This is a genomic window from Carnobacterium sp. GW821-FHT04C06, assembly GCF_059420345.1.
In genome coordinates this window covers 1-57,671 of sequence record NZ_JBWKTN010000007.1, presented here as the reverse complement: position 1 = coordinate 57,671, position 57,671 = coordinate 1, and the positions used below count along the sequence as shown (strand labels likewise).

At 36.1% G+C, this 57,671-nt stretch carries 53 protein-coding genes and 1 other annotated feature (1 of these 54 running past the window's edge); of the genes, 31 read left to right on the top strand and 22 right to left on the bottom strand.

What is annotated here, in order from left to right; translation table 11 throughout:
• From AC07SW_RS12485 to rpsF, 8 genes are all read right to left on the bottom strand, one after another.
• Positions 1–1,496, bottom strand: partial view of a sigma-54-dependent transcriptional regulator gene (locus tag AC07SW_RS12485; RefSeq protein WP_494633008.1) — the 5' portion only. It extends 1,168 nt beyond the left edge of the window; 1,496 of the gene's 2,664 nt are visible here — the first part of the coding sequence; it begins with the start codon at positions 1,494–1,496; the stop codon falls past the left edge of the window.
• Positions 1,497–1,639: 143 nt separating this feature from the next.
• Complete coding sequence (locus AC07SW_RS12480) at positions 1,640–2,932, bottom strand: adenylosuccinate synthase (protein WP_034572681.1); 1,293 nt, start codon at positions 2,930–2,932, stop codon at positions 1,640–1,642.
• Between the two features lie 213 nt (positions 2,933–3,145).
• Positions 3,146–4,528: a replicative DNA helicase gene (dnaB, locus tag AC07SW_RS12475; RefSeq protein WP_034573890.1), complete on the bottom strand. Its 1,383-nt coding sequence runs from the start codon at positions 4,526–4,528 to the stop codon at positions 3,146–3,148.
• Positions 4,529–4,689: 161 nt separating this feature from the next.
• Complete coding sequence (gene rplI, locus AC07SW_RS12470) at positions 4,690–5,145, bottom strand: 50S ribosomal protein L9 (RefSeq protein WP_034572684.1); 456 nt, start codon at positions 5,143–5,145, stop codon at positions 4,690–4,692.
• Between the two features lie 3 nt (positions 5,146–5,148).
• Positions 5,149–7,149 carry a DHH family phosphoesterase gene (locus AC07SW_RS12465; protein WP_034572687.1) on the bottom strand — a complete coding sequence of 667 codons (2,001 nt, stop codon included), beginning with the start codon at positions 7,147–7,149 and terminating at the stop codon, positions 5,149–5,151.
• 165 nt (positions 7,150–7,314) lie between these two features.
• Positions 7,315–7,551, bottom strand: coding sequence for a 30S ribosomal protein S18 (gene rpsR, locus AC07SW_RS12460; RefSeq protein WP_034572690.1), 237 nt, complete (start codon positions 7,549–7,551; stop codon positions 7,315–7,317).
• A gap of 40 nt (positions 7,552–7,591) precedes the next feature.
• On the bottom strand, positions 7,592–8,167 hold the full coding sequence (gene ssb, locus AC07SW_RS12455) for a single-stranded DNA-binding protein (protein ID WP_034572693.1): 576 nt from the start codon (positions 8,165–8,167) through the stop codon (positions 7,592–7,594).
• 52 nt (positions 8,168–8,219) lie between these two features.
• Entirely contained in the window at positions 8,220–8,519 is a 300-nt protein-coding gene (gene rpsF / locus AC07SW_RS12450; protein ID WP_034572696.1) for a 30S ribosomal protein S6, read from the bottom strand.
• A 371-nt stretch (positions 8,520–8,890) separates the two neighbouring features.
• Between rpsF and AC07SW_RS12445 the strand changes: the two genes are divergently transcribed.
• On the top strand, positions 8,891–9,343 hold the full coding sequence (locus AC07SW_RS12445; RefSeq protein WP_202871399.1) for a GNAT family N-acetyltransferase: 453 nt from the start codon (positions 8,891–8,893) through the stop codon (positions 9,341–9,343).
• A 174-nt stretch (positions 9,344–9,517) separates the two neighbouring features.
• Here AC07SW_RS12445 and gyrA read toward each other — a convergent pair whose 3' ends face one another.
• From gyrA to dnaA, 6 genes are all read right to left on the bottom strand, one after another.
• Positions 9,518–12,004: a DNA gyrase subunit A gene (gene gyrA / locus AC07SW_RS12440; RefSeq protein WP_034572702.1), complete on the bottom strand. Its 2,487-nt coding sequence runs from the start codon at positions 12,002–12,004 to the stop codon at positions 9,518–9,520.
• A gap of 64 nt (positions 12,005–12,068) precedes the next feature.
• Positions 12,069–13,985, bottom strand: a complete 1,917-nt coding sequence (gyrB, locus tag AC07SW_RS12435; RefSeq protein WP_115588690.1) for a DNA topoisomerase (ATP-hydrolyzing) subunit B — start codon at positions 13,983–13,985, stop codon at positions 12,069–12,071.
• A gap of 23 nt (positions 13,986–14,008) precedes the next feature.
• Positions 14,009–15,130: a DNA replication/repair protein RecF gene (recF, locus tag AC07SW_RS12430; RefSeq protein ID WP_034572707.1), complete on the bottom strand. Its 1,122-nt coding sequence runs from the start codon at positions 15,128–15,130 to the stop codon at positions 14,009–14,011.
• Positions 15,130–15,372, bottom strand: a complete 243-nt coding sequence (gene yaaA, locus AC07SW_RS12425; protein WP_034573893.1) for a S4 domain-containing protein YaaA — start codon at positions 15,370–15,372, stop codon at positions 15,130–15,132. Before yaaA ends, recF begins: the two co-directional genes overlap by 1 nt.
• Before the next feature lie 277 nt (positions 15,373–15,649).
• The gene (dnaN, locus tag AC07SW_RS12420) at positions 15,650–16,792 is read right to left on the bottom strand and encodes a DNA polymerase III subunit beta (protein ID WP_034572710.1); all 1,143 of its coding nucleotides are present in this window, start codon (positions 16,790–16,792) and stop codon (positions 15,650–15,652) included.
• 265 nt (positions 16,793–17,057) lie between these two features.
• The gene (dnaA, locus tag AC07SW_RS12415; protein ID WP_034572712.1) at positions 17,058–18,398 is read right to left on the bottom strand and encodes a chromosomal replication initiator protein DnaA; all 1,341 of its coding nucleotides are present in this window, start codon (positions 18,396–18,398) and stop codon (positions 17,058–17,060) included.
• 657 nt (positions 18,399–19,055) lie between these two features.
• Between dnaA and rpmH the strand changes: the two genes are divergently transcribed.
• From rpmH to jag, 4 genes are all read left to right on the top strand, one after another.
• Positions 19,056–19,190 carry a 50S ribosomal protein L34 gene (gene rpmH, locus AC07SW_RS12410; protein ID WP_034572715.1) on the top strand — a complete coding sequence of 45 codons (135 nt, stop codon included), beginning with the start codon at positions 19,056–19,058 and terminating at the stop codon, positions 19,188–19,190.
• Positions 19,191–19,303: 113 nt separating this feature from the next.
• Positions 19,304–19,642, top strand: a complete 339-nt coding sequence (rnpA, locus tag AC07SW_RS12405; RefSeq protein ID WP_034572718.1) for a ribonuclease P protein component — start codon at positions 19,304–19,306, stop codon at positions 19,640–19,642.
• 37 nt (positions 19,643–19,679) lie between these two features.
• Positions 19,680–20,519 (top strand): membrane protein insertase YidC, encoded by an 840-nt coding sequence (gene yidC / locus AC07SW_RS12400; RefSeq protein WP_485401286.1) that lies wholly within the window; start codon positions 19,680–19,682, stop codon positions 20,517–20,519.
• Between the two features lie 47 nt (positions 20,520–20,566).
• Positions 20,567–21,295, top strand: coding sequence for an RNA-binding cell elongation regulator Jag/EloR (gene jag, locus AC07SW_RS12395; RefSeq protein WP_485402612.1), 729 nt, complete (start codon positions 20,567–20,569; stop codon positions 21,293–21,295).
• 51 nt (positions 21,296–21,346) lie between these two features.
• On the opposite strand, the gene AC07SW_RS12390 is transcribed toward jag, so the two are convergent.
• The 4 genes from AC07SW_RS12390 to AC07SW_RS12375 are packed head-to-tail and all read right to left on the bottom strand — an operon-like array spanning position 21,347 to position 24,812.
• On the bottom strand, positions 21,347–22,360 hold the full coding sequence (locus AC07SW_RS12390) for an ABC transporter substrate-binding protein (protein WP_135022393.1): 1,014 nt from the start codon (positions 22,358–22,360) through the stop codon (positions 21,347–21,349).
• Between the two features lie 16 nt (positions 22,361–22,376).
• The gene (locus AC07SW_RS12385) at positions 22,377–23,144 is read right to left on the bottom strand and encodes an ABC transporter ATP-binding protein (protein ID WP_494633005.1); all 768 of its coding nucleotides are present in this window, start codon (positions 23,142–23,144) and stop codon (positions 22,377–22,379) included.
• Between the two features lie 5 nt (positions 23,145–23,149).
• Positions 23,150–24,202 carry a FecCD family ABC transporter permease gene (locus AC07SW_RS12380; protein WP_485401288.1) on the bottom strand — a complete coding sequence of 351 codons (1,053 nt, stop codon included), beginning with the start codon at positions 24,200–24,202 and terminating at the stop codon, positions 23,150–23,152.
• Complete coding sequence (locus AC07SW_RS12375) at positions 24,192–24,812, bottom strand: nitroreductase family protein (RefSeq protein ID WP_311908815.1); 621 nt, start codon at positions 24,810–24,812, stop codon at positions 24,192–24,194. Before AC07SW_RS12375 ends, AC07SW_RS12380 begins: the two co-directional genes overlap by 11 nt.
• A 242-nt stretch (positions 24,813–25,054) precedes the next feature.
• Between AC07SW_RS12375 and dhaK the strand changes: the two genes are divergently transcribed.
• The 5 genes from dhaK to dhaQ all read left to right on the top strand — a co-directional run bounded on the left by dhaK (position 25,055) and on the right by dhaQ (position 29,400).
• Positions 25,055–26,044 (top strand): dihydroxyacetone kinase subunit DhaK, encoded by a 990-nt coding sequence (gene dhaK / locus AC07SW_RS12370; RefSeq protein WP_034572743.1) that lies wholly within the window; start codon positions 25,055–25,057, stop codon positions 26,042–26,044.
• A 12-nt stretch (positions 26,045–26,056) separates the two neighbouring features.
• Positions 26,057–26,638 (top strand): dihydroxyacetone kinase subunit DhaL, encoded by a 582-nt coding sequence (gene dhaL, locus AC07SW_RS12365; protein WP_119907352.1) that lies wholly within the window; start codon positions 26,057–26,059, stop codon positions 26,636–26,638.
• Entirely contained in the window at positions 26,635–27,006 is a 372-nt protein-coding gene (gene dhaM / locus AC07SW_RS12360) for a dihydroxyacetone kinase phosphoryl donor subunit DhaM (RefSeq protein ID WP_034572751.1), read from the top strand. Before dhaL ends, dhaM begins: the two co-directional genes overlap by 4 nt.
• Positions 27,007–27,073: 67 nt before the next feature.
• On the top strand, positions 27,074–28,204 hold the full coding sequence (locus AC07SW_RS12355; RefSeq protein WP_034572754.1) for a glycerol dehydrogenase: 1,131 nt from the start codon (positions 27,074–27,076) through the stop codon (positions 28,202–28,204).
• Between the two features lie 206 nt (positions 28,205–28,410).
• Entirely contained in the window at positions 28,411–29,400 is a 990-nt protein-coding gene (gene dhaQ / locus AC07SW_RS12350; RefSeq protein ID WP_494633003.1) for a DhaKLM operon coactivator DhaQ, read from the top strand.
• Positions 29,401–29,449: 49 nt separating this feature from the next.
• On the opposite strand, the gene AC07SW_RS12345 is transcribed toward dhaQ, so the two are convergent.
• Positions 29,450–30,436, bottom strand: coding sequence for a choloylglycine hydrolase family protein (locus tag AC07SW_RS12345; RefSeq protein ID WP_034572760.1), 987 nt, complete (start codon positions 30,434–30,436; stop codon positions 29,450–29,452).
• 26 nt (positions 30,437–30,462) lie between these two features.
• Positions 30,463–31,041 carry a dihydroxyacetone kinase transcriptional activator DhaS gene (gene dhaS, locus AC07SW_RS12340; protein ID WP_494633002.1) on the bottom strand — a complete coding sequence of 193 codons (579 nt, stop codon included), beginning with the start codon at positions 31,039–31,041 and terminating at the stop codon, positions 30,463–30,465.
• A 206-nt stretch (positions 31,042–31,247) separates the two neighbouring features.
• Here dhaS and treP point away from each other — a divergent pair, with 206 nt between their 5' ends.
• Complete coding sequence (gene treP, locus AC07SW_RS12335) at positions 31,248–32,705, top strand: PTS system trehalose-specific EIIBC component (RefSeq protein WP_034572766.1); 1,458 nt, start codon at positions 31,248–31,250, stop codon at positions 32,703–32,705.
• Between the two features lie 30 nt (positions 32,706–32,735).
• Positions 32,736–34,391 carry an alpha,alpha-phosphotrehalase gene (gene treC / locus AC07SW_RS12330; protein ID WP_494633000.1) on the top strand — a complete coding sequence of 552 codons (1,656 nt, stop codon included), beginning with the start codon at positions 32,736–32,738 and terminating at the stop codon, positions 34,389–34,391.
• Positions 34,392–34,448: 57 nt separating this feature from the next.
• Here the strand turns inward: treC and treR are convergent, their stop codons facing one another.
• Positions 34,449–35,165 (bottom strand): trehalose operon repressor, encoded by a 717-nt coding sequence (gene treR, locus AC07SW_RS12325; protein WP_494632998.1) that lies wholly within the window; start codon positions 35,163–35,165, stop codon positions 34,449–34,451.
• Between the two features lie 224 nt (positions 35,166–35,389).
• On the opposite strand from treR, the gene AC07SW_RS12320 reads away from it, so the two are divergent.
• From AC07SW_RS12320 to mnmG, 3 genes are all read left to right on the top strand, one after another.
• Positions 35,390–35,863 carry an FUSC family protein gene (locus tag AC07SW_RS12320; protein ID WP_135022387.1) on the top strand — a complete coding sequence of 158 codons (474 nt, stop codon included), beginning with the start codon at positions 35,390–35,392 and terminating at the stop codon, positions 35,861–35,863.
• Positions 35,864–36,083: 220 nt separating this feature from the next.
• A complete protein-coding gene (gene mnmE / locus AC07SW_RS12315) occupies positions 36,084–37,472 on the top strand; it encodes a tRNA uridine-5-carboxymethylaminomethyl(34) synthesis GTPase MnmE (protein WP_421732190.1) in 1,389 nt (462 codons plus the stop codon).
• 15 nt (positions 37,473–37,487) lie between these two features.
• Positions 37,488–39,383: a tRNA uridine-5-carboxymethylaminomethyl(34) synthesis enzyme MnmG gene (gene mnmG, locus AC07SW_RS12310; RefSeq protein ID WP_034572784.1), complete on the top strand. Its 1,896-nt coding sequence runs from the start codon at positions 37,488–37,490 to the stop codon at positions 39,381–39,383.
• 50 nt (positions 39,384–39,433) lie between these two features.
• Here mnmG and AC07SW_RS12305 read toward each other — a convergent pair whose 3' ends face one another.
• Complete coding sequence (locus AC07SW_RS12305; RefSeq protein ID WP_463685266.1) at positions 39,434–41,755, bottom strand: 5'-nucleotidase C-terminal domain-containing protein; 2,322 nt, start codon at positions 41,753–41,755, stop codon at positions 39,434–39,436.
• 346 nt (positions 41,756–42,101) lie between these two features.
• Here AC07SW_RS12305 and rsmG point away from each other — a divergent pair, with 346 nt between their 5' ends.
• The 16 genes from rsmG to AC07SW_RS12225 all read left to right on the top strand — a co-directional run bounded on the left by rsmG (position 42,102) and on the right by AC07SW_RS12225 (position 57,356).
• Positions 42,102–42,818, top strand: coding sequence for a 16S rRNA (guanine(527)-N(7))-methyltransferase RsmG (rsmG, locus tag AC07SW_RS12300; protein WP_034572789.1), 717 nt, complete (start codon positions 42,102–42,104; stop codon positions 42,816–42,818).
• Between the two features lie 95 nt (positions 42,819–42,913).
• The gene (noc, locus tag AC07SW_RS12295) at positions 42,914–43,816 is read left to right on the top strand and encodes a nucleoid occlusion protein (RefSeq protein ID WP_074401248.1); all 903 of its coding nucleotides are present in this window, start codon (positions 42,914–42,916) and stop codon (positions 43,814–43,816) included.
• Between the two features lie 135 nt (positions 43,817–43,951).
• Entirely contained in the window at positions 43,952–44,716 is a 765-nt protein-coding gene (locus tag AC07SW_RS12290; RefSeq protein ID WP_034572797.1) for a ParA family protein, read from the top strand.
• Complete coding sequence (locus AC07SW_RS12285; protein WP_135022383.1) at positions 44,706–45,596, top strand: ParB/RepB/Spo0J family partition protein; 891 nt, start codon at positions 44,706–44,708, stop codon at positions 45,594–45,596. The genes AC07SW_RS12290 and AC07SW_RS12285 overlap by 11 nt, the downstream gene beginning before the upstream one ends.
• Positions 45,597–45,626: 30 nt before the next feature.
• Positions 45,627–45,818: a DUF951 domain-containing protein gene (locus AC07SW_RS12280; protein WP_034572803.1), complete on the top strand. Its 192-nt coding sequence runs from the start codon at positions 45,627–45,629 to the stop codon at positions 45,816–45,818.
• A gap of 23 nt (positions 45,819–45,841) precedes the next feature.
• Positions 45,842–46,942 (top strand): redox-regulated ATPase YchF, encoded by a 1,101-nt coding sequence (ychF, locus tag AC07SW_RS12275; RefSeq protein ID WP_034572806.1) that lies wholly within the window; start codon positions 45,842–45,844, stop codon positions 46,940–46,942.
• 15 nt (positions 46,943–46,957) lie between these two features.
• Positions 46,958–47,668 carry a DUF1129 domain-containing protein gene (locus AC07SW_RS12270; RefSeq protein WP_236707158.1) on the top strand — a complete coding sequence of 237 codons (711 nt, stop codon included), beginning with the start codon at positions 46,958–46,960 and terminating at the stop codon, positions 47,666–47,668.
• Between the two features lie 166 nt (positions 47,669–47,834).
• Entirely contained in the window at positions 47,835–48,284 is a 450-nt protein-coding gene (locus AC07SW_RS12265) for a DUF2798 domain-containing protein (protein ID WP_494632996.1), read from the top strand.
• A gap of 222 nt (positions 48,285–48,506) precedes the next feature.
• Positions 48,507–49,988 carry an IMP dehydrogenase gene (gene guaB / locus AC07SW_RS12260; protein ID WP_034572812.1) on the top strand — a complete coding sequence of 494 codons (1,482 nt, stop codon included), beginning with the start codon at positions 48,507–48,509 and terminating at the stop codon, positions 49,986–49,988.
• Positions 49,989–50,097: 109 nt separating this feature from the next.
• Positions 50,098–50,733, top strand: coding sequence for a TIM44-like domain-containing protein (locus AC07SW_RS12255; protein ID WP_135017553.1), 636 nt, complete (start codon positions 50,098–50,100; stop codon positions 50,731–50,733).
• A gap of 114 nt (positions 50,734–50,847) precedes the next feature.
• Complete coding sequence (croR, locus tag AC07SW_RS12250; RefSeq protein WP_034572819.1) at positions 50,848–51,537, top strand: response regulator transcription factor CroR; 690 nt, start codon at positions 50,848–50,850, stop codon at positions 51,535–51,537.
• A 49-nt stretch (positions 51,538–51,586) separates the two neighbouring features.
• Positions 51,587–52,723, top strand: coding sequence for a sensor histidine kinase (locus AC07SW_RS12245; RefSeq protein ID WP_074401244.1), 1,137 nt, complete (start codon positions 51,587–51,589; stop codon positions 52,721–52,723).
• Positions 52,724–52,902: 179 nt separating this feature from the next.
• Positions 52,903–54,228 (top strand): serine hydrolase, encoded by a 1,326-nt coding sequence (locus AC07SW_RS12240; protein ID WP_494632994.1) that lies wholly within the window; start codon positions 52,903–52,905, stop codon positions 54,226–54,228.
• Between the two features lie 140 nt (positions 54,229–54,368).
• Positions 54,369–54,604, top strand: a binding site (T-box leader).
• Positions 54,605–54,663: 59 nt separating this feature from the next.
• Positions 54,664–55,944, top strand: coding sequence for a serine--tRNA ligase (serS, locus tag AC07SW_RS12235; protein WP_034572827.1), 1,281 nt, complete (start codon positions 54,664–54,666; stop codon positions 55,942–55,944).
• Positions 55,945–56,084: 140 nt separating this feature from the next.
• Positions 56,085–56,615: a peptide-methionine (S)-S-oxide reductase MsrA gene (msrA, locus tag AC07SW_RS12230; RefSeq protein ID WP_119907335.1), complete on the top strand. Its 531-nt coding sequence runs from the start codon at positions 56,085–56,087 to the stop codon at positions 56,613–56,615.
• Positions 56,616–56,732: 117 nt separating this feature from the next.
• Positions 56,733–57,356 (top strand): histidine phosphatase family protein, encoded by a 624-nt coding sequence (locus tag AC07SW_RS12225; protein WP_494632992.1) that lies wholly within the window; start codon positions 56,733–56,735, stop codon positions 57,354–57,356.
• The last annotated feature ends 315 nt before the right edge of the window (positions 57,357–57,671 follow it).

Sequence of the window (57,671 nt, the reverse complement as noted above, 5' to 3'; positions counted from 1 at the left end):
GAAACTTGGTATTCTCGCGGATGACTTTCTTCTGTATTTTCAAACAACTGATTTTCATAATAATGATTCTTTTTAACACGCGACACTGCCTTTTCAAGATGTAGTGCCAATCCATAAAAAACGCGATTGCCAAATACCGTCTCCAACTGACTTTCCGCATATTGAATCATTCGTTCTACACTCGAAATAATACGTTGATCTACTAAATTTTCAATATAGCGTTGATTCGAATCCTTCTTTACTTGATTCATATACTCTTCAAAATGCAAATGAATCTCCTTATTTAAATTCTCTTCTAATTCTTTTCCGCTAATCCCTAAGTGAGTTAATTCAACTTTTTTATGATCAATCAATTCATAAATATCTTGTTGATCAATCGGTTCTTCTAAATAGTGTGTTGCCTCTCCTGAAAATTCAAAATATCGCTGATTAATGCCAATAATTTTATTCCAAAGTTTACGATGTTGAACTTCCAACAATAATCCTGCATTTACTTTTTCAGATAAATCCAATGCTGAAATTTGAATCTTTTCTGCATGATTGGATAAGTATTCCGCATACGCTTTAGCACAGGCTAATTGAACATCTGATTTTAACTCTCCGATATTATGTCTGCATTCATAACTTAAAAAAGCTCTTAATGAATTTATAGAAACGGTAATTGGCTCTTTTAATTTTGCTGATTCTTGATTGATAAAATACTTAATGAGTGCAAATCGTTCTTCTAACTGTCGACTTTTAAGATTTGGCAATTTAATTACCATGGGCATTCTTCTAACGAAGGTTTCTAATAATGTAGTTGCTGGATTTTCAGTTGTCGCTGCTATAATCATCACCTGTGAGCTACGTTCATTTTCTGTTTCTCCTAGCCTTCTAAATGTCCCTTTGTCCATAAAAGTAAACAACATCTCTTGACCTTCTGGTGGCAATCGATGAACTTCATCTAAAAATAGCACTCCCTGATTTGCCAATTCAATCAAGCCTTTGCGATCATCATTGGCCCCAGTAAAGGCATTTTTTTTCACACCAAATAATTGCGCTAAAAGCATCTGTGGGTTGTGGCTATAGTCAGCACAATTAAAACTAATTAGCTGCTCATTTTTAGTAAAGCGCTTCATTTCTTTTCCAAATGAAAATAACATTTCAGCAAACATTGACTTCCCTGTTCCAGTTTCGCCTAATAGTAAGGTATTCATGCCATTGGGGGGATATAAGACAGCTGCTTTAGCTTGCTCAATTGCTTTGGACAATGAGGGATTTTCAATTAAAAATAAGTCGAATCCTCTCTCTTTAGATAGCGTTTTCTTTTCTTCCTTTGGAAAATAATATACTGGTTTTCCCGACTCTTTACGTGCTTTGCCCATTCTCACGAGTTCATTTAAATCAGAACTTACGTTATTACGACTAAATGACGTTAAACTAGAGACTTCTTTTGTTGTTAAGCCCTTATTTCCTTGTTTTTTTAGCACCTCATAAATTGTTTGAATTCTTTTCATTATACTACTCCTTTACTGGGTGGCAGACTGGACAATTAAAGTATAACTTTTAAATCCAATTTCTACAACAACCTCTCTCTAGTCAAAAAAGACTAGTATCTCCATATTGGAAATACTAGCCTTTTCTTTTAAAGTTAAGTGACCTAAATTTGTGCCCAAACACTTTCTAAGACATTCGTTTGGTTACGATCTGGGCCTACTGAGAATGTTGAAATGCGAACGCCTACTAATTCAGAAACACGGTGCACATAGTTACGTGCATTAGCCGGTAATTCTTCAAGAGTACGACAGCCCGTAATATCTTCACTCCAACCTGGCAACTCTTCATAAATCGGTGTACATTCAGCTAATTCTTTTAAGCTAGCTGGATAATGGAAAATTGTTTCACCGTTACGTTCGTAAGAGGTACAAATTTTAACTGTTTCTAACCCACTTAAAACATCAATTGAATTAAGAGATAAGTTTGTAATTCCAGAAACACGTTTTGCATGACGCATTACAACCGTATCAAACCAACCCACACGACGAGGGCGTCCTGTTGTAGTACCGTATTCTTTCCCTACTTCACGAATTTGTTGACCCACTTCATCGAATAATTCAGTTGGGAAAGGACCATCACCAACGCGACTTGTATAAGCTTTACATACCCCTACAACTTTATCAATTTTAGATGGACCAACGCCACTCCCGATTGTCACACCACCGGCAACAGGGTTTGAAGACGTAACAAATGGATACGTTCCTTGATCGATATCTAGCATTACGCCTTGTGCGCCTTCAAAAAGAACACGTTTGCCAGCATCTAATGCATCATTTAAAATAACGGATGTATCACATACATATTTTTTTATTTGTTGACCATATTCATAATACTCTTCAAAAACATCATCAAATTCAATAGGTGTTGACTCAAACATTTTAACGAATTGACGATTTTTTTCTTCTAAGTTAATACGTAGGCGTTCAGCAAAAATTTCTTTGTCTAATAAATCAGCAACTCGAATCCCAACACGTGCTGCTTTATCCATATACGCTGGACCAATCCCTTTAATGGTTGTTCCAATTTTTTGATCTCCTTTTGAATCTTCTTGCAATTGATCCAAGTGGATATGATAAGGTAAAATAACATGTGCGCGATCTGAGATACGTAAATTATCCGTATCAATATTTTTATCTTTTAGGTAAGCCAATTCAGTTACAAGTGATTTTGGGTTTACCACAACGCCATTTCCTATAACGCTAATTTTCTCCTTATAGAAAATACCTGAAGGAATTAAGTGTAATTTGTACGTCACACCGTCAAATTTGATTGTGTGTCCTGCATTATCGCCACCTTGGTAACGTGCAATCACTTCCGCATTTTCACTTAAAAAATCTGTAATCTTACCTTTTCCTTCATCGCCCCATTGTGTTCCCACAACTACTACTGAAGACATATGAACACCTCATTAATTTTATTTATAAAAACCAAATACATCTAATTCTATCAGTTTTGCATAAAGGATTCAAGGTAAAAACGAATATTTGATTTAAATAATAAAATAAAAAGGCATAAAAACGAACGATTTATTAATTTAAACTAAAATATCAGCAAAAATACGAACGAATTTAAAAAATAAAAAAATGATCCGTTAAGATCACTCTTCATGTTACATAGGCGGTTCTGGCATATAGGATAAGGAGGAAAATTTATTGTATTCCTTAACAAATAATAGTTTCACCGTACCACGAGCGCCACTCCGGTTTTTTTCAATAATGACTTCAATAATATTATCTTCTCCAGCTGCATCGCGATCGCCATCATCGTCGTCATCTCCACCTTCACGATCATAATAATCATCACGGTATAAAAAGGCAACAATATCTGCATCTTGCTCGATAGATCCCGATTCACGAATATCACTTAAAACAGGCCGCTTGTCTTGTCTTTGCTCAACGCCACGAGACAGTTGCGACAATGCAATAACTGGTACTTTTAATTCTTTCGCTAATTTTTTTAACTGACGTGAAATTTCAGAAACCTCTTGTTGGCGGCTTTCTTTCCCACTACCTTCAATCAATTGCAAGTAATCGATTAAAATCAATCCTAGTCCGCCTTTTTCTTGAGCTAAACGACGGCATTTCGCTCTAATTTCAGCAATTCGAATTCCTGGTGTATCATCAATATAAATACTCGCCTTCGATAGGCTCCCCATCGCTACAATTAGACTTTGCCATTCCTCTTCTGAAAGATTCCCTGTTCGTAAATGACTGGCATCAATACTGCCCTCGGCGCATAGCATCCGATTGACTAAAGATTCCGCTCCCATTTCTAGACTAAAAATGGCAACCGTCTCATCTGTCTTTGTTCCAATGTTTTGTGCGATATTTAACGCAAAGGCTGTTTTCCCTACAGCGGGACGTGCTGCCAAAATAATTAATTCTTCTGATTGCAGGCCGGCAGTCATCTGATCCAAAGCTTGATAACCTGTTGGAAGACCTGTAATTTCTTCATCATTTTGATACAACCGATCAATTTCTGCGATTGAACTATTTAACACGTCTGAAATCGCTAAAAAACCGTTGCTATTTCGTCTTTCAGATACTTCGAGAATACTACGTTCAGCCTGATCTAAAATGGCTCCTAGCTCTTCTCCTTCTTCATATCCTTGAGTTACAATATCTGTTGCTGTATGAATTAGTTTTCTTAAAATTGACTTTTGCTCAATAATTTTTGCATAATGTTCCATATTCGCAGCTGTTGGCACAGCAATCGCAAGTTCAGCTAGATAAGGCATTCCACCAACATCTTCCAGCTGATTTTTTGATTCTAAACTATTCATAACCGTAACAACATCAATAGCCTCATTGCGGTCATTTAATTCTAACATTGTTTGAAAAATAATTTGATGGCCACGACGATAAAAATCTTGTGCCTCTAAAAATTCCAATGCGCCTACGACTGTTTCGGGGTCAAGAAAAATAGCACCTAAAACGGCTTGCTCTGCCTCAATACTTTGTGGCGGCAATCGGTCTTGAAAAGCTTCATTCACCAATTTTTATCTTCCTTTCATAAGTAAATTTCTTCTACTTGGAGCGGCTTCTTAATTTGTTTCAGTCTTATTATTTTACCGCAAAAATCAACTTAATACAATGAATAGAAAAAAGGCCAAAACAGTCTTGTAAAACTGCTTTGGCCTTTAAATTATTTAGTCTACGCTTCTTGTGAAACATTCACTGTCAGTGTTGCCACAACTTCTGGATGTATTTTAACATCTATTTTTGTTACGCCTAGATTGCGAATAGGAGTTGTTAAATCAATTTTACGTTTGTCTAATTTAATATCATATTGTTTTTTTACTGCATCTGCAATTTGTTTTGAGGTAATTGAACCAAATAAACGACTATCTTCTCCAGCTTTTGCTTTCATCTCAATTACATGTTTATCATCTTCTAATAAACCTTTTAATTGGTTCGCTTCTGCTAAAATTTCTGCGTTGTGTTTGTCTTCAGCTTTCTTTTGTCCTGCTAGTTCACTTAATGTTGATGAATTGGCTTCTTTTGCTAATCCATTTTTGATTAGGTAGTTTTGTGCATACCCATCTGCTACGTTTTTTGTTTCGCCTTTTTTGCCTTTACCTTTAACATCTTCTAAAAAAATGACTTTCATTTATTATTCCTCCTTATTTTGTCCATTAATAACTTGTTCTAATTGTTCTTTAGCTTCAGCTATCGTAACATCGCTAAGTTGCGTGGCAGCATTTGATAAGTGCCCGCCTCCACCAAGTGCTTCCATAATAATTTGAACGTTGATTTCCCCAAGACTTCTCGCACTGATTCCAACACGTCCATCTGCTCGCTTCGTAATCACAAAGGATGCATCTACATCTGCCATCGAAAGCATGGTATCTGCAGCTTGAGCAGCGACTACAGTGTCGTAGGTTTCATCCTCTTCACCAGTTGCAATTGCCAAATTGGATTTCACAAATTCAATTGATTGAATCAAATGACTTCTCAATAAATAGGTATCTACGTTTTCTTTCAGTAATCGTTGAATCATAACCGAATCTGCTCCACAAGAACGTAAATAACTCGCAGCGTCAAAGGTTCTTGAACCTGTTCGAAGAGAAAAACTTCTCGTGTCTACAATAATTCCAGCGAGCATAGCAGTTGCTTCAATTTTATTGATTGGATCTGATTCGTTTGATTGATATTCAAACAATTCAGTAATCAATTCAGCAGCTGACGATGCATATGGTTCAATATAAACCAATACTGGATTTTCTGGAAATTCTTCGCCACGACGATGGTGATCAATTACAACAATTTGGTTTGTTAGGGTTAACAATTCAGGTGCAATTGAAATAGATGGACGATGCATATCAACCATCACCAATAAACTTGTTGCTGTCATTTTTTCAGCAGCTTCTTTTGGAGTAATGATGTACTTACTAATATTTGCATCTTTTTTTACCTCATCCATTAATCTTGAGATATCGTTACTAAATTCATCTGGGTTTACAACAATCCACGCTTCTTTATGGTTCATTTCTGCAATACGGCGAATGCCTAAACAAGAACCGATTGCATCCATATCTGGATATTTATGCCCCATTACAAAAATTTGATCTGACTGTTTCATTAATTCTTGTAATGCTTGGCTAATCATCCGAGAACGAACACGTGTTCGTTTTTCCATTGGGTTCGTTTTTCCACCATAAAAGCGAGCATCTTCCTCACTTGATTTTACAACAACTTGATCTCCACCACGACCCAATGCCAAATCTAAATTGCTTTGAGCTAGATTTGCTAAATTGCTTAAATCTTTATCTCCATATGCAAGACCTATGCTGAGGGTTAGTGGGAAGTTTTGTTTAGATGTACGTTCACGAACACGATCGATGATACTAAATTTTTCTTCTTCAATTTTTTGCAAGGACTTCAAATACATCAACACAATAAATCGATCTTCAGAAACTCGTTTTAAATAAATGTGATGCTCTTTTGCCCAATTAGATAATTGTGTTGTTACAAAGTTATTTAAATTGGAAGTACTACGATCATTCATTGATTGAACAATTTCATCGTAGTTATCGATAAAGATATTTCCAATAACCAATTGTTCTTCTTCATACTGTTCTTTTATCTTATAATATTGCGTAATATCCATTAAATAAATAACTTTAATATCATCCTGAACAATAATTTGAAATTCTTTATCTCCCCATTTTACATTGCTTAAACCTTTTGTTTTATTATTTTTAATAACGTTGGCCAATTCCAAATCGATCTCATCAATTTTCTTGCCTAATACTTCTTTTTTTCCAAGATAAAGCTGTAAATAAGGATTTGTCCATTGAACTTCATACTTTTCATTATACAGCAAAATACCGATAGGCATTTTAATTAAAGCCTCTTGTTCTCCTCTTTTTATTCGATAAGATAAATCAGCAATATATTTATTTGTTTCTACTGTGATTTTTTTCATTGAATAATAAAGCAATAAAAGAACAATAATAAATAAAACAGATAATGCTAAACCAATATAAAACTTAGCAAAAAATGCTAAAATAACAATTAAAACCAATAATCCACTTAGAACAAATGTTGCAATTCTCAGCTTTTCATCTTTTAAAAAACTCGGGAGTTTTTCATGAGGCAACTTTTTTTCCATATCATACTCCTTCTTTTAGCAAGTGTATTCAATAGGGGATACTCTCTTATTTTACCATAATCTAGGGATTTATTCTAGCTAACCTCTTATTATGTTTCACGTGAAACATAATAATTTTATAAAAAAAAAGCCGTGATCGAAATCACGGCTTTTTTTATTTATATACTATTCAGCTGTTACGAATGGTAATAATCCCATAATACGAGAACGTTTGATAGCAATTGTTAATTTACGTTGGTGTTTAGCACAAGTACCAGTAACACGACGAGGTAAAATTTTTCCTCTTTCAGAGATAAAACGTTTTAATAGTTCAGTATCTTTGTAATCGATATGGTCAATGTGGTTTGCTGTAAAATAACAAACTTTACGGCGCTTACGTCCGCCTCTGCGTTGTTGAGCCATTATTTAAATCCTCCTTTTCATTTTCCAAACTAATTTTATATTAGAATGGTAAATCATCATCTGAGATATCAATTTGTTGTCCACTTGTTGCAAATGGATCATCATTTCTCTCGAAATTTTGATATTGTTGTTTAGGAGCTGTTGATTGATTATTCGTGCTATTATTAGCTGAATTTTGTTGATAACCACCACTTTGGTATTGGTTGTTGCTACTACTTCCACCAGAATAACTAGTATTTTGATTAGTTGTAGGAGCGCTACTATTTCCATCATGACTTTGACGTTGTTCACTAACAGATTTTGACTCTAATAATGAAAACGTATCAACAACAACTTCAGTAACGTATACACGTTGCCCTTGTTGATTATCATAAGAACGCGTTTGAATACGGCCTTCCACACCAACTAAAGAACCTTTTCGGGTAAAATTAGCTAGAGTTTCAGCAGTTTTTCTCCAAGCAACACAGTTGATAAAATCAGCTTCTCTTTCACCGCTTTGGTTCGTAAATTGTCTATTCACCGCAACTGTAAATGAGGCAACCGCTGCGCCATTTGAAGTATATCGCAAATCAGCATCTTTAGTTAATCTTCCAACTAAAACAACTCTATTAATCATCTTTTTAAGCTCCTTTCTTTCTTAAAATGTTTCATGTGAAACAATTCTAAGTTTAAACTTCTTCTCTAATTACCATATGACGAATAATGTCATCGCTAATCTTAGCTAGACGATCAAATTCATTGATAGCCGCTGCATCAGTTGCAGTTAACTTCACGATATGATAAATTCCCTCGCGGAAATCTTTAATTTCGTAAGCTAAACGGCGTTTCGCCCAGTCTTTAGATTCGATCACTTCAGCGCCATTATCTTTTAAGATAGTATCGAAGCGTTCAACAACAGCTGCTTTAGCTGCCTCTTCAATGTTCGGACGGATAATGTACATAATTTCGTATTTTGCTGTTTGACTCATCTGACTGTCACCTCCTTGTGGACTTTGGCTCTTTTTTAAGTAAAAAGAGCAAGGAGAGCATTCTATAAATAGATTACTCACGTCCAATAAGTGTACCATTTCCAAGGATATGTGTCAATGTTTTTTATCCATTAAACTGGATTAAATACCAGAAGTTTTTTAATTTGTTTTTTCTATTCTTTTACTCTTTTTTAGATTAGCCTAAAAAAGACGATACTTTAGAAATGACCAATTTAGATGTAGCTAGAATTAAAATTAGCTATTTGAATTAGGAAGATCAGGTGACGGATTAAACAACTAATTAACACTTTGATCGACAAATTTATGTGTTATGATAATCTATAAAAATTAACTATTAAGGAGAACTAGTTATGACCATAAGTTTTAGAAAGATAAAAAATGAAGATTTTTCTGTATGTGCAACTATTTTAATGGCTGCGTATAATGGTGCGCCTTGGAATAATACATGGACGAAAAAAGATGCTCTTCTTAGAATTGAAGCTACAATGAGTGGCTTTAACTCTAGAGGTTATGTAGTGGAGAAAAATAATGAAATTATTGCAATGTGTTTAGGTAGAATTGATTACTACTACAACAATTGGAGTCAATTTTGTATTGATGAATTTAATGTTACTCCTGCTTTACAAGGAGCGGGCATTGGTAAAAATTTGTTAATTTTTATTGCTAACGTAATGAAGGATGAAAAGATTAATAGAATTTTTTTGATTACTGGAGGAGAACAGGCATCAAATTTTTATAAAAAAAATGGATTTGTAACCTCCAATGAAGGAATAATGATGGAATATGATTTACAAAATGATTAAAAATAGTTTCATTTCAAAATAATGAGGACGATGTAAATGCCCTCCTTCTGAGGGTTATTTTTTTGTTCTTTATTCATTTCATAAAAACTTAATAAAAATCAGGCTAATTATCTCCTGTAAAACACAGAAAACAACTAGCCTGATTAAAAAATAATTTATTTATAAATCGTTTGGTTAAGCTTCATCATTTTGAACAGGTTTTTCTTCTGTTGCGGTTTCCTCTTCAATTGGTTCTGCTTCCACTTTTGCCATTGTTGACACGATTGCGTCTTCCCCAACACGAATCAAACGAACACCTAATGTTGCACGACCTGTTTGTGACACTGAGTCTACTTCGAAACGGATAATGACACCTGTGTTTGTTATCAACATGATGTCTTCGTCTCCATTAACAGTTGTCAAGCCTGCTAATTTACCGTTTTTCTCGGTAATGTTAGCTGTCTTGATTCCTTTACCTCCACGACCTTTAATTGGATATTCGCTAGCTTTAGTACGTTTTCCGTAACCATTTTCAGTAATTACTAATACTTCTGAGTCAGCTTTTAAAACGTCCATTCCAACAACATAATCATCTTCACGTAAACGAATTCCACGAACACCACTTGCGCTTCGTCCCATATCACGAACTGTGTTTTCATCGAAACTAACCGCATAGCCTAAATGAGTTCCGATAATCACATTTTGTTCGCCATTGGTTACACAAACATTCATCAATTCATCGTCTTCACGTAAGACAATCGCTTTTAGTCCATTGCTGCGAATATTAGAAAAGGCACTTACAGATGTACGTTTTACAACACCTTTAAGAGTTGTAAAGAATAGATAGGTGTCCTCTTCTGATTTTCCTTTAACGTTGATAATCGCTTGGATTTTTTCGCCAGAATCAATTCCTAGTAAGTTGATTGCTGGAATTCCTTTCGCTGTACGGCCGTATTCAGGAATTTCATAGCCTTTGGCACGATATACTTTTCCGTTATTGGTAAAGAATAATAACGTATCATGTGTTGAACAAGAAACAAGATTTTCGATGAAATCATCATCGTGCATCCCCATTCCTTGAACACCACGCCCACCACGACGTTGCGCTCTAAATTCATTGTTTGGCAAACGTTTGATGTAGCCATTATGAGTCAAAGTGATCACGATATCTTCTTCTTCAATCAGATCTTCATCTTCTAGACTAAGAACTTCTCCTACAAGCAATTCCGTACGACGAGGATCGCCATATTTTTCTTGAATTTCTAGTAGTTCTGTTTCAATAATTGTATGAATTCGTTGACTGCTTCCTAAAATATCTGCCAAATCTGTAATTAATTCAATTAAGTCATTGTATTCAGCTTCAATTTTTTCACGTTCCAAACCAGTTAAACGAACCATTCGCATATCTAAAATTGCTTGTGCTTGTTTATCAGATAAACCGAAACGCTCGATTAATTCTGTTTTAGCCACATCACCCGTTTTTGAACCGCGAATAATTTTAATGATTTCATCAATGTGATCTAACGCAATTCGTAAACCTTCGAGAATATGAGCTCTTGCTTCAGCTTTTTGTTTATCAAATTGAGTACGACGACGAATAACGATTTCTTGATGCTCTAAGTAGTGGGTTAAAATGGATTTTAAACTCAATACTTTTGGGACACCGTTAACAATCGCTAGCATATTAAAACCAAAAGAAGTTTGCATTGGTGTCAATTTGTATAGATTATTTAAGACAACACTTGCACTAACATCACGTCTAACGTCGATAACCACACGCATACCATCACGATCGGACTCATCGGTTAAATCGGTAATACCTTCAATTCGTTTTTCACGAGCCAATTCAGCAATACGTTCAACTAATTTAGCTTTGTTAACCATATAAGGCAATTCGTTCACTATAATGCGTTCCTTGCCATTTTTACGTATTTCGACATCAACCTTAGCACGAATCATAATCGAGCCTCTACCGGTCTCATATGCGCGTCTAATGCCAGATTTACCCATGACCAATCCACCAGTTGGGAAATCAGGTCCAGGTAACACTTCCATCAAATCGGCTGTTGTTGCATCTGGGTCGTTCATCAAAATATGCAACGCAGAAATAACTTCTGATAAATTATGTGGCGGAATATTCGTTGCCATGCCAACCGCAATCCCTGTTGCACCATTGACTAAAAGGTTAGGAAAACGTGCTGGTAGCACTTCTGGTTCACGTTCCGAGCCATCATAGTTATCTTGATAATCAACTGTATTTTTATTGATATCACGTAACATTTCAACAGCAATTTTAGACATTCTTGCTTCGGTATAACGCATCGCAGCGGCACCATCACCATCGACAGAACCAAAGTTTCCGTGTCCGTCAACTAAGGTACTACGATAACTAAAGGGTTGAGCCATCCGTACCATTGATTCATAAATCGCACTATCGCCATGTGGGTGATATTTCCCCATAACGTCTCCGACAATACGAGCTGATTTTTTATAGGCCTTATCAGGTGTTACTCCAAGTTCGTTCATCCCATATAAAATACGACGATGAACGGGTTTCATCCCATCTCTAACATCTGGCAACGCACGCGCTACGATTACACTCATTGCATAATCTAAAAACGAGGTACGCATTTCTTCTGTCAAATTTTTTTGTGCAATCTTCTCTTTAAATTCCTCAGCCATTCGTTAAAATCCTCCTTGTGAGAAAAATTGGCTGCTAACTAACAGCCAATATCTTTTTCTATCCCTAGATATCTAGGTTTTGAACGTAAACTGCATTGTCTTCAATAAATTTACGTCTTGGTTCAACACGGTCACCCATTAACATTTCAAAAACTTCATCTGCTTCAATTGCATCATCGACAGTTACTTGTAGCATCGATCTGCTTTCTGGATCCATTGTCGTTTCCCAAAGTTGTTCCGCATCCATTTCTCCAAGACCTTTATAACGTTGAATTACAGGCTTTGGTTGTGCTGGAATTTCTTTTAGGTAATTTTCCAACTCTAAGTCAGAATCTAAATAGACCACTTTTTTCCCTTGTCGAACTTGATACAAAGGTGGTTGTGCAATGTAAACATAACCTGCTTCCACGACTGGACGCATATAGCGATAGAACAAAGTTAATAACAAGGTTCTGATATGCGCGCCATCGACATCGGCATCGGTCATGATGACAAGCTTGTGGTAACGTGCTTTGGAAATATCAAAATCGCCACCAAATCCTGTCCCCATTGCCGTAAATAACGAACGAATTTCTTCGTTTGCTAAAATTTTGTCTAGGGAAGCTTTTTCTACGTTTAAGATTTTCCCACGAATCGGTAAAATCGCTTGGAATAAGCGCGAACGACCTTGTTTAGCAGAACCGCCGGCTGAATCTCCTTCGACAATAAAGATTTCGCTGATTTTAGGATCTTTGCTTGAACAATCGGCTAATTTACCTGGTAAATTACTGATTTCTAAGCCACTCTTTTTACGGGTTACTTCACGGGCTCTTTTAGCAGCTAAACGAGCTTTTGAAGCTAAAATCCCTTTTTCAACAACGCGACGAGCTACTTGTGGGTTTTCCATCAAGAACTTATCGAAATGAGCAGAAAATAGACGATCCGTAATAGTACGCGCTTCTGAATTTCCTAACTTAGTTTTCGTTTGACCTTCAAATTGTGGATCTGGATGTTTGATTGAGACAACAGCTGTCAATCCTTCACGAACATCTTCACCCGTTAAATTTTCTTCGTTTTCTTTCATCAATTTATTTTTACGTGCATAATCATTAATGACACGAGTTAAAGCTGTTTTAAATCCAGACTCGTGTGTACCGCCTTCGTAGGTGTGAATGTTGTTAGCAAAACTCAATAAACTTGTATGGTAGCCGTCTGTATATTGCATTGCAGCTTCCACAACAATTCCTTGTTGTTCGCCTTCAATGTAAATAGGTTCATCAAATAATACATTTTTATTGTGGTTTAAGTGTTCAACATAACTCTTGATTCCACCTTCATAATGGAATTCACGTAAAGTTTCATGCTCAACACGTTTATCTTCGATAGAAATTCTCAAGCCCTTGTTTAAGAATGCTAATTCACGAACACGAGTAGATAATTTTTCAAATTCAAAGGTAGTTGTTTCAGTAAAGATCGTTGGATCTGGAATAAAATGGACAGTTGTTCCATGGCGCTCTGTTTCACCAATTACTTTTAAATCATCGACCACTTTTCCTTGATGGAATTCTTGGTAATGGATTTGACCGTCTTTGTAAACTTTAACGTCAAGAACACTTGATAACGCATTTACAACAGAAGAACCTACCCCGTGAAGTCCGCCAGAAACCTTGTATCCGCCTCCGCCAAACTTACCACCTGCATGTAAGACTGTAAAAACTGTTTCAACGGCTGGACGACCTGTTTTTGCTTGAATCCCGATTGGAATTCCGCGTCCATCATCGATAACGGTGATACTGTCATCTTCTTCAATAATGACTTTGATTTCAGTTGCAAAACCAGCTAATGCCTCATCAATTGAGTTATCAACGATTTCCCAAACTAAATGGTGCAGACCTTGTCCACTAGTTGAACCAATATACATCCCAGGACGTTTTCTAACCGCTTCTAAACCTTCTAAAACTTGAATTTGGCTAGCATCATATTCTTGTGCTAATGCCTTCATATCTTTAATTTCTTCAGACACGTTTATTCACTCTCCATTTCTACATGACCATCTGTTACGTGAAAAACACGAGGTGCTTCTAACATATTTTTCTTGATTCCATCCAAACTAGTAGTGGTTAAAAAAGTTTGAACTTTATTTTCAATTGCTTTTAGTAAGTGTGTTTGACGTTCGTCATCTAATTCTGACAATACATCGTCTAATAAAAGCAAGGGATACTCATCTGTCATTTCTTTCATCAAATCAATTTCTGCCAGCTTAACGCTTAAGGCTGTTGTCCGTTGCTGACCTTGGGAACCATACGTCTGCACGTTTTGTTGATTGACTATAAATTTCAAATCATCGCGGTGAGGCCCAACTAATGTGCTGCCTTGATCTAATTCGCGTTTTTTTACTTTTTCAAAGGCCGCTAATAAATCCAAATAAAGCTGATCTTTATCCGCCTTATCGGTGGCCGTGATAGTACATTGATACTCAATTTGTAGCTCTTCTTTTTGTCTGGATATTTCAGCATGGATTGGTTTTGCCCAGCTTTCTAATTTTTGAACAAACAAAAAGCGTTCTTGCAAAATAGCTGCACCATGAGTAGCCAGTTGCTCAGTTAGCACTTCAAGAAAGGTTAAATCCTTCGCTTTTTTTAGCATCAATTGTTTTAGGTAATTGTTTCGTTGTTTTAAGATATGCTGATAATTCACCAAATGATGTAAATAGATTGGGCTCATTTGTCCCATTTCCATGTCTAAAAATTTTCTACGAACAGAAGGCGATCCCTTTACCAGTGACAAATCCTCTGGAGCAAATAAAATAACGTTTAACTTCCCAATATAATCACTGAGTTTTTTTTGCTCTAAATGGTTAAATTTGGCTTTTTTTCCTTTGCTTGAAATCGTAATTTCTAACGGAAAAGAAGTATTTTTCTTTTGAATGCGCCCTGTTAAACGAGCAAAGTCTTCTTGCCAATGAATTAACTCTTTATCATTTGAAGTCCGATGACTTCTTGTCATTGCTAAAACATAGATGGCCTCCATCAAATTCGTTTTTCCCTGGGCATTTTCTCCAAGAAAAACATTGATTCCTTCTGAAAAGGACACATCAGCTGTTTCATAATTGCGATAATTAGCTAATTTAATTTCTTCTAAATGCATTACAGTTCTTCCTCGGTCGTCTCTTTTTCTGATTGTACAAAAAAGCTGCCGACTTCTGGAATTTCAACTACTGATCCTGGGTAAATTTTCTTTCCTCGACGATTTTCAATTTCATTATCCAATAAAACAGTGTGCTCAGCTAAATACCACTTTGCCATCCCACCACTGCTAATTACATCGATATGCTTTAAAAGTTTGCCCAGTGTAATGAATTCACTATCAATTAAAACGGCTTGTTTCACTTGATTCACCTGCTTTTCAATAAAATAAGCGTGGATGGTCTGCCAATCCACGCAATTTTCTAATCTGTATAAGAACATTATACTCTTTTTTTAACGACTTTACAAATAAATTAGGGAATTTTCATAGGTTATTCGCATTTTGTTCGAAAAACTCAAAAAGACCTTAAACCATCAAAAAAAGCTTAAAACGAAAAATAAGGGGTATTTTAATTGATGATATGTAAAAAATCCCCATTTTCCAAATAAAAATTCAGAAAATGAAGATTTTTAATTATTTTTAAAATGTACGAACTGGAGTAATCAATTGGATAAAGTTCTGATTGTCTTCACTTGGAACCAAAATAAAGGGACGAACAGGTGATGTAAATTTAATTCGGATATCCGTTTGACCAAAAGTTCTTAAAGCATCTTTCATATAATCTGGATTGAACGATAAATCAATCGACTCACCTTCAACTGAAATATAAGCTAATTCTTCTTTTACATTCCCAACATCTGGCGAATTTCCAGAAATCTCAACTAATTCAGGTGAAATTGAAATTTTAACAACGTTATTTTTACCTTCGTGAGATAGCAATGACGCGCGTTCAATCGAACCTAATAATGAACTTGCGTTAAAAACAATTTCTGTTGCAGCTGATTCAGGAATCAAACGAGCTGTATCTGGGTAATACCCTTCTAATAAACGAGAATAGAAATACATATTTTCAGTTTTAAATAAAACTTGATTTTCTGTAATCATCATTTCAATATTTTCATGACGTTCATCTAAAGTTCTTGATAATTCAATCAAACTTTTCCCTGGAATGATAATGTTGTATTTTTGATCTGCTAATGCTGAGCTTACTTCAAGTGGAATAATTCGTTGACTTAAACGATGACTGTCGGTAGCAACTGCTAGCAATTTTCCATTTTCAATGACCATATTAACTCCCGTTAAAATAGGGCGACTTTCATGAGTTGAAATAGCAATAACCGTTTGTCCAATAATTTGTTTAAATAAATTAATTGGCAACGAAAATGTTTCTTGTGTATCGATGACTGGCAAATGAGGATAGTTGTTTGCATCTAATCCATTAACAGTAAAAGAAGCATTGGCAGAAGTAATTAACGTTTGGAAATGGTCAAGAACTTCAATTTGCATCATTTCGTCAGGAAGTTTTTTTACAATTTCACTAAAGAAGCGAGCTTGCAACACAATGCTACCTGCTTGATCGATGGTTAAATTATTTTTTTCATCCTCGACAGGAATAAAGGCTTCAATGGAAATGTCTGAATCACTTCCGGTTAATGTTAATCCTTCTTCAGAAGCTTGAATTTTAATCCCAGTCAAAATTGGAATGGTTGTTCTTGATGAGATAGCTCTTTGTACATCAGCTAAACTTTTTAAAAATTCACTTCGTTTAATTGAAAATTTCATTTTAATTGTACCTCCAAAATTAGTTTAATTTATTTAATAAATAAGATAGTAATAGTAGTAGGGCCTGTTAATACTGTGGAAAAGAATAATGAGCCTTAGAGACACTAAGTTTTCCACATGTGTATAAGTTGTGGAAAAAAGAGAGACAACTTCAGAAGTTATCCCCAAAGTCTTTTTTACCGAATGAGTGAAAATTACTAAAAAAAATGATATATCAACTATAGAAAATTAGTTATTTCAAAATTTTTTATACCATTTATAAAAATTAGGATTTTAACTTATTCTTGATTTCTTCAATATCGCGGCGTAATTCTTCATCCTTCGTTAATGCATGCTCAATTTTTTCATAAGCATGAATCACGGTTGTGTGATCCTTGCCACCAAATTCGGCTCCAATTTTTGGAAGTGAATTGGAAGTGAGTTCTCTTGAAAGATACATTGCAATTTGTCTAGGGACAACGATTGACTTAACTCGTTTCTTCCCTTTTAAATCGCTTAAAGGAATTTGATAGTATTTGCAAACTGTGCTTTGAATTTCTAAAATCGATAAAGTTGCAGGTTTACCTGAAGGAATAATGCTCTTTAACGCGTCTGCAGCTAAACTAGTTGAAATATCGCGACTTTCAATTGCCGCATAGGCTTGAACGCGGACTAAAGCTCCCTCAAGCTCGCGAATATTCGAATCGATTTGACCAGCTATATAACTTAATGTATCTCCTGGTATTTCTAAACGTTCTGCATTAGCTTTTTTGCGTAAAATCGCGATTCGTGTTTCTAAATCAGGTGGCGTAATGTCAACTGACAATCCCCAGGCAAAGCGTGATACAAGACGTTCTTGTAATTTAGGAATTTCGTTTGGCAAACGATCACTTGTTAGAACGATCTGTTTACGTTCATCATAAAGTGCATTAAACGTATGGAAAAATTCTTCTTGTGTTCCTTCTTTATCTGCAAAAAACTGGATATCATCCACTAATAATAAATCAACACTGCGGTATTCATTTCTGAACTTCTCTTGTGATTTAGTTTGGATGGAATTGATAAAATCGTTGGCAAAGGTCTCGCTACTTACATACTTTACTTTTGCATCTGGATTGATTAATAACATTTGGTGACCAATCGCATGCATCAAATGGGTTTTGCCTAAACCGACGCCACCATAGAAAAATAAAGGATTATAAATAGTACCTGGTTCTTCAGCGACAACAAGGGCAGCTGCGTGGGCCATTTGATTGCCTTTTCCAATAACGAAAGTATCAAATGTATACTTATCATTTAATTGAGCATCTTTTCGCACGGGCGAATTTTTAGCAAAAGAGTCACTTTTTCTAAGCACAGTTGTTTCATTTGGATCTTGTTCATTCTTAATGATAAATAATGGTGAAATCTCACGGCTCGAATATTCATAAATATTTTCAACGATTCGAGTGGCTAAATTATTTTCCCAATATTCTTTGTGTAAGGATGAAGGAACTTCAATAATAATGTTTTGGTCAGTGATACGAATAGGATGTGCACTTTCAATCCATGTATCATAACTGACTTTGGAAAGTGATTCTTTAAACTTTTCCTTTAAGTAGCTCCATAGGTTCTGTAAGTCATCCACAAAATGAACCTCCTTTATAAATGTGTCTTTTTTATTTTAGCATTTTATTGGAAAGTTTTCCACAAGTAGTTAAAATCTGTTGAAAGTTTATTCATAAGGTGTTTAAAAGTTATCCACAAGTCGAAAGTAGACAGTGGATAACTTATTTTAATTTCCGATTTTATTTTAATTGTGGATAAAAAAGTGTTTGTTAGTGTAGACATACCAATTGTTTCACGGGTTATCCACAAATGTAACAAGGAAGTTTAAAAAGACTATACACATGTTGTTGAATTGTGGATAACTTAAATCTATCTTTTAGGTAACTTAAACTTAAAACAAGTTGTTCTATATGACTGTGGATAAAAAAAACGTAATTGTGGATTCTTTTTTCGAGAGTAAAATTTTATTTCAGAGATAAAAAAAGCCTTTTTTAAATAAAATATCATCCTCCAAGAATCGAGAAATACAAAAAATGAACAACTTTACAACAAATATTCTAAAAATAGGTTTCTTATTACGCCTATTTATGCTATTATATTTGAGTGAGTTAATAAAAATAGGCATGTTGTACTTGACAAGGCTATTTTATCTTCGTTATAATATTCAAGACTGTCTTGTGATGATATAAAATTTAGAAGCAACTAAGAGATAGTTTTTACAGGAGGTGTATCACGAATGAAAAGAACTTACCAACCTAAAAAACGTAAACGTCAAAAAGTACACGGTTTCCGTAAACGTATGAGTACAAAAAACGGACGTAGAGTATTACAAAGTAGACGCCGTAAAGGAAGAAACGTATTGTCTGCATAGATCACTGAACGTCTCAGTGGTCTTTTTTCTTTAGTAAATTTTATAAAAAATCTAAAAAAAAGACCTAAAAATCTTTTTTTTTCAGAAAAATGCAAGAGATGAGAGGTTGTTTTATGAGAAAGACCTATCGTGTCAAAAAGGAAGCTGATTTCCAAAAAGTTTTTCATAAAGGCGTTTCTACAGCAAATCGCCAATTTGTGATTTATGTGTTAGAAAAAAAAGAGCAAGCTCATTTTAGAGTGGGGCTGTCTGTTGGAAAAAAAGTTGGAAATGCAGTGACTAGAAATGCAGTTAAGCGTAAAATCAGACAAAGTATTACAGAATTAAAGCCAAATTTAAAACAAGACAAAGACTTTATTGTAATTGCTCGGATTCCTGCTGCAAAAATGACAACAAAAGAAGTCAAAAAGAGCTTAACACATGTGCTAAAACTAGCTAAAATGTTAAACTAAAAAAATAACTATCTACTATAGAAGTGAGGGAATTGATGTGAGTAAACGTAAGCGATTACTTATATTGGTTAGTTCAGTGCTTTTAATGGCTGTCTTAACTGGGTGTGGGAAAACAGGTTCGATTGATGCAAATAGTACAGGATTTTGGGACCATTACATTGTTTGGAATTTCTCAAGAGCAATTACGGGATTATCAACTATATTCTTTGGAAGCTATGGTTTAGGAATTATTTCATTTACCATTCTGATTCGAATTATTTTATTACCATTAATGCATCACCAAATGAAAAGTACACGTAAAATGAGTGATATGCAACCGCGATTAAAAGCGTTGCAAAAACAATACGCGTCAAAAGACACTGAAACACAAAATAAATTAAGAGAAGAAACACAAAAATTGTACTCTGAAGCAGGCGTAAATCCAGCGATGGGTTGTTTGCCAATGTTGGTTCAAATGCCTGTTTTGATGGCATTGTATCAAGCTATCAGTCGTACTGAAGTTTTAAAAGCCGGTCATTTCTTATGGATGAACTTAGGAGAACGTGACCCGTATTTTATTTTACCGGTCTTAGCAGCTGTGTTAACATTTGCTACAACAAAGCTTTCAACCATGAGTCAAGCCGAATCAAACTCAATGACAAGCGCAATGTTGTACACGATGCCAGCGTTGATTTTATTTATGGGGGTTACACTACCAAGTGCGCTATCTCTTTACTGGGTAGTCGGAAATGCTTTTTCAGTAGGTCAAACCTTACTATTGAATAATCCATTTAAAATTAAAAAAGAACGTGATGAAAAAGTACAAGCAGAACGAGATCGTCAAAAAGCCTTAGAAAAAGCAATAAAACCGAAAAAGAAAAAAAATAAGAAAAGATAATTAGTTTGTTTAATAGGGAATCGACAAAAGAAATGGAGGGAAAACAGATGGAACAGTATACGGCTAGTGGAGAAACCGTAGAAAAAGCAATTGAAACGGGATTGAATAAGTTAGGGATTACTCGGAATGATGCGAGCATTACTATTATTTCAGAAGGCAAAAAAGGTATTTTTGGTTTTGGGAAAAAAGCCGCTATTGTTGAAATTACATCAACACTTGAATCAAAGAATCAAGTCGAGCAAGAAATTCTTTTAGAAGAAAAAGTATTTAATGAAGAAAATTCTCTGAAAGAAGTTCTATTAAATGAACGAAATGACGATGTTGCGATTGATATTTCTAAAAAATATCTAGTCGATATTTTGACACAAATTGGTGCAGATGCAACAGTCGAAGAAGAACGTGTTGACGATAAAATTATCTTCCACGTGAAAACAGAAAAGCCGGGCTTAGTCATTGGGAAACATGGTAAAGTTTTAAATGCGCTACAGGCGTTGACACAAGTTCTCGTGCATCGACATGCTAAGAGTAAGTTAACCGCAATCGTGAACGTTGGCGATTACCGTGAGCGCCGTGAAACGATTTTAAAACAACTAGCAGAACGCACGGCTGAAAAAGTATTACGTACGAACCAACCTGTTTTTCTTGAACCGATGCCAGCTTTTGAACGTAAGCAAATTCATTTTTATTTAAGCAAAGATGGTCAAGTTACTACGCATTCAGAAGGCAATGAACCTCATCGCTATTTAGTTGTTGAACCTGTTAAGAAACGATTTTAATTAAAAAAGCCGCGACAACCAAGAATTTCTTGGTTGTCGTGGCTTTTTAATTTAGTTGAATAAATCAGGATAAATTTCAGTTGCTAATTTTTCAATACCATCTAAACTTTGATAGCCGTAGCCAAATAGATAATTGTAATCAACACCGTAAACTTGTTTATTTTTGATGGCTTTCATGTTTGTAAGTTTAGGATTTGCATAAAAACCTGCTTTAATTTTAGCAATATCAGCGCCATCTTCCCAAATTGGGAAAATAAGAATATCAGGATCAGTTTCAAGCAAGGTTTCAATACTAACATCGCCCTTTTCATTTTTGTAAACATTGTCTAATTTAATCAATTTAAAAATGTCATTAAAGAAACTTTCGTCGTGAGCGGGATAAACGGCAATTTCAGTTGGGTCCATTGTATGAATATAAGCAAATGTTTGATTTTGATTGATTTTTTTCAATGACGTTGTGAGCGTTGTTTCTTTCGCTTTTATTTCAGCAGCAAAACTTTTTGCTTTGTCTTCAACATTGAAAATTTTTCCAAGGTTGTCAATATCTTGATAAATAGAATCAAATGTACCACCCGTTACAGAGGATTCTAAAAGGTACGTTCGAATACCGCTATCATTTAAAGAATCTACCGTTCCAACGCCCCATTCGTTGTTATCAAATAGACCTGCACGTCCATAAACAAAGTCTGGATTGGTTCCTAAGGTTACTTCTTTTCCTACATAATCTTTTGATAAGATGGGTAGCTTACTATAAGCTTTTTCGACAGCTTTATCAGGTTCTCCAAAATCAGCCCCAACACCGACAATTTTATCTTCTAAACCTAGATGCAATAAAAGTTCAGCAGCAGGTTTCGTATTGGCCATGATTTTGTGAGGTGCTTCTTGAAAGGTTTCTTCTTTTGGCTCCCATTTTGTCGAGCCTTCTGCTTTGGTGTAATTGTTGATTTTAACAGGGTAGCTCCCATTTGATTGTGTTCCACTTTGGGCATTATTTTCTTTAGCACCACAAGCTGAAACGAATAAACTTAGTGCAAAAATTGAACCGATTAAAAAGGTTTTTTTCATTATTTTTCCTCCTGTTTTATATGCTGTAATAGGAAAATCCTATTTTTTTAGTAATTGGATTGATAAACGTTTGGCATTTGACTTGATAAAGCTCTTCAATCAGCTCAGCTGTTAGGAGCTTTTCGGGTGTTCCTTTGGCGATGACTTCGCCATCCTTCATGGCATATAGATAATCACAGTAAGCAGCAGCCATTTCTAAGTCATGAAGTGCTGCAAGAACGCCAATTTTCATTTTTTTTACGCTGTTCAATATTTCTATTTGATAGCGAATATCTAAATGATTAGTGGGCTCGTCTAAAATAATAAAATGCGGTTGCTGAGCAATTGCTCTGGCTAGAATGACGCGCTGTTTTTCGCCACCAGATAAGGATAAAAAACTACGCTCTCGATAATTTAACAGATTGGTTTGCGACAAAGCTTCTTCTACGATTTGATAATCAGCTTTTGTATCAGACTCTAATAATTTTTTGTGGGGAGTACGTCCTAAAAGGACGATTTGTTCAACACTTAAATCAAAACTCATTTCGTTAAATTGACTCACTACAGCCAATTGCTTTGCGACAGTTTTATTAGAAGCTGTTAAAACGTCTAATTCATCTAAAAAGATGCCTCCTTTTATAGGTTTGAGGCTTTTATAGAGACTTTTTAATAGAGTTGACTTACCGCAACCATTTGCCCCAATCACGCCGACAAATTGTTGATGCTCTACTTGAAGAGTAACGTCTTTGACGATGTCTTTTTTACCAATCTGAATGGATATGTCCTGAGCGACCAATTGTGTCATTGTATTTAACCTCCAAATTGATAATTTTTTTTGATAATAATATAGATGAAAAGAGGTGCGCCAATGACTGAAGTAATGATTCCGATTGGAATTTCCACATTTTTAATTAGAATTCTAGAAAGAATATCGGCCCAAATCATAAATAATGCTCCAATCAGTAAAACCATCGGCAAAAGACGTTTATGATTTGCTCCAAAGAGTCCTCTGGCTAAATGAGGTATAATGAGTCCTACAAAGCCAATCATTCCAGAATAGGCGACAACCGTCCCTGTTAGAAGAGAAGCTAAAGCTAGATAGATTTTTCGATATTTTCCAAGCTCGATTCCAAGTGTAATGGCAGCCTCGTCTCCAAGCAACATAGTATTTAAAATTCGATGTTGGAAGAGGAAGAAGAGACAGCTTAACAGTACTGGTACAGAAAGAATGGGTAATTTATCCCAACTAGCAGAAGCAAGACTGCCCATTGACCAAAAGGTGATGGTCTTAATGCCTTCAGCGTTGTTTGCAAAATAAACGATTAAACTGGAAAAAGCACTTAATAACGAACTAATGACCATGCCTGACAATAGTAATTTGATTGATGTGATGCGTCCGCCAAAACTAGCTAATAATAAAACACCAAAAGAGGCAACAATTGCTCCAATAAAGGCGCCAAAGGCAACACCAATCTGTGCAAATAATGCGCCACTTCCGACTCCTAAAAGAATCACAAACGTTGCTCCTAAAGAAGCACCAGACGAAATCCCTAAAATATAAGGGTCTGCTAATGGATTTTGAACAATAGCCTGCATAATCGTTCCGCTAACGGCTAAGCCCATTCCAACTAATAAAGCAAATAATGCTCGAGGCAATCGCAATTGCCAAATAATTGTAATGTAAGATTGATTGTCTAAATGATCTAATGATCCAACGGAACCATTTGAGATTTTAGAGATAAAGATGTTCCAAGATTGGTCGAAAGGAATGTCAACTTGACCGATTGATGTAGAGTAGATAATAGAAAGAAAAATAGCTACAACCAAGGCAATCAGAATCAATAGATAGTTTTTATGCTTCATTATTTCTCACACTTTCTAAAGTAGTCACCCATTCGCTAAGAGGAGTACGTTTTGCTTTTATTTTTGTTGATGCTGTTTTTATTTTAGTTAAATGAAGAGTTGCAACAATTTGCCGGGTGGAATCAATTCGTAATTCTTCAGCGAATTTTGAGTCAAAAATATTAGGTGTGGTTCGCCAAGTTACGCCGATTGATTTATCCCAAGCGACAAGTTGGATATTTTGAATAAATGCAGCGGTAGCAGAAATGGCTTCCAATGAAGTCTTTTGATCAGCTTCTAATGGAACAGAAACAACGATGCTGACGGGCACTTCAGCAAAATAGTCATAGACTTTGCTTTTTGTTTTATCTAAGTCTGATTGATTGTAAGAATCCCACACCCCTAAACGTGTGTAACTTTCAAGGATTGCTGTTGAAAATAGTTGGCGTTCTGATTCTGTTGAAATAAGTAAAACTTCCCAAGGTTCTTTTTTTGAATGGAAAGGTGCAAAAGAAGCTATTTCTAAAATAGTATAAATTAGTTCTCGAGGGATAGAATCGGGTAAAATCTTTCGAATCGTCCTTCTACTTTGAATTAGTTGACTAATTGAATGTAGTTCATCTCGTTCCATAAGGTCACTCCATTTGAATGTAATTGATAATCGTTCTCAATTATCATAGTCGAATCCTTTTAAATAAGCAAGATAAATTGTGAGCAAATAAAGATAATACTATAAAAAAAGTCTATTTTGTGAAGGTTTAAAAATGTTATAAACTGAACAAACGGACACATTAGAAATTTTGTCCGTTTAAAAGAAAACGTTTTCGCGATATAGTAAGCATGTAGAAAACAAACGAAGGGTGCGGATAAATAATGAAAAAGATAATAAATGACGCGACAGCAGTAGTAGACGAAATGTTGGACGGGTTGACTTATGCACATGGAGATTTAGTTGAACGTATCAATGAAAGCGGAATCATAGTAGCGAAAAATCAAACAAAGGGACATGTTGGGTTAATTAGTGGAGGCGGAAGCGGACATGAACCAGCACATGCAGGTTTTGTCGGTCAAGGAATGTTATCAGCAGCAGTTTGTGGGGCAGTTTTTACATCCCCAACTCCTGATCAAATTTTAGAAGGAATCAAAGCAGCTGATCAAGGAGCCGGCGTCTTTTTAATCATTAAAAATTATTCTGGTGACGTGATGAATTTCGATATGGCAAAAGAGTTAGCTGAGATGGAAGATATTGAAGTTGATTTTATTATTGTAGATGACGACATTGCAGTGGAAGATAGTACCTATACGGCAGGAAAACGTGGAGTTGCAGGGACTGTTTTAGTTCATAAAATTTTAGGCGCTGCAGCTGATCAAGGTGCAAGTTTATCAGAAATTAAAGCAATGGCTGATAAATTGGTTCCACAAATCAAAACCATTGGAGTAGCCTTAACAGGTGCAACTGTTCCTGAGGTAGGTAAGCCAGGCTTTGTTTTAGCAGATGATGAAATTGAATTTGGTGTGGGTATCCACGGTGAACCTGGTTACCGCAGAGAAAAAATCGCTCCTTCAAAAGAGTTAGCAAAAGAATTAGTAATGAAGTTAAAAGCAGCCTTCGATTGGAAAAAAGGCGATCATTTCGCACTGTTAGTTAACGGCTTAGGCAGCACACCTTTAATGGAACAATATATTTTTACAAATGATGTTCGCCAATTACTAGATGAAGAAGGAATAGTGGTTGAATTTAAAAAAGTGGGCGATTTCATGACTGCAATCGATATGGCTGGTTTATCGTTAACATTAGTAAAATTAGAAGATTCTAAATGGCTAGAAAATTTAACTTATAAAACAAATACAATTGCTTGGTAGGAGGAAATAAAAATGAATGTAGAAACTGTAAAAACCTGGTTAGACTTATTTACAGATGAGGTTAATCAAAACAAAGAGTATTTAAGTGAATTGGACACCCCAATTGGCGACGGAGACCACGGTATGAATATGGCTCGTGGTACAACGGCCGTAAAAGAGGTTATTGCTGAAAAAAATCCAACAACGTTGGTAGATATTTTCAAATTAACGGGTATGACATTAGTTAGTAAAGTGGGTGGCGCATCAGGTCCGTTATATGGTTCAGCGTTCATCAGTATGGCAAAAGCTGCTGGAGAAACAGACGATTTAGGGGAGCTCTTGGCTGCTGGTTTAGCTGGAATTCAAAAACGTGGCAAGGCTGAAGTTGGCGAAAAAACAATGGTAGACGTTTGGCAACCTGTTGTTGAAGCAGTACAAAAAAACGAACTAACTTCTAAAGTTATTCAAGATGCTGTTGAAGGGACAAAAGAAATTAAAGCTACAAAAGGTCGCGCATCGTATCTTGGCGATCGTTCAATTGGACATATTGATCCAGGAGCAATGTCAAGTGGATATTTATTTGAAGCAATGTTGAAAGCAGGTGTTTCTCAATGAGTAAACTAGGTGTTGTAGTCGTTTCACATGTTCCTCAAATTGCAGAAGGAGTCGTTCGCTTAATGCGAGAAGTGGCAAAGGATGTATCGATTACCTCTGCTGGCGGAACGGATGAGAATGAAGTTGGAACGAGCTTTGAAAAAATCCAAACAGCTTTTGACGCTAATGAAGCTGAAATTTTATTAGCTTTCTATGATTTAGGTAGTGCCAAAATGAATTTAGAAATGGTAATGGAAATGACAGACAAAGAAGTCCATCTATTTGATACAGCTTTTCTAGAAAGTAGCTACACGGCGGCAGCCTTGATTCAAGCCGATGCATCCTTAGAGATGATTAAAGAACAAATTGATCCGATGAAAATTAAATAAATACTGTAGACACTGCGTCTCAATTGAGGCGCATCCTAAATAAATGAAAACTATGGAGGTAAGAACAATGAGAAAAGCATTTATTTCACCAACAAAGTATGTACAAGGAGAGGACGAAATTCTTAATTTAGGCTATTTCGTTTCTACTTTCGGAAAATCAGCACTATTAATTGCCCATCAAGACGATATCAACCGTGTACAAGCACAATTAGACCAAACAACTGAAAAATTTAACATTGAAATCATTCCAAGTCATTTTAACGGCGAATGTTCAAGACAAGAAGTAGCTCGCTTACAAGAATTTGCTAAAGAACACAACTGTGACTGTGTGATTGGTTTAGGTGGCGGTAAAGCAATTGACACTGCAAAATGTGTTGCGGAAGGTGAAGCGTTGATTATTGTTCCAACAATTGCGGCAACAGATGCACCAACGAGTCATTCCGCAGTATTGTATACTCCAGAAGGCGAATTCGACGATTACGCATACTTCAAACAAAGCCCAAGCGTAGTCATGGTAGATACGAAAATTATTGCCAATGCCCCAACACGCTTTTTAGTAGCCGGAATGGGAGACGCACTTTCTACTTATTTTGAAGCACGTGCAACGTCAAACTCCTTCTCAAATGTAAATGCAGGCTTGCCATGTGGCGCACGAACAGGAGAATGCCCACCAGCTAAAGGAACAAATGCAGCTTTAATGATGGCAAAATTATGTTATGAAATGCTACTTGAAAATGGCTACAATGCAAAAATTGCTTGTGACAATAACCTTGTAACACCTGCTTTAGAAAATATTGTTGAAACAAACATTTTATTATCAGGCTTAGGCTTTGAAAGTGCTGGTTTAGCAGCGATTCATGCCATTCATGACGGATTGACTGCCTTAGAAGGAACGCATCATTATTTCCATGGTGAAAAAGTGGCCTTTAGCGCAATTGCGCAATTAGTATTAGAAAATGCACCAATTGAAGAACTACATGAAGTGTTAGATTTCTCATTGTCAATTGGCTTGCCTGTCTGCCTAGCAGATATCGGAGTTGAATCCATTACAATGGAAGAAGCTATTTCAGTTGCTGAAAAAGCTTGTATTCCTGAAGAGTCTATCCATTCTATGCCATTCCCAATCACTGTCAATGATGTCGCATCAGCAATTATTGCAGCAGATAAAATTGGGAGTGACTACAAAAAAAATCACTAAAAACAAATTGAAATAGAATAAAATAAATTTGCTGGTAGTTGCAAGTACGCAACCGCCAACAAATTTATTTTTGTAAATAGAAAATGAACTTTTTAATCCTAAAAAATACAGAAAAAGCCTTCTATAAAAAGTACGATTTGTGATAAGATGGTCTAGAATAGTTTACTCGTTCAAAATAAAAGTTACAGCGAGAATAGAGGATTAAAATGAAAAAAATTGTTAATCGACCAGAAAAAATGGTTACACAAATGTTAAATGGAATCGTTTACGCTCATGATGAAAAGCTTGAACGGATAAAAGGGACAGGTGTAATTTATCGTAAAGCTATCTCTAAAGGTAAAGTTGCGGTTGTAAGCGGTGGAGGAAGTGGTCATGAACCCGCTCATACAGGATTTGTTGGAAAAGGTATGCTTGCAGCGGCTATTTGTGGTCCGATTTTTGTTCCACCAACACCGGAAGAAGTTTTTCAAGGAATTGCCATTTCGGATCAAGGTTTTGGTGTTTTACTAGTGATAAAAAACTTTGAAAAAGACGTTGAAAGTTTTTTGGAAGGACGCCGTTTAGCCCTAGATAAGGGACATCAAGTTGCCTATGTCATTGTGAATGATGATTGTTCATTAGAAGAAAATAGTTTTCAAAAAAGACGCCGTGGGGTTGCTGGAACAATATTCGTGCATAAAATTTTAGCTGCAGCAGCAGAAAACGGTAGCACTCTAGATGAATTAGCAGAATTAGGGAAAAAGGTGGTTCGAGCTAGTAATACATTAGGGCTAGCTTTATCACCAGCTGTGGTATCAGAAGAACATCAAGCTCAATTTCATTTGGCAGAAGATGAATTGTCCTTTGGCGTTGGAATCCACGGAGAGCCGGGATATCGTATTGAAAAACTACATTCCTCTGAACGCTTAGCCATTGAACTGGTAAATAAATTAAAAAATCATTACCAATTAGCAAAAGGAGATCAGTTTGCGTTGATGGTTAATGGATTAGGCGGAACGCCTTTAATGGAGCTCTATATTTTTACGAATGATGTCCGACGTCTATTGGAATTAGAAGGAATTAAGGTTGTTTTCAAAAAAGTTGGAAATTATATGACCTCTTATGACATGAAAGGGTTGTCGTTAACCTTTTTGAAGATAGAGGAAGAGCATTGGTTAGATTGGTTGAATGAACCCGTTGAGGTTTATGGATGGTAAACAAAAAAACAGGTAAAAAAACTCGATTTTAGAGTTTTTTACCTGTTTTTTAATTTAGGTGATGAATGTCTTGCTCCATTGGAAGTGGGTATTTTTTTAATTTGCCATCAGTTAAATCTTCATTGAATAAGTTGACCTTATTAATACGACGATTATCATAAGAAGCAAAATAATAATTAGAAGAATCGGTAGACATTGAGCTTGTGTAGACCGTGTAGTCACTATTACCTTGCTCGTTTAAGACGATTCCTTTTGGAATATCAACTGAAGCTAAGATATGAAAGCTTGTTGTAACACCTTCAAGTTCAGTAGTAGCTTTCTTTGCATATTCTTTTAGATAGGCTACCCGAACAAAACGAGCAGGTGGAGTATAATCGCCTGGCATACCAACTGTACCACTTCCTTGACCAAATGGTTTGAATGTTTTACCATTCAATTCAACTGATTTTAATTGATTCGGATTGATGCCAATGTAGTTTCTAAGGTTGGTTTCATGCCACTGATAATTTGGACTGTTTGTCATGACCCCTATGGAATCTTTATGGAGAGTCAATTGATTTTGATCAGGCTCAATAATTAATGTTTTGCCACTTTTATCTGTAAAAATAAAATGTAACGGTGGGACGATAGGAAGAATGTCGTTGATTTCATTGATTAAATCAATTGAAGGAAGAATCATCTCAACTTCTTCAATATTTTTTGCCTGCCCTAGCATGTAGGAGATAAACTGAAGAGGATTAATACTCGTTTTTGTTGATTGTTTTTGATAGGTAGCAAATCCAGGATAATACAAGGTGGCTCCAGCTAAGCCGTGTTCATTTACGCCATCATAAAAGGCAGGAGAAGACGTGGTTAAATTAGCCATACCTAGAAAGCGGTGTTGAACCACTTGTTGTTCGTTTTGATTATAGTTTAGTTTGAAGCCTTTTGGTACAACGACAACGCCACTATCAACATAAGTTGCAAAATCCATCGTACGAGAGAGCAATTGTGTACCATTTAATGTTTTAAGTGTAAAGCTGCTGCATCCAATCATATCTATTCCTTCTTTCTGTTTAGTGATTATTTATTTTTTTGCTTACTATACCGTTTTAATGTTGATAGAAAAGAATCCTCCACAATTAGTTGAATGTTTTCAGAAAGTTCTAGCGGCGGAATAGTGCAACCGTGCATTAACCAATCTTTAGCAGTTCCTACAAAGGCATGACTGTAAAACGCATTAAAAAAAGCTAACGTCTCTTCAGGCAACTCAATGTTTTGTTGTGTCATCATATCGGTAATGATCTTAAGTAGTAAGTTTTGTGTATGGTCAAAAAAATACCGGTCGAAAGAGTTTTGTTCGGTAATGGCTAAGGCATTATTGTAAAAGGTTTTATTTTCAGCTAAGTATTCAAAAAGTCTCGTAATGACCTTTGTCCAATGCTCATAATCTAAATAATCCTCAATGTTTTCACTAGCTTCTTGATTGTAAATCCAAGCAAGCAATTCATACTTATCTTGAAAATGATAATAGAAAGTCTGGCGTCTAATATCACAATGAGTCATAATATCCCGAATTGAAATTTTTTGAAAAGGTATGGTTTCCATCAATTCTTTCAATGAATGTGCAATTACTTTTTTGGTAATTAACGAATCGTGCATGGAATCCCCCGTCCCTTGTAATAGTTAACTTCATTATAACGCTTTCGAGAAAAAACTGCATCCAGAAGGTAGTCAAATTTAGCAAAATTTAAAAGTATTCAAAAAAAGAAAGAAAAACGCTTGCATAATAAAAAGAAAAGGGTTACAATTCAACTATAAAAATAACTTGTATATACAAGTTAGGAAGATTTTAAGGAGGAGAAAAGATGGCAGATTACAAAAAAGATGCCCAGTTGTTGTTAGAAGATATTGGCGGAAAAGAAAATATTTCAGCAGTCACTCATTGTGCAACTAGAATGCGTTTTGTATTAGTAGACCCCGCACTTGCAGATAAAGAGAAAATTGAAAAAATCGCAACCGTTAAAGGAACCTTTACTCAAGCTGGTCAATTCCAAGTAATAATTGGGAATGATGTTCCAACATTTTATAATGAATTTGTTAAATTATCCGGAAATGAAGGCGTTTCAAAAGATCAAGTTAAAAGTGCAGCTAAGCAAAATATGAACCTTATCCAACGAGCAATGGCGGTATTAGCTGAGGTATTTTCACCAATCATTCCAGCAATTATTGTAGGTGGTTTGATTTTAGGTTTTCGTAATGTGATTGGTGAAGTACCGATGGGCTTCTTAGATGGAAAAACAATTGTGGAGACTTCGGTCTTTTGGAATGGTGTGAATAGTTTTCTATGGTTGATTGGCGAAGCGATTTTCCATTTCCTACCAGTAGGAATTACGTGGAGCATTGCTAAAAAGATGGGAACCACTCAAATTCTTGGGATTGTATTAGGGATTACATTGGTTTCACCACAGCTATTAAATGCGTATGCAGTTGCAGAAACGGCTGCTAAAGATATTCCATTCTGGGACTTCGGTTTTGCTCAAGTGAATATGATTGGCTATCAAGCACAAGTTATTCCAGCAATGCTAGCTGGTTTTATGTTAGCGTATCTTGAAATATGGTTACGTAAATTTATTCCACAAGCAGTTTCGATGATTTTTGTTCCATTCTTTTCACTTGTTCCAACGGTACTAATGGCTCATCTTGTACTAGGTCCAATCGGTTGGAAAATTGGTAGCTTTGTTTCAATGATTGTAAACACTGGTTTAGCAAGTAGTTTTAACTGGTTGTTCGGTGCATTATTTGGTTTCTTGTATGCCCCACTTGTTATTACAGGCTTACATCATATGACGAATGCGATTGATTTACAGTTGGTAGCTGACTTTGGCGGAACAAACCTTTGGCCAATGATTGCACTTTCAAATATTGCACAAGGTTCTGCTGTACTGGCAATTATTTTCTTACACCGTGGCAATAAAGAAGAAGAGCAAATCTCGATTCCAGCAGCAATTTCATGTTATCTAGGTGTAACAGAACCCGCTATTTTTGGGATCAATTTAAAATACGTGTATCCGTTTATCGCAGCAATGATTGGTTCAGGTGTGGCCGGATTGATTTCGACATTGTTTAATGTAACGGCGTTGTCAATCGGCGTTGGTGGTTTACCGGGTATCTTATCTATTCAACCGCCGTATTATCTAATTTTTGCCATTTGTATGTTGATTGCAATCGTAGTACCATTTGGATTGACCGTTGCTTTTCGTAAGTATGGGGTTTTTAACAAATTAGATCCAATCGATGAAAAAACGGGTAAAATTGTAGCGTAGAAATAAACTGTTTTAGAAATGGAGTTTAGTATGAGTAATTTTCATGAAAAAGTAATTTATCAAATTTATCCAAAATCGTTTAAAGATTCAAATGGAGATGGCGTCGGAGATCTAAGAGGAGTGATTGAAAAAATTCCTTATTTATCTGATTTAGGAGTGGATATGATCTGGTTAAATCCATTCTTTTGTTCACCGCAAAATGACAATGGCTATGATATTTCAAACTATCTGGCGATTGATCCTTTATTTGGAACAATGGCTGATTTTGAAGAACTCGTTAGAGAAACGCAAAAATTAGGGATTGAAATTATGCTAGACATGGTTTTAAACCATACCTCGGTTGAACACGAGTGGTTCCAGAAGGCGTTAGCGGGAGATAAAAAGTATCAGGATTACTATTATATTCGTGAACCTAAAGCTGATGGAAGCTTGCCAACCAATTGGGAGTCAAAATTTGGCGGACCGAGCTGGACTCCTTTTGGTGAGACAGGAAAGTACTTCTTGAATTTATACGATCGAACACAGGCTGATTTAAATTGGCACAATCCGGCAGTTCGTGAAGAACTGTTTGCTGTAGTGAATTTTTGGCTTGAAAAAGGCGTGAAAGGTTTCCGTTTTGACGTAATGAATGTGATTGGCAAACCGTTAGAACTAGTTGATGATTTGACAGGAAATGGCAAATCACTTTATACAGATCAGCCAATTGTTCACGAGTATTTAATGGAGCTAAATAAGGCCAGCTTTGGTAAAGAAGAGGATAGCGTAACTGTTGGTGAAATGTCTTCGACAACGATTGACAATTGTGTGATGTACTCAAATCCAGATAGAAATGAATTGTCGATGGCATTTAGCTTTCACCATTTAAAAGTAGATTATCTAGATGGTGAAAAGTGGTCATTAATGCCTTTTGATTTTATGGAATTGAAAACCATTTTGAATGATTGGCAAGAAGGAATGTCAGAGGGGAATGGCTGGAATGCATTGTTTTGGAACAATCACGATCAACCAAGAGCCTTGAGTCGTTTTGGTGATCCTATTCATTATCGTTTTGAAACAGCTACAATGTTAGCTCAAACCATTCACTTATTGCGTGGAACTCCTTATATTTACCAAGGGGAAGAAATCGGAATGTTGAATCCCGATTTTGCAGATATTAAGGACTATGTTGATATTGAAACCCATAATGCATACAAAGAATTACAGGGAAAAGGCTTATCTGAGGCAGAAATTATGGCTATTATCCAAGAGAAATCTAGAGATACGAGCCGTACGCCAATGCAATGGGACTCCACTGAAAATGCAGGATTTAGTACTGGAGAACCTTGGTTAAAAGTAGCAGATAATTATTCACTGATTAATGTGAAAAAAGAACGCGAAGAAGGCCAAATTTTCAATTATTATCAAAGCTTGATTCAATTGCGTAAAGAGATGAAGGTTATTTCAGAAGGAGCTTACCGAAGTTTGTTAATGGAGCATCCAAGTGTTTATGGCTATGTCCGAGAATTGGATTCTGAACAAGTTCTTGTATTGAATAATTTTTATGGCGAGTCAACTTCGGTAGATATCCCAATGGAATTTATCGATCAAGAGAGTCGTTACTTGATTGGAAATGGGAAGAAACGGAAGTTAACAAGTAAGATTCGTTTGGAACCTTATGAAACGATTGCGTTTTATATAGAGAAATAAAAAAAGAGAAACTATTTCCCAGGAAATAGTTTCTCTTTTTTGCTTGATAAGAAGAAATTACATTGGGCTTCTTCGTCTCGCAAATTCAACAAAACGAAAACGATCCAGTCGATGTCGAGACTCTGTATGCTGGAATAGCGTTGTGTCTTCTAAATAAACATCGCTACGAACGACGACAACATGAGTATCTCCATTTAAGTCCATTAATTCGTGGTCTTTTTTTGTTGCTGGATCAACGGTGATTTCTTTTTGAGCAAAGCTGATTGTTAATCCTAAGGTATGTTCAATATAATCGTAAATAGAATTTTGAGCAGCTTCTGCTGGCAATTCTGGGATAATTGAAGTAAGCAAATAATCTTTATCCAAAATCACCACTTCTTGATTAAACTTGCGTTGACGCTCGACATAAATAATTTCTGTATCTTGAGAGATTTTTAAGTGATTCGCTAACTTTTTTGAGATTTTTTCGATACCGTTTTTAGTCACAATAGTTTCACTTTTTAAATTTTGTGAATCATGGAGCTCTTTAAAGCTTGTTAAACCAGAAACCGGAAAATCAAAGCGGTTGACGTTTAAAACAATAGAGCCTTTGCCTTGTTTTTTTTGAATGTAGCCATTTTCCAGTAACAGTACTAGGGCTTTTCGAATGGTTTCTCGTGAAACATGATAGACTTTTGCTAAATCATTTTCGCTTGGAAGCAGGGTACCTGCGTGGTACGTTTGATTTAGGATGGCTTTTTCTAAGTCTAAATAAATTTCGTAAAATTTATTCATAGTTAATCCTCGCATTCTTAGATAGTTTCAATTGTATTTGTTTAGTTATTTCTACATTTCTATTTTAGCACATGGCGACGAAAAGAGAGAATGAAAGTAGTATTTTTTATTGTTGAAAGGCGGTTTGACAAAGAAAATGAATAGGGGTATATTTTAGCAAGTAGGTATGTGAAGTATTTAATAAAGGATGGGGAACGAAACTGTTTGAATTAAGTAAGTTTAAAATGGGTTTGAGAACAATTAAAACAGGAATCAGTGTTTTTTTATGTATGCTGATTTTCACCATTTTTGATCGAGGAACACCAATAGTTGCCACATTAACGGCTGTTTTTGCACTTAGAGAAGATATGGAAAATACAAGGAAATTCGGTCGTCACCGGATTGTTGGAAATACATTTGGAGCAATTTTTGCGGTAATTGTTATTTTATTATATGAAGTGATTGGAAATGTTGTCATCGTTCAGCTTGTTTGTATCCCACTTTTGATGATGGTGATGATTACGTGCTGTTCAGCTACTGGACATCGTGAAGGTGTAGTAGGAGCTTGCGGAACTTTTTTAACGATCATCTTTATGATTCCTGAGAATGAGTCCTTTGGATATGCGATGGAACGTGTTTTGGATACTTTTATTGGCACTGGTATTGCATTAGGGGTCAATCATTGGATTCGACCACGTAAAATCAAAAAAAGTGATTGAAAAATTGCGGTTTTAGGATTGACAAATGATGGATTTAACGTTATATTCATAACAACTGACATCTAAAAAAAGATGTTTTTAACCTTATAATTTAATCATTTATTGAAATATTTATTAGCGATAAAAGTAGTCAAAGTGCTTTATCCATTCCTAGCTATTTATAGCCAAGGGGTGGAGTGGGCACTTTTTTGGTGCAAAAAAATAAGAAGGAGTGAGTCTGTTGTCATTAGAATTTGATACAATTGCAGCTGTTTCAACGCCACCAGGTGAAGGTGCGATTGGAATTGTTCGCCTATCAGGCGACGAAGCATTAGCAGTTGCAGATAAAGTTTATCAAGCTGGAAAAAAACAATTAGCGGAAGTGCCAAGTCATACGATTCATTATGGGCATATTATTGATCCGAAAAATAGTGGTGTCATTGATGAAGTGATGGTTTCTGTTATGCGTGAGCCAAAAACTTTTACTAGAGAAGATGTGGTTGAGATTAATTGTCACGGAGGCATTACGTCAGTCAATCAAGTGTTGCAACTTGTCTTGCAAAATGGCGCTCGTTTGGCAGAACCAGGCGAATTTACGAAACGTGCTTTTCTAAATGGTCGAATCGATTTGTCACAGGCAGAGGCCGTGATGGATTTGATACGTGCCAAAACGGATAAAGCGATGTATTTAGCTTTGCAACAGTTAGACGGCAATCTTTCGCAATTAATTCGCAACCTTCGTTCAGAAATTTTAGACACATTAGCGCAAGTAGAAGTGAATATTGATTATCCTGAATATGATGACGTAGAGACTCTGACTTCAAAACTCTTAGTTGAAAAAGCCTATCAAGTAAAGGCGAGCATCAATCAACTTTTACAAACAGCAAGCGAAGGGAAAATCCTTCGAGAGGGATTAGCAACGGCGATTATTGGTCGTCCAAATGTTGGGAAATCAAGCTTATTGAATTTCCTTTTACAAGAAGACAAGGCAATTGTGACTGAAATTGCTGGGACAACGCGAGATATTATCGAAGAATATGTGAATGTTCGAGGCGTGCCATTAAAACTAGTCGATACTGCCGGAATTCGTGAAACAGAAGACATTGTGGAGCGTATCGGTGTGGAGCGTAGCCGTCAAGCTTTAAGCGAAGCGGACTTAGTCTTACTGGTTTTCAATCAAAATGAACCTTTAACAAATGAAGATCGATTGTTGATTGAAGCGACAAATGACAATCATCGCATCGTCATTTTAAATAAAATGGATTTGCCAAACCAATTGGATTTAGCTGAATTGGAATCATTAGTGGATCCAGAAAATATTGTCAAAACATCTATTTTAACCAAATCTGGTATTGAAAGCTTAGAAAATAAAATTGCTGCGTTGTTCTTTGCAGGAGAAACTGGGGAACGAGATGCTACGTATGTATCAAATGTTCGTCATATTGCCTTACTTCATGACGCAGAAGCAGCATTGGACGAAGTTATCAACGGAATTGAATCTGGCATGCCAGTAGATTTAGTTCAAATTGATATGACTCGTTGTTGGGATTTATTAGGTGAAATTACAGGAGACAGCGTTCAAGATGAATTATTAACGCAGCTCTTTAGTCAATTCTGTTTAGGTAAATAGGAAGGGAATGAGAAAATGGAACGATATGAAGCAGGTACATTTGATGTTATCGTAGTTGGAGCAGGACATGCAGGATCAGAAGCGGCGCTAGCAAGCGCACGAATGGGTGCAAGCACACTACTTTTAACCATCAATTTAGATATGGTGGCATTTATGCCATGTAATCCATCCGTTGGAGGTCCAGCAAAAGGCGTTGTAGTTCGTGAAATCGATGCTTTAGGTGGCGAAATGGGACGCAACATTGATAAAACGTACATTCAAATGAGAATGTTAAATACAGGAAAAGGTCCTGCCGTGAGAGCTTTGCGGGCACAAGCCGATAAATTTCTTTACGCTAATGAAATGAAATATACAATTGAAAAGACGGATAACTTGATTTTACGTCAAGGAATTGCCGAAGATCTAATTATTGAAAATGGAATTTGTGAAGGAATCGTTACAAATACAGGCGCTATTTACCGTAGTAAAGCTGTGGTATTAACTGCTGGAACTTCTTCAAGAGGACAAATTATTATTGGAGAGTTAAAATATTCTTCTGGTCCAAACAATTCACAACCGTCTATTAAGTTATCTGAAAGCCTATTAAGAAATGGCTTTGAATTGGCCCGTTTTAAAACAGGAACACCGCCGCGGGTAAAAGGTTCAACCATTGATTACAGTGTGACGGAAGAACAACCGGGAGATGAAAAACCAAACCATTTCAGCTATAAAACACCCGACAGTCTGTATTTAAAAGATCAATTGTCTTGCTGGTTAACGTATAGTAATGAAAAAACTCACGAAATTATTCAAGCGAATCTACACCGTGCGCCAATGTTTACAGGAATCGTAGAAGGCGTAGGAGCAAGATATTGTCCATCCATTGAAGATAAAATCGTCCGTTTTAGTGACAAACCAAGACATCAACTATTTTTAGAACCAGAAGGTCGTAATACAGAGGAAGTCTATGTTCAAGGTTTATCTACCTCTTTACCAGAGGATGTTCAATTAGAAATGATCCGTTCAATCGAAGGATTAGAAAATGCAGAAATGATGCGAACAGGTTATGCGATTGAGTATGATGTGGTCGTTCCTCATCAACTGCGCCCCTCTTTAGAAACGAAAACCGTTGAGAACCTCTTTACTGCAGGTCAAATGAATGGAACTTCAGGCTATGAAGAAGCAGCGGGTCAAGGTTTGATGGCTGGGATTAATGCAGCCTTGAAAATTCAAGGAAAAGAACCCTTTATTATGAAGCGTAGCGACGGTTATATTGGCGTTATGATTGATGATCTGGTAACAAAAGGAACCAATGAACCTTACCGTTTATTGACGTCTCGCGCGGAATATCGCTTACTTTTACGTCACGACAATGCGGATTTCCGTTTAACAGAAATCGGACACGAATTAGGTTTAGCAGATGAAGAACGTTACCAAGACTATTTGGTTAAAAAAGCAGCTGTCGAAGCTGAAATCAAACGTTTAAATTCGGTTCGTTTAAAACCGCATGCTGAACTTCAAGCATTTTTAGTTGAAAAAGGTTCTTCGCCATTAAAAGACGGAATTTTAGCAGCAGACTTCTTACGTCGTCCAGAAATCAGTTATCAAGAAGTTGTTCAATTTGCCCCAGCAGAAATCGCCGTAGCGAAAGAGGTTGCAGAGCAAGTTGAAATTCAAGTGAAATACGAAGGTTACATTCAAAAAGCCTTTGAAAAAGTGGCGAAAATGAAACGAATGGAATCAAAACGCATTCCAGAACGTATCGATTATGAAGCCATTAACGGTTTAGCAACAGAAGCCAAACAAAAACTAATCAAAATCCAACCAGAAACCATTGCCCAAGCAAGTCGAATCAGCGGAGTAAATCCAGCCGATATTTCGATTTTGATGGTTTATATTGAACAAGGGAAGATTGCGAAAGTAGAAGCGTAACGTATAGGATAAAAAGAGAACCTCGTATCATACGAGGTTCTCTTTTTATCCTATACGATTTTTTTCTTCCTTAAAACCAACACAATTCCTCCGCCAAGCAAACTAGCACCAACAATAGCGCCAATCAATTGGACGTTCTCTCCTGTTTGAGGGAAGTCCTTTCCATCTTTTTTAGAGGAAGTCTTATCGGTTGTCACAGGTTTATCCTCATCTGTCTTTCCAGGTTTTTCTGGAGTTACAGGAGGCGTTCCTCCATTTTCATCAGGCTTTGGTGTCACGACATCCATTGCTAAAACGGTCTTTTCAAAGGGAACGCTGTATCCATTTTGATCGGTTACCGTTACTACTAAAACTTGATCTTTTTTCACATCTAACGAAGAGATATCAACGGTGAAATCACCATTTGCATCGGCAATTGCTGTTGCGGGATTTAAACTACGTGTTTGAACCGTCTCTTTTACTTGAACGCTTATCGTTGCATTTGGAAGAGTCTTACCTGTATGTTGCGTATCTTTTTCTTTAATATCGGTTAAAACAGTCGCTGCATGAATTGCTGCAAGGGCATTTTTTTCATTTTCAGCAGCAATGTCCGCTTGAGAACGATACGTTTTACGTCCATCAACGGCAGCTGAAATAGTTTTTCCAGCAGCTTCTTGCGCTTTGAAATAGTTAATAAAGGTATCTGTATCAGAATCAATTGCACCGATTAATTTAGCTCCAGTAAAAGTTTTAAAGCCATCCCCGCCACCAAATAAGAAATCGTTAATTACGACACGATACGTTCCATTAGGATCAAGAGGTTCGCCATTTTCTTTAACTATTTGATGCACTTTGTAAGGGACAGTAGGATCATCCGTTTCCGTATAGGTATAACGTAAGCCTGATAACTGTAAGAAATACTTTCCATCTTCATCGTATTGTTCATTTAATACACTTTCAATTTGAGCACCGGTCATTTCCACGATTTGCAAAATATTGCCAAAGGGTTGAACATTTTGTGCGGCGCCCCAAGTAATGGTTTTGTCATCTTGGACTAGTAAATCTGCTCGAATTCCACCGTTATTTGTCATGGCGAAATCAACATGATTGCCATCTAAATTTGCCACAATGCGTTGTGCATCAGTGACCAAATTGCCTACTGGCGATTCATTTGCAGCGTTGACTTCACGAGATATTGTGCCAGCTTCAGTCGCAGTCCCAACTTTTTCATTTGTAACTTGAGTAACCAAGTTATCCGCTTCTTCAATAATTTGGCTGACAGCAGAATCGGGAACTACCGGAGTACCGTTTACGTCATTTGCCAAGACAGGAGTCACAACAGCGTCAGGAGTTTTAACAAAATCTTTCGTCACAGGATCTAGTTCGCCAGTCATATTAACGAAGGCTTTTCCTTGTGAGGTACTTTGGACAATGCGTGTGTTGTTCGCCAATCCGTTTGTAAATTGGTGATTGTGTCCTGCGAAAAGAGCATCCACACTGTTTTCAGGATCAATCGTATTGACGTTATTAATTAGTGTTGCAGCGTCTCCAATAGCGATATCCTTGTCACTCGTTGCGGGTACATGAGCTAACACAACAATTGCGTTAACACCTTTATCTCTTAGCTCTTTTGAATATTTTGCAACGGTTTCAGCTTCATCTAAAAAATTATATTGTTCATAGTGCTTCTTCAACACTAAATTAGGGATTTCTGTAGTAACGATTCCGATAAAGCCAACTTCAACGGACTGTCCATTTTTAGAAATTAGCTTCGTTGTATAAGGTTTCCAATCAAAAGGAATGGCGCCAGTTTCTTTATCCGTCATATTTGCAATAACAATATCTGTTTTTGAAGCTTCACGTTGATAATTTTGTGTAATCTGATTGAATTGACCCGGTAATGGAGCCGTTCCAGTTAAAATTCGATTGTATTCAGCCAAACCTTCATCAAATTCATGATTTCCTAATGTTCCAACTTGAAAATTCATGCGGTTTAAGACTTTGATGGTAGGCTCATCTTGTAATAATCCTGAATTTGCCGGGCTAGCTCCAACCATATCACCGGCTTGTACTCGAATCGTCGATCCTGTTGCATTTGTTTCTTTAAAGGTCTCTTCTGCTTGGTCTAAATAAGTCGCAAGCAAAGCAGCTTTTCCTGCATTTCTAAATGGTGTTCCATTAATATAGGCTGTTCCTGTCGTACTTAACGCACCGTGAAAATCATTAATGCCTAATAATTGAATTGGAAGAGTGGCAGTGGGGGCTTGTGTTACTGCGCCCGTGTCGGTTCCTCCTATTTCATCAGCAGAAACAATTGCTGAAAAACTCCCCAAACTTGTTACAACTAAACCTAACAATGCAACCTTACTAAAAAGAAGACTTGCTTTTTTCATTTCCAAATCCAACCCCTTAATTATTATGGTCCAACATGTATAATTTTAACATTAAATAGATTTATCTACAATATAGTTCGTAAATAAAACGGTAACAATTTTATAATTGGGTTTAAATCATACGAAAAAAGTCCGATTAACGATTTTTCAAGAAAATAGAGCTGATGTTTTAAGCCTTGGAATTCTCGTTTCATTTATAAATAAAAAAATACCACCGAACAAAACATTAAAAATCAAAAAAAACAGCAAATAATCATTGCACTTCTTGGGCATTTGTATTAAAGTTAAACAGATAGAGTTGTGAAACAAAGTTGTGTTTCACGTTATCAAAAAGGAGCGTGAATTCATGAATCCAGAAGAATTTAAGGAAGCCTTACAAGAAAAGGGAATTCCACTAACTGAAAAACAAATGAACCAATTTAAACAATATCTGGTCCTTCTCCAAGAATGGAATGAGAAGATCAATTTAACAGCGATTACTGAAGAAGAAGAAGTGTACTTAAAGCATTTCTATGATTCGATTCTAGCTGGCGTGTATGTGGATTTTAATAACGGGGTCCAAAGCTTATGTGATGTAGGTGCTGGTGCTGGGTTTCCAAGCATCCCCCTAAAAATTGTCTTCCCAAAATTATCGGTGACAATTGTTGATTCATTAAATAAACGTATTCAATTTTTAAATACATTAGCAACTGAATTAGAATTAGAAGATGTGCATTTCTATCATGATCGAGCAGAAACCTTTGGTCAAAATAAACAGTTCCGTGAATCCTTTGATTTTGTAACGGCTAGAGCCGTTGCAAGAATGAGTGTCTTGTCTGAATTATGCTTGCCATTAGTTAAAAAAGGCGGTTTGTTTATCGCTTTGAAAGCTAGTAACAGCCACGCAGAAATGCAAGAAGGCGAACGAGCACTGTCATTATTAGGCGGAAAAGTTCGAGAAGATATTATTTGTGAATTGCCAAGAGATGCTGGCGAACGCCACATTATTTTGATTGATAAAAAGAAAGAAACACCAAAGGCGTATCCAAGAAAACCAGGAACACCTAACCGAAAACCTCTTTAACGTAATAAAAGAGAATCGGTTTCATTATAAAATTTTGCAAGACTAAACTACTTTTTGTTACAATAGTATCAAAGGAACTACAAGGAGAGAATAAAATGGCATTGTCGGATTTATTTGGTTCAGGAAAAGCAAAAAAGAAAACTGAAAAACGTGATGAAGTTGTGCCGGAAGTAGCCCTAGAAACTATTGAAAGCGAAGAGGCGCAGCAACAACTTGTTCAAAAACTACCCGTTGCACGTATTGTTCCAAATCGTTTTCAACCAAGAAAGATTTTTAATGAAGAAAAGCTGCAAGAATTGTCCAGAACGATTCATATTCATGGCTTAATTCAACCCATCGTTGTACGAGAGTATGCACCGGGAGAATACGAGATTATTGCTGGGGAACGACGTTTTAGAGCGATGCAAATTTTAGAGTGGGAAGAAGTTCCTGCGATTATCCAAGAAATGACCGATCCAGAAACAGCATCAGTTGCTTTGATTGAAAATCTGCAACGTGAAGAGTTGACATCAATTGAAGAAGCAAAAGCCTACCAAGGTTTGATTGAATTAAATGAAATCACTCAAGAAGCTTTAGCCCAACGGATTGGAAAAAGTCAGTCATTTGTTGCTAATAAGCTACGCTTGCTAAAGCTCTCAACACCTGTTCAACAAGCACTTTTAACAAAAGAAATTTCAGAACGACATGGCCGTAGCTTACTTGCTTTAAACGAAGAAGAGCAAAAAGAAGTTGTTGCTACAATAATTTCAGAAAAATTAACGGTAAAAGAAACTGAAGCCTTAGTTAAAAGTATAAAAGCTGACAAAGAAGAAAAAACACCCGCGAAGCCAAAAAAACGTAAAAAAGGCATTTCAAAAGACATTCGCCTTGCGTTAAATACAATTAAAAAATCAATTACTATGGTGAATGACACAGGAATTAAAATGAAGACAGAAGAAGAAGATTTAGAAGATGTCTATCGAATCACAATTGAAATTCCAAAAAAGAAAGATAAATAAAGAGCGATAAATGAACCATTTCATTTTGAAAAGATGCGCAGGAGAATAAAGGCATCTTTGCTTTTATTCTCCTATTTTTAATGGACAAAAATCGGGTCTCCTATTTAACGAGAGCCTAAAAACGGAGGAACAACAATGGCACGAATTATATCAGTTGCAAATCAAAAAGGTGGCGTTGGCAAAACGACGACTACTGTAAATTTAGGTGCATGTTTAGCTTATAACGGTAAAAAAATCTTATTGATTGATATAGATGCACAAGGAAATGCTACCAGTGGCTTAGGAGTCCGAAAAGCTGATGTTGAAAAAGATATCTATGACATCTTAGTCAACGAGACGCCCATCGAAGACGTTGTGATGCCGACATCAAGAGAAAATCTATGGATCGTGCCGGCAACCATTCAATTAGCAGGAGCAGAAATCGAACTGACGACTCAAATGGCAAGAGAATCACGATTGAAACAAGCGATTCAAAAAGTTAAGGATCAATATGATTATATTTTAATCGATTGTCCACCTTCACTTGGTCATCTAACCATTAATGCATTTACAGCCAGCGATTCAATTCTGATCCCTGTTCAATGTGAATATTACGCATTAGAAGGATTAAGCCAGCTTTTAAACACAGTCCGACTTGTCCAAAAACATTTTAACCCTGATTTGAAAATTGAAGGCGTGTTGTTAACGATGCTGGATGCTAGAACAAACCTAGGCTATGAAGTCGTTGATGAAGTGAAAAAATATTTCCGCGAGCGCGTGTATAAAACAATTGTGCCACGTAATATCCGTTTATCAGAAGCACCAAGTCATGGCTTATCGATCATTGATTACGATCCACGTTCAAGAGGAGCAGAGGTTTACCTAGAATTGGCAAAGGAAGTGTTAGCAAATGGCGAATAAAAATAGCAAAGGCTTAGGCCGCGGAATAGATGCGCTTTTTGGCGATTACACGGAGCTAGAAGAAATTGATGTGAACAGTGAAGTCGTAAAAGAGATTTCCTTAGAAGAAATCAGACCAAATCCTTACCAGCCAAGAAAAATATTTGATGAAGAAGCATTGAATGAATTAGCCGATTCCATTCGTTCTTCAGGAGTATTTCAACCGATTATTTTAAGAGAATCAACAGTCAAAGGCTATGAAATTATTGCCGGTGAGCGTCGTTTTAGAGCCTCTAAATTAGCAGGAAAGGCAACCATTCCAGCAATTATTCGTGTCTTTGATGAAGAGCGAATGATGGAAGTAGCGGTGTTGGAAAACTTACAAAGAGAAGACTTGACCTCTCTTGAAGAAGCAGAAGCCTATGATATGCTGATGAAAAAGTTAAAATTAACTCAAGAAGAAGTGGCAAAACGACTAGGCAAGAGTCGCCCTTACATTGCAAACTACTTACGTTTACTAGGTTTGCCTGATGGCGTCAAAAAAATGCTTCAAAATGAAGAAATCTCAATGGGACAAGCAAGAACATTACTAGGTTTAAAGGATAAAAAACAAATCAGCAAAATTGCCAATCGAGTTGTTCGAGATAATTTAACGGTTCGCCAGTTGGAGCAATTAGTGATTCAATTGAACCAACCAAAAGAAAAAGTTCAAGACAAGCCAAAAGCTGAAAAAAAACCTTATTACATCCGAGAAAGTGAAGAACGTTTGATGGATAAATTCGGTACAGCTGTTCAAATCAGCGAAAAAGGTGAAAAAGGAAAAATCGAAATCGAATACCTTTCTGTTGACGATTTAACTAGAATTCTAGATATTTTAGAAATTCAATTTGAAGACGAATAGATCATTTTTAAGATAGAGTGGGTGGGGAAAATGTATCAATTAAACGATATTGTCGAAATGAAGAAGCCACATCCATGTGGAACCAATCGCTGGCAAATTATTCGAATGGGCATGGATATTCGGATTAAGTGTGAAAAATGTGGACATATGGTTTTAATGCCACGAAGAGAATTTGAAAAGAAAATGAAAAAAATACTCGTTTCAGCAGAAACAATTAACTAAAGAAAAGGAATGTGTGACTAAAAATGGCATTAACAGCAGGAATTGTAGGCTTACCAAACGTAGGAAAATCAACACTATTTAACGCAATTACAAAAGCAGGAGCAGAAGCGGCAAACTATCCCTTCGCGACAATTGACCCTAATGTGGGCATGGTTGAAGTACCAGATAAACGCCTAGACCGTATTACACAATTGATTACCCCTAAAAAGACGATTCCAACGACTTTTGAATTTACTGATATCGCAGGAATCGTAAAAGGCGCTAGTAAAGGTGAAGGATTAGGAAATAAATTCTTAAGTCATATCCGTCAAGTAGACGCGATTTGTCACGTTGTACGCTCGTTTGATGATGAAAATATCACTCACGTAGATGGCCGCGTAGACCCACTAGCAGATATTGAAACGATTAACTTAGAATTAGTCTTAGCAGACTTAGAGTCTGTTGAAAAACGGATTGCTCGTGTGGCAAAAGTTGCAAGAACAAAAGATAAGGACGCTGTTGCAGAATTAACAGTGCTAGAAAAAATCAAACCTGTTTTAGAAGCAGGCCAATCAGCAAGAAGCATTGAATTTTCAGAAGATGAATTGCCACTAGTAAAAAGCTTGTTCTTACTAACAACGAAACCTGTTTTATACGTAGCGAACGTTGGGGAAGAAGACGTTGCAGATCCATCAAATAACGAATACGTTAAACAAGTAAAAGAATTTGCTGCAAGTGAAAATTCAGATGTTATTGTTATCTGTGCTAGAGCAGAGGAAGAAATCGCTGAGTTAGAAGACGAAGAAAAAGCAGAATTCTTAGAAGAAATGGGTATTGCAGAATCTGGTTTAGACCAATTGATTCGTACCGCTTACCACTTATTAGGACTAGCCACTTACTTTACAGCAGGCGAAAAAGAAGTTCGTGCTTGGACCTTTAAACAAGGAATGACAGCACCTCAAACAGCGGGAATTATCCATTCTGATTTTGAACGAGGCTTTATCCGTGCTGAAACGTATTCATTTGAAGATTTAGACAAATACGAAAGCCTGCAAGCAATCAAAGAAGCAGGACGCTTACGTTCAGAAGGAAAAGGCTATATTGTACAAGATGGAGATGTTATGGAGTTTCTATTTAACGTCTAGTAGGTGAGGGAAGACTTGAAAGGGGCTATCGAAACAGTGGAACATGAAGAATTAGTAAACGTAAAAGCAGAAAATGAAGCATTACAAGCCAAATTAACAAAGCGTAACGAACAATATATGATGGGGTTAGACAAAGCCTTAACCGCAGCTAACTTGTCTGAGGAACGTAAAACAGAAATTTACAGCGAAATGCTGCCACATTTAGTAGAAGGTCAAAAAACAGGTCAAACCGCACGCCAAATTTATGGAACAGTGACGGAACAAACGTCAGCTTTACTAGATGGACCTAGAAAAGCGACTGCACCAGTTGGTCAATCAAAAGATTGGATGATTGCATTAGATGGTGGGTTAATGATGGTTGCGTTGCTTTCCTTAATTACAGGAGTTTCAAGCCTTTGGGGAAAAGCACAACAAGGAGCAGAGATGGGCATTATTACTTTGTTGATTAACTTTCTTGCGGGGGGGATCGTCATTTTACTAATCTCTAAAAATGCACCTAATCGTTATGCGAAAGAGAAGAAAAAAGGCGGATTTTTCCGTTATATCTTAATTATTGGGGTAGCCATGCTTGCGTGGATGTTCTTGATGACAGCTTCAATGGCATTCTTACCAGCGTCAATTAACATGAGTCTGCCACCAATTGGGTATCTTATTGTTGCAGCAGCAGCATTTGGTGCAAAATTATACTTTAAACGTAAATGGAATATCCAAGGTGGGTTCTTTTAACCGCTAGATTATTTTTAAAACCGCTAAGATCTCGTACTCACGGGATTACTTAGCGGTTTTTTTGTTGGAGCTAACTACTAGTAATCTTAAGGAAATCTTAACTTATGAAGAAAAATTTAAACTGATACACTAGATAGGCAAGTAAAAAATTGGAGGTTAACGAACGATGTATCAGAACACAAGAGAAAAGCTTATTTTTACAGGATTAATGTGTGGAGTTATGGTGTTTTTAATGAGTGCATTTAACATCATTTTACAAGTAGGATTCAACTGGACGGCTGTTACAACTATTTTAAAAGGATTTATCCCTATTTTTATTATTGGGTTTTTATTAGATCTCTTCGTAATTGGAAAATTTGCTAAAGCAATGCAAAGTAAAATGGTGAAACCCGATGCACATATTATGAAGAAAGTTTTTGCAATGCAATTTTTTATGGTATTTGGTATGTGTATTTGCATGACGACTCTAACAACGTTTATGCATTTTGGTTTTACTGGTATAGAAGTGTATCAAATTTTGGCTATTACGCTTGTTCGTAATTTTGTTGTAGCTCTTATTTTGCAGGTTTTTATTGCAGGTCCAATTGTTCGAAACGTGGTACAACGAATTTATTAAGTAAAAAAACAACTTGAAACAGTTGGAAATAAGACAGAAAGAAACCTAAAAAGCGGAGTGTTTTCTCATCTTTCTTTCATAAAACCCTGTGATTTTACATTTTTTTCAATTGTAAGAGAATTCATAGCCATAAAGGCTTGACGAAGGCTGAATTCTCTGTTATTTTTGTAATTAAAATCTAATTCAAATTGAATCAAAAAATCGAAGGAGTGGTTGTTTAAGATGTCTAACTGGGAAACGAAATTTGCTAAAGAAGGCTATACATTTGATGATGTACTATTAGTTCCAGCAGAAAGCCATGTGTTACCAAATGATGTGGATATGAGTGTTCAACTTGCGAAGAATTTGAAGCTGAATATTCCGTTGATGAGTGCAAGTATGGATACTGTAACAGATTCAAAAATGGCGATTGCTATGGCGCGTCAAGGTGGTTTGGGAGTTATTCATAAAAATATGAGTATCCAAGAACAAGCAGATGAAGTTCGCAAAGTAAAACGTTCAGAAAGTGGCGTCATTATCGATCCGTTTTTCTTAACACCCGTTCATTTAGTATCTGATGCAGAAGAGTTGATGGGACGTTACCGCATTAGTGGTGTACCAATTGTCAATAATATGCAAGATCGAATTCTAGTAGGAATTTTAACCAACCGTGATTTACGCTTCGTAACAGATTACAGCATTAAAATTGAAGAAGTCATGACGAAAGATAAGCTTGTGACAGCTCCAGTTGGAACTTCATTAAAAGATGCTGAAAAAATCTTACAACAACATAAAATTGAAAAATTACCAATCGTTGATGAAAAAGGTCGTTTAAGTGGATTGATTACCATCAAAGATATTGAAAAAGTAATCGAGTTCCCTAATGCCGCTAAAGACGAGCATGGACGCTTGTTAGCAGCTGCAGCTGTTGGAGTGACAAGTGATACGTTTGAACGTGCAGAAGCGTTATTAGAAGCCGGTGCAGACGCAATTATTATAGATACTGCTCATGGACACAGTGCAGGGGTTATTCGTAAGATCAAAGAAATTCGTGAACAGTTCCCAGAAGCGACATTAGTTGCCGGGAATGTTGCAACAGGCGAAGCAACTCGTGCCTTATATGATGTTGGTGTCGATGTAGTAAAAGTTGGGATTGGACCTGGTTCAATTTGTACGACACGTGTCGTTGCAGGTGTTGGTGTACCTCAATTAACAGCTATTTATGATGCAGCAGAAGTTGCTCGTGAATACGGCCGTACGATTATTGCAGATGGCGGAATCAAATATTCAGGAGATATCGTTAAAGCTCTTGCAGCAGGCGGACACGTTGTTATGTTAGGAAGTATGCTAGCAGGAACAGACGAGTCACCAGGTGAATTTGAAATATTCCAAGGTCGTCGTTTTAAAACATACCGTGGAATGGGCAGCTTAGGCGCGATGGAAAAAGGATCAAGCGATCGTTATTTCCAAGGCGGTACAAACGAAGCTAACAAATTAGTTCCAGAAGGTATTGAAGGTCGCGTTGCCTATAAAGGAAGCGCAAGCGACATTATTTTCCAAATGATGGGCGGATTAAAAGCTGGAATGGGCTATGTAGGCGCAGCTGACCTTAAGTATTTAAGAGACGAAGCTCAATTTATTCGTATGAGTGGTGCTGGTTTACGTGAATCACATCCACATGACGTACAAATTACCAAAGAAGCACCGAACTATTCAGTGCAATAAATAATAATCAAAAAAATCTCTTTGAATTTAAAAGAGATTTTTTTTACTTTTAATAAAACGTTCGTTACTTTATAATGAATGTAAGTTTTATAAGGAGGGGGAAACAAATTTGAAAAAAATACTTAGCTTTTTAGTTGTCTGTGTAAGTCTGTTCATCAGTATGCCGATAGTGGCTTCGGCTGTAGCTGGTGGAGGAGATGCTACATACTATGATGGGGGAAACAGTTATAATGGAAATTACACTAATTATTCAGATAATTCTTCAGATGGAGAATTATCTGCAGGCGCAGCCATACTCTTAATAATAGGATATGGGATTTCCTATTTATTCAAATCTAATCAAAAAAATAATGATGGAACGATCGAACATGCAATCAGCAAGCGCATTGAAGAGGCTTTTTGTTCGATTCAAAATGCGTGGACTAAAGATAAATTGGAGTTAGCGAGGAGTTACTATTCACAAGATTTATACCTTGACCATCAACGAATGTTGGTGAAAATGAGAAAAGAGAATCTTCGAAACTATGTATTAAATGTAAGAGTTAAAAAAATGCATCATTTTAAAATGATTGAAAAAGATCGGAAGTTTTCAGTTAAAATTGAAGCCAGTCTGATTGATTACACTGTAGATACAGTTACGGACAAATTGATTAGAGGTCGTCGCTATGAAAAAGGAATGATTTCTCAAACTTGGATATTTATTAAAGATATCAAAAATGAATGGGTTGTTGTTTCTATTCGATAAGGTTTGATTCGTTAGTTTAACCAATAATCAGTAGATATTTAACAAAAACTTTAGTACTTTCTGTTATGATAGAAGAAAGAATTAAAAATAAACCGCCCTACAAGGAGAACTATTATGAAAATATTAGTCGTTGATGATGATAAAGAGATTGTTGAATTATTAAGTATCTATATAAAAAATGAAGGCTATGAAGTTGAAAAAGCGTATAACGGCAAAGAAGCAATGACAAAAATTATGACTACACCAGATATCGATTTAATGGTATTGGATGTGATGATGCCTAAAATGGATGGAATCGAAGTAGTTAAAGCATTACGTAAAGACTCGCAAATGCCTGTTTTAATGTTAAGTGCGAAAACAACGGATATGGATAAAATCCAAGGGTTGATTACTGGAGCAGATGACTACGTAGCAAAACCTTTTAATCCACTGGAAGTCATGGCACGTATCAAATCATTATTAAGAAGAAGCAATTATCAAGTGACACAAGACGAACCAGATGTTCTGGAAATCGGTCCGTTAATTATTCAAAAAGATTCACATGAAGTCACAACGATTCATGGAAAATCAATCCAATTAACCGCTTTAGAATTTGGAATCCTACATTTACTAGCTAGCCACCCAAATCGCGTTTTTAGTGCAGATGAAATTTTTGAACGCGTCTGGCAACAAGAAAGCTTAGTATCAGCTAAAACAGTCATGGTTCATGTGAGCCATTTGCGCGACAAAATCGAAGAAGCAACTGATGGCGAAAAAGTCGTACAAACTGTTTGGGGCGTAGGTTATAAAATCGAAGATCGATAAAATTTGTACTTGGCAACCAGTTCTATGATTGAGGAGATGAAACAAAAAGTTGAAGTTAACTAGAAAAGAAAAAAGCGAATTGATATTTGAAGGATTTATTACAGTAGGGTTGATTTACTTACTCTATTTAGCTGTTTTAATCATTTTTGATCGCTTTGTGTACACATCACCAGACCTAGTCAATAATATTTGGATTTTTAAAAATTCTTTTACAATTGGAGAACGCCAAGTTCACTCATACAAATTGATTTTTGTTACTCTGTTAGTTATTGTGGCAATGATTGTTTTATTCTGGCGCTTAAAACGTCGTTACAAACAAATGCAATTACGTCATGTTATTAGCGAGTTGCATTACATTGCAGAAGGTCATTACGATCATCGCATTCCTTTTGAATTAAGTGGCGACATGAATAAAGTTATCGACAGTATCCATGTATTAGTGGACAGTACCGTGAGTGCAATGGAAGAAGAGCGTAAGATTGAGCAATCGAAAGATGAGCTGATTACGAATGTCTCTCATGATATTCGCACACCTCTAACTTCTATTATTGGTTATTTGGGATTAATCGAGGATAAACAATATCAAAGTCAAGAAGAGCTACTAAAATACACACATACGGCATACATTAAAGCCAAACAAATGAAAATCTTAGTTGAAGATCTATTCGAGTACACAAAAGTTCGTCAACATACAACACCGTTAAACCTTACGCAGTTTGATATGGTAAAGCTATTAGAGCAACTAGCAGCTGATTTTGAATTAGATGCTAAGAAAAAGAACATGGTCATTGAAGTGATTCAACCAGATTCTGAAATTATGATGGAGGCAGACACAGAAAAAATTGTGCGCGTCTTTAATAATTTAATTTCCAATGCTTTAAAATATGGTGTTGGCGGTAAAAAAATCAGCATTGAAGCACAAAAAGTAGGGAAAGAAGTCATTATTTCAGTCAGCAACGATGGGCCGGAAATTCCAGAAGCTTCTTTAAATCAATTATTCGATCGTTTCTACCGCGTAGAAGAATCGCGTTCACAAGAAACGGGTGGAACAGGCTTAGGCTTAGCGATTGCACAAAGTATCGTCGCGTTACATGGGGGATACATTTATGCGAAATCAGATAAAGAATTAACACGTTTTGTACTGCACTTACCATTAAAGCAAGTACAAAACAGTGAAACAAAATAATGTTTCACGTGAATCATTTTAGTTTAAAAAGCTGAGAACAGAGGGATTAATCTTAGCTTTTTAATTTGTTTTAAAGAAAAAAAAGAACCGTTTTAATTTCAGAAAAAAACTTGTTTTTTAGTGATAATTTCGCTAACATAGAGAAGTCAATAAAAACGATATTGAGGAGAATTTATTACATGAAAAAATTAAATAAATACGGCGTGATTTTTGCTGTCGCGTTAATGATAGGAACTATTTTTCCATCTTTCTTGATGGGCGCTCAAACAGCATCAGCTGCTGAAGCACCAGAAATTAATGCAGCAGCTGCATTTGCAATTGAAGCGAAGACAGGAAAAGTATTAGTGAACAAAAATGGTGATGAAAAATTAGGAATTGCATCAATGACTAAAATGATTACAGAATACTTAGTTTTAGAAGCTATTAAAGATGGGAAATTAAAATGGGATCAAAAAATCACCATTGATGACTACAGCTACAAAACAAGTCAGAATTCTGAATTGTCAAATGTTCCATTACGTTTAGGTGAGCAATATACCGTAAAAGAATTATATGAAGCAATGGCGATTTACTCAGCTAACGCAGCAGCAATTAGTTTGGCACAGGCTGTTTCGGGAAGTGAGCCTCAATTTGTGGATGCGATGCGTGAAAAAGTTATTTCATGGGGAGCAAAAGCTGAAGATATTCATTTAGTAAATGCAACAGGTTTAACAAACTCGGATTTAAATGGCAATATCTATCCAGGAAGTTCTGAAACAGATGAAAATATGATGACAGCTCGTGATATGGCACTGGTTGCCCAACATCTATTAAATGATTACCCAGAAGTCATCGAAACAGCTAAAATTCCAACATTAGATTTCAGAAAAGGAACATCAGATGAAATTCATATGGAAAACTGGAACTGGATGCTGCCAGGCTTAATTTACGCTCGTGATAATGTTGACGGATTAAAAACCGGAACAACAGATATTGCTGGTGCATGTTTTACTGGAACTGCTGAAGAAAATGGCATGAGAATTATCACTGTCGTAATGAATGCAGGCGATGGCGAAACAAATAAAGGTGCTCGTTTTGAAGAAACAGCTAAAATGATGGATTACGCTTTTGATAATTTTGAAATGAAAGAATTAGTCAAAAAAGGTGACACAAATAAAGCCTTAAAAGCTATTAACGTAGCAAAAGGAAAAGAAGATAGCGTGAAATTAGTAATGGATACTAACGTAAACGCAATCGTTCAAAAAGATACAGAAGTTAAAAATTTAAAAGTAACCTATACTGAAAAAGAAGGCTTACTAAATAGCGATAAAGAATTAGTAGCTCCTATTAAAAAAGGAATGGAAGTTGGAACAGCTCAAGTAGCCCCAACTAACGATACTTTGGGCTATATCAACGGTGCGACAGGACAAGAAGTAAAAGTAGTGACTGCATCTGAAGTTGAAAAAGCTAATTTCTTTGTTTTAACAGGTCGTGAGATCAAATCTTTTTTCACTAATTTATTTTAACCATTAGAAGGAGCAACCAGTTAAAAGGTTGCTTTTTTTTTATTGGAAAAGTTTAGGTAGGATAATTTTTTGAAAATAGATTTTTAGATTGCATTTTTCTCGTTACTTAGGTATGATAAGAACACAGCAAGTAAATAAAGTCGAACGTCAGTAGCGTGACATAGTAAATCAAATAAATACAAGTAGAGAGTCAGTGGTTGGTGAAAACTGATGGTTTGTTTTTTTGAATCCCTCACGCGAAGTAAACAATGAACCCATTTGGCCCAAATTGTTTCGGAATCAGTCCGTTATCAAACTGTTATTGAGTGTAGATACATGTTGTAGTGTGTCTAAATTTGGGTGGTACCGCGAATTTCCGAGCCATTTCGTCCCATAAGTATATGTGGATGGAAGGGCTCTTTTTATTTTTATTAAAAACAGAAAGGAAGATGAACAATGTTAGATATTAAACGTTTAAGAAGTGACTTTACAACCGTAGAAGCAAAATTAGCAACTAGAGGTGTAAAAAAAGAATTATTAGAAAATTTTGTCGTATTAGACAATAAGCGTCGTGAATTAATTGTCGAAACTGAAAATTTAAAAAAATACCGTAATGAAGTATCAGGTGCGATTGCAACGTTAAAACGTAACAAGGAAAATGCAGATGATAAAATTACAGAAATGCGTGAAGTTGGCGATAAAATAAAAGGATTAGATGAAGAATTAGCAGCTATTGATGAAAGCATTAATGAAATTGCTGCAGGATTGCCGAATCTACCTAATGATTCTGTACCAATCGGTAAAGATGAAGAGGATAATGTAGAAGTACGTCGTTGGAGTGAACCTGCTACATTTGATTTTGAACCAAAAGCTCACTGGGATATTGCAGAAGAATTAGATATATTAGATTTTGAACGAGGAGCGAAAGTATCAGGAAGCCGTTTTGTATATTACAAAGGGTTAGGAGCAAGACTGGAACGTGCCTTGTATAATTTTATGCTAGATTTACACACTGGCGAGCATGGCTACCAAGAAATGCTGACACCTTATTTAGCAAATAGCAGATCAATGTATGGAACTGGTCAATTTCCAAAGTTCAAAGAAGATGTTTTCCAAATTGAAAATGAAGATTTAACGATGATTTCAACAGCAGAAATCACTTTAACAAACTATTATCGTGATGAATTTATCCCAACAGAACAATTACCTGTTTATTTCACAGCCCTAAGCCCAGCATTTAGATCAGAAGCAGGTAGCGCAGGACGTGACACCCGTGGTTTGATTCGTTTACACCAATTTAATAAGGTTGAAATGGTGAAATTCAGTAAGCCTGAAACGTCATATGATGAATTAGAAAAAATGACTCATGATGCCGAAACAGTTTTACAAAAGTTGAATTTGCCATACCGAGTATTGGCTTTATGTACAGGAGACATGGGTTTTTCAGCTGCTAAAACGTATGATTTAGAGGTTTGGATCCCAGCGCAAGAAACTTTCCGTGAAATTAGCTCATGTTCAAACTGTGAAGATTTCCAAGCGCGCCGTGCGATGATTCGTTACCGCAATGACGAAGGAAAAACAGACTATGTTCATACGTTAAACGGATCAGGTTTAGCAGTAGGAAGAACATTTGCAGCAATTTTAGAAAACTACCAACAAGCAGATGGATCAGTCAAAATTCCAGAAGTATTAGTTCCTTATATGGGTGGCGTTACAGAAATCCGTAAACCAAAATAATTATTACCGAAGACTCTCTTTCCTTTTAAGGAGAGGGAGTTTTTTTAGGTCACTTATTTTTACCAAGGCGAATTAATTGTCACTTACTCTTAAGATGCTATACTTAAATTGTTATTTATATAGAAGAAAGGGGTAGTATAATGAGTAAAAAACAATTAGAAAAAGCAATATTTGCTGGAGGCTGTTTCTGGTGCATGATAAAACCTTTTGATACAGAGCCTGGTATTATCTCTGTGGTGGCAGGTTATACAGGAGGTCATACGATTGCACCGACTTATCGAGAAGTTTGTAGTGAAACCACAGGACATACAGAAGCTGTTGAAATTACCTTTGATCCGACAATTTTTAGCTATCAGCAATTAGTTGAAATTTATTGGAGACAAACCGATCCGACAGATGCCAGCGGTCAATTTGCAGATAGAGGTTCATCCTATCGACCTGTCATATTTTATTTAAATGAAGAACAACGAAAGGTTGCAGAAGCATCCAAACAAGCTTTAGCTGAAAGTGGTCGTTTTAAAGCGCCAATAGTAACAACAATTGAACCTGCTAAACCATTCTATCCAGCTGAAGAATACCATCAAGACTATTACAAAAAAAATCCCTCTCACTATAATGGCTACCGACAAGGTTCAGGACGAGGCCCATTTCTTGAGGAAAACTGGAAATAAAGTAGTAAAGAAGATAATTTAATTATCTTCTTTTTATTTTTCCTTCTATATATAGTTCATTTCAAGATATTGAAAAATTGTGATAGACTATAGAGTAGAAAATAGGAGTGTGATGAAATGACAAAATTGTATTTTGTTAGACATGGAAAAACAGAATGGAATCTAGACGGACGTTTCCAAGGAGGAACCGGAGATTCAGCTCTTTTAGAAGAATCATTAAAAGACGCGACTTTAACAGGAAAAGCCTTAAAAAATATAGAATTTAAACAAATCTATGTAAGTCCACAAAAGCGTGCAAAGGATACAGCCAAATTGATTTTAGCCGAAAGAGAAGAAGCGATCCCTTTAATAGAAGAAAATGACTTGAGAGAGTTTGGTTTTGGCGAATGGGAAGGCAAGCATTTTTCATATGCTTTAGAAACTGAACCAGAAGAGTTCCATCATTTAAGAGAGCAGCCTGAAAAGTACAACCCAGCTAATTTTGGTGGCGAAACTTATCCAGCCTTAATTGAACGCAGTTTAAATGTAATTCATACTGCATTGAAAGAACATTCAGATGAAAATTTATTATTTGTTGCTCATGGCGTAACATTAACAGCAATCATCCAAAGCCTTTTAGGAGCAGAAATTAAAGATATCCGATCAAATGGTCTAATGAGTAATACAAGTATTTCTGTTTTAGAAGTTAAAAATACAGCGACAACCTTGATCAAATGGGATGATACAGACCATTTAAGCTAAAATGTATATTTAAAAATAGAAATCAATTTTTATTCATAAATAAAGAAAGAAAGTAACTGAGAGATAAGACGAACTATAGCGTGAGCATGCTTACCTTTAGTTCGTTTTAACTTACTAAATCATAACCTAATAAATAGAATGGATTAAATTGTTCATGTTTTTGAAATTCTTTTATTTTTTTAACAAAAAGTGTTGACGAACCTTGATATACCTGTTATATTTATACATGTCGCTAGGACGTAACAACAACTTAGCGAAAAAGAAAATAAAAAAAGTTGTTGACACAAACTTCTAAACGTGCTAATATATAGAAGT

Excerpts from the sequence above, each read along its gene's own strand:
- AC07SW_RS12320 (WP_135022387.1), top strand. The coding sequence starts at position 35,390 with ATGGGTTTGAGAACAATTAAAACAGGAATCAGTGTTTTTTTATGTATG.
- AC07SW_RS12285 (WP_135022383.1), top strand. The coding sequence starts at position 44,706 with ATGGCGAATAAAAATAGCAAAGGCTTAGGCCGCGGAATAGATGCGCTT.
- AC07SW_RS12240 (WP_494632994.1), top strand. The coding sequence starts at position 52,903 with ATGAAAAAATTAAATAAATACGGCGTGATTTTTGCTGTCGCGTTAATG.
- AC07SW_RS12345 (WP_034572760.1), bottom strand. The coding sequence starts at position 30,436 with ATGATTGGATGCAGCAGCTTTACACTTAAAACATTAAATGGTACACAA.
- ychF (WP_034572806.1), top strand. The coding sequence starts at position 45,842 with ATGGCATTAACAGCAGGAATTGTAGGCTTACCAAACGTAGGAAAATCA.
- AC07SW_RS12480 (WP_034572681.1), bottom strand. The coding sequence starts at position 2,932 with ATGTCTTCAGTAGTAGTTGTGGGAACACAATGGGGCGATGAAGGAAAA.
- guaB (WP_034572812.1), top strand. The coding sequence starts at position 48,507 with ATGTCTAACTGGGAAACGAAATTTGCTAAAGAAGGCTATACATTTGAT.
- AC07SW_RS12265 (WP_494632996.1), top strand. The coding sequence starts at position 47,835 with ATGTATCAGAACACAAGAGAAAAGCTTATTTTTACAGGATTAATGTGT.
- jag (WP_485402612.1), top strand. The coding sequence starts at position 20,567 with ATGGAACAGTATACGGCTAGTGGAGAAACCGTAGAAAAAGCAATTGAA.
- AC07SW_RS12290 (WP_034572797.1), top strand. The coding sequence starts at position 43,952 with ATGGCACGAATTATATCAGTTGCAAATCAAAAAGGTGGCGTTGGCAAA.
- AC07SW_RS12225 (WP_494632992.1), top strand. The coding sequence starts at position 56,733 with ATGACAAAATTGTATTTTGTTAGACATGGAAAAACAGAATGGAATCTA.
- croR (WP_034572819.1), top strand. The coding sequence starts at position 50,848 with ATGAAAATATTAGTCGTTGATGATGATAAAGAGATTGTTGAATTATTA.
- dhaK (WP_034572743.1), top strand. The coding sequence starts at position 25,055 with ATGAAAAAGATAATAAATGACGCGACAGCAGTAGTAGACGAAATGTTG.
- ssb (WP_034572693.1), bottom strand. The coding sequence starts at position 8,167 with ATGATTAATAGAGTTGTTTTAGTTGGAAGATTAACTAAAGATGCTGAT.
- gyrB (WP_115588690.1), bottom strand. The coding sequence starts at position 13,985 with ATGAAGGCATTAGCACAAGAATATGATGCTAGCCAAATTCAAGTTTTA.
- AC07SW_RS12445 (WP_202871399.1), top strand. The coding sequence starts at position 8,891 with ATGACCATAAGTTTTAGAAAGATAAAAAATGAAGATTTTTCTGTATGT.
- treC (WP_494633000.1), top strand. The coding sequence starts at position 32,736 with ATGAGTAATTTTCATGAAAAAGTAATTTATCAAATTTATCCAAAATCG.
- serS (WP_034572827.1), top strand. The coding sequence starts at position 54,664 with ATGTTAGATATTAAACGTTTAAGAAGTGACTTTACAACCGTAGAAGCA.
- rpmH (WP_034572715.1), top strand. The coding sequence starts at position 19,056 with ATGAAAAGAACTTACCAACCTAAAAAACGTAAACGTCAAAAAGTACAC.
- AC07SW_RS12390 (WP_135022393.1), bottom strand. The coding sequence starts at position 22,360 with ATGAAAAAAACCTTTTTAATCGGTTCAATTTTTGCACTAAGTTTATTC.
- recF (WP_034572707.1), bottom strand. The coding sequence starts at position 15,130 with ATGCATTTAGAAGAAATTAAATTAGCTAATTATCGCAATTATGAAACA.
- rplI (WP_034572684.1), bottom strand. The coding sequence starts at position 5,145 with ATGAAAGTCATTTTTTTAGAAGATGTTAAAGGTAAAGGCAAAAAAGGC.
- rsmG (WP_034572789.1), top strand. The coding sequence starts at position 42,102 with ATGAATCCAGAAGAATTTAAGGAAGCCTTACAAGAAAAGGGAATTCCA.
- treR (WP_494632998.1), bottom strand. The coding sequence starts at position 35,165 with ATGAATAAATTTTACGAAATTTATTTAGACTTAGAAAAAGCCATCCTA.
- AC07SW_RS12375 (WP_311908815.1), bottom strand. The coding sequence starts at position 24,812 with ATGGAACGAGATGAACTACATTCAATTAGTCAACTAATTCAAAGTAGA.
- AC07SW_RS12305 (WP_463685266.1), bottom strand. The coding sequence starts at position 41,755 with ATGAAAAAAGCAAGTCTTCTTTTTAGTAAGGTTGCATTGTTAGGTTTA.
- noc (WP_074401248.1), top strand. The coding sequence starts at position 42,914 with ATGGCATTGTCGGATTTATTTGGTTCAGGAAAAGCAAAAAAGAAAACT.
- msrA (WP_119907335.1), top strand. The coding sequence starts at position 56,085 with ATGAGTAAAAAACAATTAGAAAAAGCAATATTTGCTGGAGGCTGTTTC.
- dhaM (WP_034572751.1), top strand. The coding sequence starts at position 26,635 with ATGAGTAAACTAGGTGTTGTAGTCGTTTCACATGTTCCTCAAATTGCA.
- AC07SW_RS12355 (WP_034572754.1), top strand. The coding sequence starts at position 27,074 with ATGAGAAAAGCATTTATTTCACCAACAAAGTATGTACAAGGAGAGGAC.
- dnaN (WP_034572710.1), bottom strand. The coding sequence starts at position 16,792 with ATGAAATTTTCAATTAAACGAAGTGAATTTTTAAAAAGTTTAGCTGAT.
- AC07SW_RS12385 (WP_494633005.1), bottom strand. The coding sequence starts at position 23,144 with ATGACACAATTGGTCGCTCAGGACATATCCATTCAGATTGGTAAAAAA.
- AC07SW_RS12380 (WP_485401288.1), bottom strand. The coding sequence starts at position 24,202 with ATGAAGCATAAAAACTATCTATTGATTCTGATTGCCTTGGTTGTAGCT.
- rpsF (WP_034572696.1), bottom strand. The coding sequence starts at position 8,519 with ATGAGTCAAACAGCAAAATACGAAATTATGTACATTATCCGTCCGAAC.
- dhaL (WP_119907352.1), top strand. The coding sequence starts at position 26,057 with ATGAATGTAGAAACTGTAAAAACCTGGTTAGACTTATTTACAGATGAG.
- dhaS (WP_494633002.1), bottom strand. The coding sequence starts at position 31,041 with ATGCACGATTCGTTAATTACCAAAAAAGTAATTGCACATTCATTGAAA.
- rnpA (WP_034572718.1), top strand. The coding sequence starts at position 19,304 with ATGAGAAAGACCTATCGTGTCAAAAAGGAAGCTGATTTCCAAAAAGTT.
- dhaQ (WP_494633003.1), top strand. The coding sequence starts at position 28,411 with ATGAAAAAAATTGTTAATCGACCAGAAAAAATGGTTACACAAATGTTA.
- AC07SW_RS12465 (WP_034572687.1), bottom strand. The coding sequence starts at position 7,149 with ATGGAAAAAAAGTTGCCTCATGAAAAACTCCCGAGTTTTTTAAAAGAT.
- treP (WP_034572766.1), top strand. The coding sequence starts at position 31,248 with ATGGCAGATTACAAAAAAGATGCCCAGTTGTTGTTAGAAGATATTGGC.
- mnmG (WP_034572784.1), top strand. The coding sequence starts at position 37,488 with ATGGAACGATATGAAGCAGGTACATTTGATGTTATCGTAGTTGGAGCA.
- gyrA (WP_034572702.1), bottom strand. The coding sequence starts at position 12,004 with ATGGCTGAGGAATTTAAAGAGAAGATTGCACAAAAAAATTTGACAGAA.
- rpsR (WP_034572690.1), bottom strand. The coding sequence starts at position 7,551 with ATGGCTCAACAACGCAGAGGCGGACGTAAGCGCCGTAAAGTTTGTTAT.
- AC07SW_RS12280 (WP_034572803.1), top strand. The coding sequence starts at position 45,627 with ATGTATCAATTAAACGATATTGTCGAAATGAAGAAGCCACATCCATGT.